This window comes from Deltaproteobacteria bacterium (genome assembly GCA_020848905.1).
Classification (GTDB): domain Bacteria; phylum Myxococcota_A; class Polyangia.
Map to the genome: position 1 here is coordinate 1 of JADLHG010000089.1, position 47,380 is coordinate 47,380.

Annotated in this window: 45 protein-coding genes and 3 tRNA genes; 23 read left to right on the forward strand and 25 right to left on the reverse strand. The window is 69.3% G+C overall.

Translation table 11 applies throughout. From position 1 onward, the window contains the following. Positions 1 to 293: 293 nt before the first annotated feature. Positions 294 to 2,282: a serine/threonine protein kinase gene (locus IT371_31925; protein MCC6752300.1), complete on the forward strand. Its 1,989-nt coding sequence runs from the start codon at positions 294 to 296 to the stop codon at positions 2,280 to 2,282. Between the two features lie 39 nt (positions 2,283 to 2,321). Here IT371_31925 and IT371_31930 read toward each other — a convergent pair whose 3' ends face one another. From IT371_31930 to IT371_31960, 7 genes are all read right to left on the reverse strand, one after another. Continuing rightward, entirely contained in the window at positions 2,322 to 3,251 is a 930-nt protein-coding gene (locus IT371_31930; GenBank protein ID MCC6752301.1) for a KOW motif-containing protein, read from the reverse strand. Between the two features lie 31 nt (positions 3,252 to 3,282). Further along, complete coding sequence (locus tag IT371_31935) at positions 3,283 to 4,284, reverse strand: alcohol dehydrogenase catalytic domain-containing protein (GenBank protein MCC6752302.1); 1,002 nt, start codon at positions 4,282 to 4,284, stop codon at positions 3,283 to 3,285. Between the two features lie 70 nt (positions 4,285 to 4,354). Then, positions 4,355 to 4,600, reverse strand: coding sequence for a hypothetical protein (locus tag IT371_31940; protein ID MCC6752303.1), 246 nt, complete (start codon positions 4,598 to 4,600; stop codon positions 4,355 to 4,357). Positions 4,601 to 4,742: 142 nt separating this feature from the next. After that, complete coding sequence (locus tag IT371_31945) at positions 4,743 to 5,141, reverse strand: hypothetical protein (protein ID MCC6752304.1); 399 nt, start codon at positions 5,139 to 5,141, stop codon at positions 4,743 to 4,745. A 171-nt stretch (positions 5,142 to 5,312) separates the two neighbouring features. Then, positions 5,313 to 5,969 carry a dTMP kinase gene (tmk, locus tag IT371_31950; protein MCC6752305.1) on the reverse strand — a complete coding sequence of 219 codons (657 nt, stop codon included), beginning with the start codon at positions 5,967 to 5,969 and terminating at the stop codon, positions 5,313 to 5,315. Continuing rightward, positions 5,966 to 7,330 (reverse strand): hypothetical protein, encoded by a 1,365-nt coding sequence (locus IT371_31955; GenBank protein ID MCC6752306.1) that lies wholly within the window; start codon positions 7,328 to 7,330, stop codon positions 5,966 to 5,968. Before IT371_31955 ends, tmk begins: the two co-directional genes overlap by 4 nt. 363 nt (positions 7,331 to 7,693) lie before the next feature. Continuing rightward, positions 7,694 to 8,068, reverse strand: a complete 375-nt coding sequence (locus IT371_31960) for a PilZ domain-containing protein (protein MCC6752307.1) — start codon at positions 8,066 to 8,068, stop codon at positions 7,694 to 7,696. Between the two features lie 216 nt (positions 8,069 to 8,284). Between IT371_31960 and IT371_31965 the strand changes: the two genes are divergently transcribed. The 5 genes from IT371_31965 (at position 8,285) to IT371_31985 (ending at position 11,359) form a co-directional block, all read left to right on the forward strand. Beyond that, positions 8,285 to 8,872 (forward strand): bifunctional nuclease family protein, encoded by a 588-nt coding sequence (locus IT371_31965; protein MCC6752308.1) that lies wholly within the window; start codon positions 8,285 to 8,287, stop codon positions 8,870 to 8,872. Positions 8,873 to 8,931: 59 nt separating this feature from the next. Then, positions 8,932 to 9,279: a VanZ family protein gene (gene vanZ, locus IT371_31970; GenBank protein ID MCC6752309.1), complete on the forward strand. Its 348-nt coding sequence runs from the start codon at positions 8,932 to 8,934 to the stop codon at positions 9,277 to 9,279. Further along, complete coding sequence (locus tag IT371_31975) at positions 9,276 to 9,791, forward strand: gamma carbonic anhydrase family protein (protein ID MCC6752310.1); 516 nt, start codon at positions 9,276 to 9,278, stop codon at positions 9,789 to 9,791. The genes vanZ and IT371_31975 overlap by 4 nt, the downstream gene beginning before the upstream one ends. An 87-nt stretch (positions 9,792 to 9,878) precedes the next feature. Next, entirely contained in the window at positions 9,879 to 10,712 is an 834-nt protein-coding gene (locus IT371_31980) for a HEAT repeat domain-containing protein (protein MCC6752311.1), read from the forward strand. 11 nt (positions 10,713 to 10,723) lie between these two features. Beyond that, the gene (locus IT371_31985; GenBank protein MCC6752312.1) at positions 10,724 to 11,359 is read left to right on the forward strand and encodes a hypothetical protein; all 636 of its coding nucleotides are present in this window, start codon (positions 10,724 to 10,726) and stop codon (positions 11,357 to 11,359) included. A gap of 14 nt (positions 11,360 to 11,373) precedes the next feature. On the opposite strand, the gene der is transcribed toward IT371_31985, so the two are convergent. Beyond that, positions 11,374 to 12,837, reverse strand: a complete 1,464-nt coding sequence (gene der, locus IT371_31990; protein MCC6752313.1) for a ribosome biogenesis GTPase Der — start codon at positions 12,835 to 12,837, stop codon at positions 11,374 to 11,376. Then, positions 12,834 to 13,799 carry a GTPase Era gene (gene era / locus IT371_31995; protein ID MCC6752314.1) on the reverse strand — a complete coding sequence of 322 codons (966 nt, stop codon included), beginning with the start codon at positions 13,797 to 13,799 and terminating at the stop codon, positions 12,834 to 12,836. The genes der and era overlap by 4 nt, the downstream gene beginning before the upstream one ends. A gap of 187 nt (positions 13,800 to 13,986) precedes the next feature. On the opposite strand from era, the gene IT371_32000 reads away from it, so the two are divergent. Together IT371_32000 and IT371_32005 are read left to right on the forward strand one after the other, a co-directional pair. Next, positions 13,987 to 14,388, forward strand: a complete 402-nt coding sequence (locus IT371_32000; GenBank protein ID MCC6752315.1) for a DUF4190 domain-containing protein — start codon at positions 13,987 to 13,989, stop codon at positions 14,386 to 14,388. 48 nt (positions 14,389 to 14,436) lie between these two features. Further along, complete coding sequence (locus tag IT371_32005) at positions 14,437 to 15,201, forward strand: prolipoprotein diacylglyceryl transferase (protein ID MCC6752316.1); 765 nt, start codon at positions 14,437 to 14,439, stop codon at positions 15,199 to 15,201. Here the strand turns inward: IT371_32005 and IT371_32010 are convergent. Continuing rightward, positions 15,159 to 15,749, reverse strand: a complete 591-nt coding sequence (locus IT371_32010) for a hypothetical protein (protein ID MCC6752317.1) — start codon at positions 15,747 to 15,749, stop codon at positions 15,159 to 15,161. The genes IT371_32005 and IT371_32010 overlap by 43 nt on opposite strands. A 174-nt stretch (positions 15,750 to 15,923) precedes the next feature. Here IT371_32010 and IT371_32015 point away from each other — a divergent pair, with 174 nt between their 5' ends. Continuing rightward, positions 15,924 to 16,655, forward strand: coding sequence for a tetratricopeptide repeat protein (locus IT371_32015; GenBank protein MCC6752318.1), 732 nt, complete (start codon positions 15,924 to 15,926; stop codon positions 16,653 to 16,655). Positions 16,656 to 16,665: 10 nt separating this feature from the next. Further along, positions 16,666 to 17,817: a PQQ-binding-like beta-propeller repeat protein gene (locus IT371_32020; GenBank protein ID MCC6752319.1), complete on the forward strand. Its 1,152-nt coding sequence runs from the start codon at positions 16,666 to 16,668 to the stop codon at positions 17,815 to 17,817. 7 nt (positions 17,818 to 17,824) lie between these two features. Here IT371_32020 and IT371_32025 read toward each other — a convergent pair whose 3' ends face one another. Then, the gene (locus IT371_32025) at positions 17,825 to 18,490 is read right to left on the reverse strand and encodes a PilZ domain-containing protein (GenBank protein ID MCC6752320.1); all 666 of its coding nucleotides are present in this window, start codon (positions 18,488 to 18,490) and stop codon (positions 17,825 to 17,827) included. A 318-nt stretch (positions 18,491 to 18,808) separates the two neighbouring features. On the opposite strand from IT371_32025, the gene IT371_32030 reads away from it, so the two are divergent. The 3 genes from IT371_32030 (at position 18,809) to IT371_32040 (ending at position 24,241) form a co-directional block, all read left to right on the forward strand. After that, the gene (locus IT371_32030) at positions 18,809 to 21,880 is read left to right on the forward strand and encodes a protein kinase (GenBank protein MCC6752321.1); all 3,072 of its coding nucleotides are present in this window, start codon (positions 18,809 to 18,811) and stop codon (positions 21,878 to 21,880) included. A gap of 6 nt (positions 21,881 to 21,886) precedes the next feature. Next, positions 21,887 to 22,444, forward strand: coding sequence for an NUDIX hydrolase (locus IT371_32035; protein ID MCC6752322.1), 558 nt, complete (start codon positions 21,887 to 21,889; stop codon positions 22,442 to 22,444). 99 nt (positions 22,445 to 22,543) lie between these two features. After that, positions 22,544 to 24,241 (forward strand): hypothetical protein, encoded by a 1,698-nt coding sequence (locus tag IT371_32040; GenBank protein MCC6752323.1) that lies wholly within the window; start codon positions 22,544 to 22,546, stop codon positions 24,239 to 24,241. 35 nt (positions 24,242 to 24,276) lie between these two features. Here IT371_32040 and IT371_32045 read toward each other — a convergent pair whose 3' ends face one another. The 3 genes from IT371_32045 to IT371_32055 form a co-directional block, all read right to left on the reverse strand. Further along, entirely contained in the window at positions 24,277 to 25,554 is a 1,278-nt protein-coding gene (locus IT371_32045) for a sigma 54-interacting transcriptional regulator (GenBank protein MCC6752324.1), read from the reverse strand. A gap of 140 nt (positions 25,555 to 25,694) precedes the next feature. Beyond that, complete coding sequence (locus tag IT371_32050; protein ID MCC6752325.1) at positions 25,695 to 27,473, reverse strand: cyclic nucleotide-binding domain-containing protein; 1,779 nt, start codon at positions 27,471 to 27,473, stop codon at positions 25,695 to 25,697. Positions 27,474 to 27,502: 29 nt separating this feature from the next. Next, positions 27,503 to 27,682 (reverse strand): hypothetical protein, encoded by a 180-nt coding sequence (locus IT371_32055; GenBank protein ID MCC6752326.1) that lies wholly within the window; start codon positions 27,680 to 27,682, stop codon positions 27,503 to 27,505. Between the two features lie 499 nt (positions 27,683 to 28,181). Here IT371_32055 and IT371_32060 point away from each other — a divergent pair. Together IT371_32060 and IT371_32065 are read left to right on the forward strand one after the other, a co-directional pair. Next, positions 28,182 to 28,255 (forward strand) — tRNA-Arg (locus IT371_32060). 16 nt (positions 28,256 to 28,271) lie between these two features. Beyond that, positions 28,272 to 29,792, forward strand: a complete 1,521-nt coding sequence (locus IT371_32065; GenBank protein ID MCC6752327.1) for a glycosyltransferase family 39 protein — start codon at positions 28,272 to 28,274, stop codon at positions 29,790 to 29,792. Between the two features lie 42 nt (positions 29,793 to 29,834). Here IT371_32065 and IT371_32070 read toward each other — a convergent pair whose 3' ends face one another. The 11 genes from IT371_32070 to IT371_32120 all read right to left on the reverse strand — a co-directional run bounded on the left by IT371_32070 (position 29,835) and on the right by IT371_32120 (position 36,311). Beyond that, a complete protein-coding gene (locus IT371_32070; protein ID MCC6752328.1) occupies positions 29,835 to 30,362 on the reverse strand; it encodes an adenine phosphoribosyltransferase in 528 nt (175 codons plus the stop codon). 25 nt (positions 30,363 to 30,387) lie between these two features. After that, complete coding sequence (locus tag IT371_32075) at positions 30,388 to 30,897, reverse strand: M23 family metallopeptidase (protein ID MCC6752329.1); 510 nt, start codon at positions 30,895 to 30,897, stop codon at positions 30,388 to 30,390. A 229-nt stretch (positions 30,898 to 31,126) separates the two neighbouring features. Beyond that, a complete protein-coding gene (locus IT371_32080; protein ID MCC6752330.1) occupies positions 31,127 to 31,801 on the reverse strand; it encodes a protein-L-isoaspartate(D-aspartate) O-methyltransferase in 675 nt (224 codons plus the stop codon). Next, positions 31,798 to 32,643, reverse strand: a complete 846-nt coding sequence (surE, locus tag IT371_32085) for a 5'/3'-nucleotidase SurE (GenBank protein MCC6752331.1) — start codon at positions 32,641 to 32,643, stop codon at positions 31,798 to 31,800. The genes IT371_32080 and surE overlap by 4 nt, the downstream gene beginning before the upstream one ends. An 89-nt stretch (positions 32,644 to 32,732) precedes the next feature. Further along, a tRNA-Pro gene (locus IT371_32090) sits at positions 32,733 to 32,807 on the reverse strand. A gap of 63 nt (positions 32,808 to 32,870) precedes the next feature. Then, on the reverse strand, positions 32,871 to 33,227 hold the full coding sequence (locus IT371_32095) for a MerR family transcriptional regulator (GenBank protein MCC6752332.1): 357 nt from the start codon (positions 33,225 to 33,227) through the stop codon (positions 32,871 to 32,873). Positions 33,228 to 33,384: 157 nt separating this feature from the next. Beyond that, positions 33,385 to 33,663, reverse strand: a complete 279-nt coding sequence (locus IT371_32100; protein ID MCC6752333.1) for an integration host factor subunit alpha — start codon at positions 33,661 to 33,663, stop codon at positions 33,385 to 33,387. Positions 33,664 to 33,777: 114 nt separating this feature from the next. Next, positions 33,778 to 34,128 carry a 50S ribosomal protein L20 gene (rplT, locus tag IT371_32105; protein MCC6752334.1) on the reverse strand — a complete coding sequence of 117 codons (351 nt, stop codon included), beginning with the start codon at positions 34,126 to 34,128 and terminating at the stop codon, positions 33,778 to 33,780. Between the two features lie 24 nt (positions 34,129 to 34,152). Next, positions 34,153 to 34,353, reverse strand: a complete 201-nt coding sequence (gene rpmI / locus IT371_32110) for a 50S ribosomal protein L35 (protein MCC6752335.1) — start codon at positions 34,351 to 34,353, stop codon at positions 34,153 to 34,155. 2 nt (positions 34,354 to 34,355) lie between these two features. Then, on the reverse strand, positions 34,356 to 36,113 hold the full coding sequence (gene thrS / locus IT371_32115; protein MCC6752336.1) for a threonine--tRNA ligase: 1,758 nt from the start codon (positions 36,111 to 36,113) through the stop codon (positions 34,356 to 34,358). A gap of 126 nt (positions 36,114 to 36,239) precedes the next feature. After that, a tRNA-Val gene (locus tag IT371_32120) sits at positions 36,240 to 36,311 on the reverse strand. Between the two features lie 141 nt (positions 36,312 to 36,452). Between IT371_32120 and IT371_32125 the strand changes: the two genes are divergently transcribed. The 8 genes from IT371_32125 to IT371_32160 all read left to right on the forward strand — a co-directional run. Continuing rightward, complete coding sequence (locus tag IT371_32125; protein MCC6752337.1) at positions 36,453 to 37,724, forward strand: AarF/ABC1/UbiB kinase family protein; 1,272 nt, start codon at positions 36,453 to 36,455, stop codon at positions 37,722 to 37,724. A 222-nt stretch (positions 37,725 to 37,946) separates the two neighbouring features. Beyond that, complete coding sequence (locus IT371_32130; protein MCC6752338.1) at positions 37,947 to 39,755, forward strand: serine/threonine protein kinase; 1,809 nt, start codon at positions 37,947 to 37,949, stop codon at positions 39,753 to 39,755. Next, a complete protein-coding gene (locus tag IT371_32135; GenBank protein ID MCC6752339.1) occupies positions 39,755 to 40,627 on the forward strand; it encodes a hypothetical protein in 873 nt (290 codons plus the stop codon). The genes IT371_32130 and IT371_32135 overlap by 1 nt, the downstream gene beginning before the upstream one ends. A 40-nt stretch (positions 40,628 to 40,667) precedes the next feature. Further along, positions 40,668 to 42,461, forward strand: coding sequence for a sigma 54-interacting transcriptional regulator (locus tag IT371_32140; protein MCC6752340.1), 1,794 nt, complete (start codon positions 40,668 to 40,670; stop codon positions 42,459 to 42,461). Continuing rightward, entirely contained in the window at positions 42,461 to 42,994 is a 534-nt protein-coding gene (locus IT371_32145) for a hypothetical protein (protein MCC6752341.1), read from the forward strand. The genes IT371_32140 and IT371_32145 overlap by 1 nt, the downstream gene beginning before the upstream one ends. Positions 42,995 to 43,041: 47 nt before the next feature. After that, on the forward strand, positions 43,042 to 44,835 hold the full coding sequence (locus IT371_32150; protein ID MCC6752342.1) for a carboxypeptidase regulatory-like domain-containing protein: 1,794 nt from the start codon (positions 43,042 to 43,044) through the stop codon (positions 44,833 to 44,835). Between the two features lie 190 nt (positions 44,836 to 45,025). Beyond that, positions 45,026 to 45,634, forward strand: coding sequence for a hypothetical protein (locus tag IT371_32155; GenBank protein ID MCC6752343.1), 609 nt, complete (start codon positions 45,026 to 45,028; stop codon positions 45,632 to 45,634). 23 nt (positions 45,635 to 45,657) lie between these two features. Further along, positions 45,658 to 47,380 (forward strand): DEAD/DEAH box helicase (locus tag IT371_32160; GenBank protein MCC6752344.1); only part of this gene is annotated, 1,723 nt, incomplete at its 3' end.

Sequence of the window (47,380 nt, forward strand, 5' to 3'; positions counted from 1 at the left end):
AAAGCGCGTGCGGAAACGTCCCGTGGCCAGCCGAGCATTTCGAGACGCTGTCCTCCGCCTGTAACCCAGGGGGGCGGACATTTTGGCTGAACAGTTAAGGGCGGACAGAATCGCTGACCATTGACACACCCCGCCGTGATTCTTGCAAGTCTAGACCCCTGAGGGTACCCTCAGGGGTCTCGCAAGCGTCCGCCGTGCGTCGGGGCCAACGGGAGTGGAACATGCATACCTGCCCGAAGTGCTTTAAGCAGAACCCACCGGAGGCCGCGTTCTGTGGCTTCTGCGGTGCCGGCATGGGTCAGGCAAAGCCTGCCCCCGGCGCCGAGAAGAAGACGGTCTTCGGATACGTCGCCAACTTCGTCCCGCCGCCAGCCGGTGGGGCCCCGGCCACGGCTCCCGCGCCCGCCCCGACTCCATCCGCGCCGGCGGCTGCACCTCCCGTCCAGATGCCGCCGGTCCCCGCAGCCGGGGCCGAGATCCGGGTTCCGGTCGCGCCGCCACGTCGGCCCTCCACTGCGCACGAAGCCGCACCGCCCGTCGCCGCGGCTCGCTCCGAGGATGGCATCGGCGATCACTATCGCCTGGGCGGCGCGCGAGTGCCGGTGCCCTGCGGCGAGCTCTGCTATGGGTCCGACGCCCGCGACCGCACCGAGGTGGAGATCCTGCTCGTGGATCCCGCCGTCTTCCCATCTCCGCTCGACATGGAGCGCGCGCGCCGAGAGCTGCGCCAGCTGCAGAAGGCGGAACACCCGGCCATCGTGCGCGTGCTGGACCACGGCAAGACCGAGGACGGCCGCCTCTTCGTGGTAAGCGAGCGGGTGAAGGGCACGTTGCTCAGCGACTTCATCGTCACGGGGCAGCTCCTCGGGCTCGCCGAAGCGCAGAAAGTGGTGCTCGAGGTCGGAAGCGCGCTCGCCGAGGCCCAGAAAGTGGGCGTCGTCCACCGCGACATCGCGCCGCACAACGTGTCGCTGCTGGACGGCTGGACGGTCAAGATCGGGGGCTTTCCCCTCGCGCCGCCGCTGAAGCGTCACGTCTTCGGCACGCCCGAGTTCATCAGCCCCGAGCAGGCCTCCGGCCGGCCCGTAGACCAGCGGTCCAACATCTACAGCCTTGGAGCGTTGCTCTTCTACACGCTCACTGGACGCCCCCCCTTCCAGTCCAGCAACGTGGACGAGTTGCTCGAGAAGCACGTGAAGGAGGAGCCGCCCTCCGTACGGTCGGTGCGCCCGGATCTCAATCTGCCGGGCAGGGTAGACGCGCTGATCCAGAAGGCTCTCTCGAAGAGCTCCAGCCGACGTCACCTCACGCTGCGGCAGTTCCTCCGCGAGGTGGAGGGACTCACGGGGGGGGCCGACGACGTCGCGGCGGTGGGAGGGGGCGCTCCGCTCTCCTTCGAGACGCCGCTGCACGGCATGACGGCGCTCACGGGGGGAGACCGACCGCCCTCGTCGGAGGTGCCGGCCTTGCGTGCAACCCCATCCCGGCCCGCCCTGGGGATGGACGAGTGGGCCAGCACGGTGGTGGACGCGCAAACCCTGCCGCCCGAGCCCGACGAGATAGCGCCGCCGACGGGTGAAGAGCTCGTCCCCGCGCCGCACCTCGCCAAGACCATGCCTCCTCCGCCGGCGCACATGGCCCCGACGATCCGTCCGGACTTCGGGATTCCGGCGCCCTCGGGGCTGAGTCCCACTCCTTCCGCCACGGCACCCGTCGCGCCGCCACGGCCGGTCACGGTTCCGCCGCCCATCGGCGCCCACGCGGCCCCCGCGGCCTCGGGGGAGATGACGGGTGGCGGAGGAGTGACACTTCGGGCGGCCCCACAGCCCGTCGTTCCTCCCCCGTCGGAAACGCGCCCTGCGGCGGCGCCACCACCGACCGCCGCAGCCGCTGCCCAGGGCGGTCGCCCCGCCTTCCGCGAGACGATGTGGTTCTTCAAGGGCGAGGTCGAGGCGGCCGCGGCGCAGGCCGGCGAGGAATCCGTGGCCCTCGCTCCCGCCCCCGGCGAGGAAGCCATCAACCCGGCCGAGCTCGCGGGCAAGTACGCCGACGACGGCAGCATGTCCGAAGCCGAGGCGCGCCGGTTGTCGCTGCGGACGGGCAAGACCCAGATGATGCAGGCGGTCCGCGTACCGGGGGGACCGATGCCGGGCGAGCGGATGGACGCCGAGGATTTCGTCGGCGAGATGAACAAGCGCACGCGGATGCTCATCTACGTCGGTATCGCCGCGGTCGTGCTCGTGCTGGTGGGGGTCGGAATCTTCCTCGGCCTCAGGAAGTAGCAGCGCCCTCTCGGCCGGAGGCCTCGTCGCGCTCCGGCGTCAAACCTTCGCCACGTCCTCGCCGTCGAGCTTGATCACCATCGTGCCGAGGAGCACGCGGAGGCTCCCCTTGCCATCCACCTCCTGCACCGTCCCGGTCTTACCGGCGAACACGCCGCGGACGACCCGCACGTGGTCGTGCTTGGACAGGCCCTTCGACTTCGTGCGAACCGCTTCCTCCTGGAGGGTCTTGCGCATGGACACGAAGTCGTTGTCCCGGCTCCAGGCCACGTAGTGCAGCACCGGGAGCAGCGCGCCCAGCAGGCGCGCGGAGACCGTCGCGAAGGTCGGCTCGGCCAGCGTCGGATCCTCGCGCGAGAAGCGACGACCCACCGCCACCCAGCTGTGGGTCGCGGGGAGCTCTCGAATCAGCTCCTGCAGCGCCTCATCCCCGAGCTCCGCGGTCGCAATCGACGCTCGCCCGTCGATGCCCAGGGCGAACTCCTCGGGCAAGCCTCGCAGCAGCGACAGCAGCTTCTCGCGCACGAAGAAGTCCTGCGTCTTCCGCTGGAGGTTCTCGCGGTCCACGGCGGCGTCCGCGTGCAGCTTGAGCGCCACCTCGAGCCCCTTCGCATCCACCATCAGCGAGAGGAAGATATGGTTCCGTAGCGGAGACGGATCCTCGATCAGCGACGCGATGGTGCGTTGCCGATCGATAATCCGGTCGAGCTCGCAGCGCGCCTCCTTGTTGCGGGAGAAGAAGAGGTACTGGTTCTCGACGCGGTGCTGGTTCCAGAGCGCCGGATGCTCGGCGCTGGTTTCGCACTCGAGCAGCGAGCCGTCCGGCGCGACCATGAGCGGGTTCAGGTCTCGTCCCAGTCCGAGGAGCTTCTGCTTGACCTGAAGGCGCTCCAGGTTGAAGACGTTGCTCCGCCACTTCCGCTCTAGAAAGGCGTCGAAGTCCGCTGGCGTGAAACCCTGGAATGGCACGCCGGGAGAGTATCGGGGGGAAGCGCCACCGTCAATCGACAGCGGGAGAGGGCAGTCCTGGGTCGGGGGTCTGCGCCAGATAGACGGGCCACCGCTCCGCGCGCTCGTGGGCGAACGCCGCCCCTCGGGCCGCCAGCTCCTGGAGGGTGAGAGGCTCGATCCACGACGCCACCTCTACACGCCGATGGACGACCATAGCGGCTAGCTCGAGAGCGAGCTGCGGGTGCAGGGAGCGGATCCACCGTAGCGGCGCACCGCCTTCGAGCAGCCGCGGAAGCGCGGCCGACGCTCCGTCTCCAACGCGCAGCGCCGCGCTGGCGAAGGTCCACGAGCGCGCCTCTCGCCGCAGTCTCTCGGAGGCCTCCAGGGAGGGCGCAGCCGGGTCGAGATCCAGCAGGTGGTAGCGCCCTCCGGGCAGGTCGCCTGGCTCGGGCGCAGCATGGGAGACCGAACACCCCGGCGGGGCCGCCGCGGTCGAGGCCATCGGGTGCACCCAGTGGGGACGGAGCCCCGCCGCGCGCAAGGTCTGGAGCGGCAGCGCCCCCGGCCCCACCGGGCCGAAGAAAACGACCACGTCGCCCGGAACCATCCCGACCGTTGCGGTGGCCTGATACGTGGGTCCGGCGAGCGCCAGCAGCACGACCACCTCGGCAACGTTCGCCCCGTCGGGGAGCCCCGGCGCCAGGAAGCTTTCGGGGAGAAGGGTCTCTCGGGCGAAGCCGCCGGGGACGTCGAGGCCCGGTCGTCGCGGGGCGAGGCAGGCCAGGTGCTGCGCTCCCTGGCAGGCCGAGCAGGCTCCGCAGGGGAGGAAACCGCCGCAGAGGAGGCGTCTCCCGGCCTCGGTGCGCCCGACGAGCACGCCCCCCGGGACGCGCGGAAAGCAGGCGCCGGTCGCCGGCTCTGCCGCTCCCGCCAGCTCCTCCAGAGACGGGGCGCAGGCCTCGACGACGAGGCGAACCCAACCTTCGGCTTCGGGTTGCGGGAGTCGCTCGCGATCCGTCACGAGCCACGGGCCGAGAGGCGACCTCTGCACGACGCACAGGCCCGAAAGGGGCGCTGAGCCGGTGCGTGCCCCAGAGGAGAGGAGTCCCGGGGTCAAGGCCCTAGTCCACGACCTCGTCCACGTCGATCTCGTTCGTATCCTCTGCCACGCTGTCTGCTCCGAAGCTTGCGTGCTCGTGGGTCGCAGCGGCGCGAGATCCGGCACCTCGCGCCCCTCCCCGAGCTGCTCCCGGAGGCGCCGCTTCGGGCGCGGGCTCGGTGCGCTCGAGTGCGGCCAGCTCCGCAGCTCGTCCCTGGCGCGTCTTGTACCGGTCGAGAGCCTGACAGAGGTCTTCGTAGGAGATCATGTCGCGTTGCACCCTTCCCGTGGAGACGCCTCATCGTAGCCGCCGGGCGACGCCGAGACAATCCTGCCGTACCGCCCCGCCGCAGCGTCACTTGGCGTTGCGAACCGTTGCCCGTGGCGACGCCCGCTCAAAGGACCTCAACTCAGTCGACGATGGGCAAGCGTAGGTGCACGGACTGCGCGCCGCGCACGAGGTGCACCGTGAGCTCCTCTCGGGCCCCCGCTGCGCTCCAGACGGCCATGAACTCTTCCGGCCGCTCGATGGGGCGGCCGTTGACAGCCCGGACGATGTCTCCGGCCAGAAGCTCCCCCGGACCCCGGTAGGCCCGCACTCGCCAACCGAAGAACCGCCCGCGACGGAACGTCGGGCGAACGTCGATGAGCGCAATGAAGCGCTGAGCCCCCGCTCGGAGCCAGTCCGCAAACCCCCCGCGGCGCAGCGCCGCGCGCCCGTCAGGCAGACGGACGACGAAGAGCGCCGACGACGAGGAACCTTCCTCGGGCGGGGCAGGCGCCACGCCGGCGGAGGCTGCACGGGGCACGGACGCCACATTTCCGGGCGGAATGACGGGGGACGATTGCGCGGGGGGAGGGGAGGAGTGTGCGGCACATCCGGCGAGCGCCACGACGACCAGGAAGCTTCCCCGGGCGCTCGCCGGATGTACCTCGGTCCCATCGGTGGAAAATGGTCGGCGAAGGCGCATTTTCCGCCCCTACGCTGGCAGACCCGTGGGCGCGCCGCAAATTTTTTCTACCGCGAGGAAGATCTCCTCGCCCACCACCAGCACGGGTTGTGTCCCGTCGATGCGCACAGCGCGAGGTGCCCGGCCGTGGATCGCGCCTCGGTCGGCGGATCCCCCGAGGAGGGCCTCGTAGGACGCTGCGACCCTCCGCTGCTGTTCCATCGGGTCGAAGATCTCCCGTGGCCCGCCCCGCTGCGCGAGCCGGGTCTGCGCCACCTCGGGGACCACGTCGAGCCAGACGGTAAGGTCGGCGTCGGGGGCGTGCCGGTTGAGCTCGGCCACCCACGCTGGATCCAGATCTAGACTCTGGTAGGCCAAGGACGAGTATACGTACCGATCGCTCACGACGTGGATCCCTGCCTCGAGCTGCGGCTGGATCTCTCGGGCCAGATGATCCAACCGGTCGGCCGCGAAGAGCAGGGCGAGCGTGGCGCGCGAAACCCCTCCCGCCCCACCTCGCAGCGCCTCGCGCGCCAGCCGGCCGATCGGCCCGTCCGTGGGCTCGCGGGTCAGGTACGCCGGCAGGCCAGCGGCCACGAGGCGTTCCACGAGAAGGCGGGCCTGCGTCGTCGTCCCCGCGCCGTCCAGTCCCTCGAGCGCGATCAAGCGGCCCCGCGGTGGCGTCACGTGAGGTCTCGTCGGCGACGCCCCACGCGAAGGGCCCAGAAGACCACCGTCAACGCCACGGCCAGCGCGCCTCCCAGCAGGATCGACCACCGCCGGCGGGCCGCCATGCGCTCGTAGATCGCCTTCTCGTCGCTCGCCTGCCCCGGGGCGAGCAGCGCGGCGGCGCGGGACTGCCACTCGCCGCGCCCCCCTTGCGCGCGGTCCCGCAGGGCCTCCGCCATGGCCCTCCGGGCCTTCATGAGGTCCCTCGCCCGCCCCTCCGGAAGGAGGTGCAGGGCGACGGTCAGCAGGTGAACGGCCTCGTCGTACCGACGGGCCTCCAGGAGCTCTGTCCCTCGCTTGCCGAAGATGCGCGCCATGTGCGGCGCCTGCGGATGATCCGGCGCGTTCGCGAGGAGCTCCCCGAAGCGAGCGAGCGCCGGCTCCAGCCTCCCGCCCCGCACCATCGCCTCGGCGCGAAGATACTCGCCCCGCTGACGCTCCTCCCTACGCTGGTCCTGAAGACGGAAGAGTCGCTCCGCCAGCTCGCGAGGACCGTAGTCTCTCTTGAGGTGACGCAGGCGCTCCTCCCCCGCGGCGGGCGTCGCAGATCGCCGCGGCGTCGCAGGCTCCTCCTCCAGAAGGCGCGCCGCGAGCGCGTGGTGCGCGAGCTGCCGATAGGTCATGTAAAGGGCCTGCTCGTCGTCGGTCTTCTTGCCGCCGGGCAGCTTCAGGCGTCGCTTCTCCTCCTTCGGCGGGGCGCCCGTCACGTAGCGCAGCGTGGCCCAGCGCGCGGCCTGCCGCACTTCCCTCGTCGGGGAGTCCACGAGCTTCACCACGCCGTCCACCGCCGCCGGGTCGCGCACCTCGCCGTAGGCCATCAGGATCGCCGCGAGCAGTACAGGGTCCGTCTGCTGGAGCGCGAGCTCGGGCCGGGCACGGTTCATCCGGTCGAGCTGATACGCCGCGTACCGGGTGATCTTGTAGGCCAGAGGATCGGTCGTCGCGCGCGCCCGCACGAGCGCCGGCACCGCCCGGTCGCCCATCCCGCGCAGAAGGCGCCCACACTCGTCCCGGTAGGCCCCCTGGTGCCGGAAGGCAAAATGGAGCAGCGCCGCCGCCGCGTCGGGGTGGCCCGTCCCCGCGATGGCCCGCATCAGTGCGACCGTATACCGTGCGTCGGCGATGGCCCGCAGCGCCGCGCTCCCTCGCGCGACCCGCGACGGAGGCATCAGCAGCGCCTCGAGCCAGTCGGCCTCGGCCCTGCCGGCGCCCGTGGAGTCGAATCGTCCGGCGCGATCCGGCACCAGCGCCCCGAGCGCCCGCAGGGTCCCCTTCTGCTCCTCGGCGGAGCAAGTCGTCGGGCGGTTCAGCTCCGTCACGAGCAACGGCAGATCCCCCGCCGTGGCTGTCGAGAGCTCGCGCAGGGCACTTCGCCGCTCCGCGGTGATTGCGGACCCGAGCTGTCTGCGAAGCGCGGCGAGTCGGCCGACTTGCAGCCGGGCCGCACGTCCCGTGAAGCGGTGAAAGGGAGAGGTTGGCGCGCCGGAAGAGGCGAACGCCGGGGCCGCGCCCGGAAGGCCCGAAGCCGCCAGGCAAGCGAGCGCACAGGAAGCGATCGTCGAACGCTTGAGCCTCTGCAGTGCCATGGACGCCGCTCCCGCACCTCGGCTGGCCCAACGGCTCGAGGAGTAACAGAGCGCGTGCGAGGGTGTCCAGTTTTTGGCGGGTGACCTAGAGGCCGCTCAGTGCACGAGAGCCGTCCCCCGCGGACTATCCGAGGCCAGCACGCGCCCGAGCACTGCCTCTTCGGCAGCTGATCCAAGCTCGCGAAAGCGAACTCCCATGCCTACCATGCGCCGGTACTGGCCACCATCTCCGTAGTCGAGGGAGTAGTGGTTCCGCACGGTGCCGAGCAGGCACAGCGCCCGCTCGCCGTGCGCGCCGGCGAACCAGATCCGGATCAGACTGCCGAGGGGCAGGAGCGTCTGGGTCTCGAGAAACACCCCGCCCTCCGAGATGTTTCGTGCGAGGCAGGTGACCGTCCCGTGGAGGACCGATTCCACGGTGAGGGGAACGGCGATGTTGAGTCGGAGAAAGCTGCGTCGATCGTGGGTCATGAACCGTCCTTGTGTAGGACCACCATCGGGCAGTAGCCCAATGAAGTCAAAAAACCTACATCCGCCTACTTCCTTCGTAGCTCGGCGAGAGCTCAAAGACGGTATTCCGACCGGTCGCCTTGACCCCCTCGGAGGGGGGATGGTAGATTTCAAAAAGCTCGTCAGTTGGCGATCTTAGTCCAGCAGCCCTGGAGATTTTCGTGAAAGGTTCACGCCATGTCTGAGCCGGGCGGACCGACCGGGTCCGGCGCGATGCGGGTCGCCGGTGCGGCGGGGGAAGGGGACGGGGCAGTGCTGATTCCAATGAAGGTTGCTCGACTTACCGTAGACCCGTGTAACGGGCTTCCGCTGGTCCTGCTGGAAGGCCTGGAGGGCGGCCACCTCCTCCCCATCTGGGTCGGGCTCGCCGAGGCCAGCGCCATCGCCGTTCCCCTAGAGGGAGTGCAGTTCGCTCGCCCGATGACGCACGACCTCATGTATTCGCTGCTCAGCGCGTGCGGCGCAGAGGTCGTGCACATCGTGGTGACGGAGGTCCGCGACCAGACCTTTTACGCGCGCATCATCCTCCAGCAGGGAGAGCAGCGGTCCGAGGTGGACGCCCGGCCCTCCGACGCGCTGGCCCTGGCCCTGCGCACCGGCTGCGCCATCTTCGTCAACGAGCGCGTGCTGTCGGCGACGGCCCGCCCGACGGTGACAGCGGCCCACGCCAGCGCGGATCCCGCGCTGGCATCCGAAGATCCTCCGCGCGCCGCGGACTGGCTGGAGAGCCTTCCCGACGAGGAGTTCGGCAAGTGGAAGATGTAGCGCTTCTTCGGCCCCGCGCGAGGCCTCGCCTCGTGTGGGCCTGGGCTCCCCCCGCTGCCGTGGCGCTCTGCATCTTCGGCCTCTCGTCCCTGCCGGGGACGACCCTGCGCTACGAGTTCTTTGCCTGGCAGGACAAGCTCGCCCATTTCCTCGCCTATGGCCTCCTGGCCTTCCTCACGGCACGCGCGTTCCGCCGTAGTCGCGGCTGGAGGGCGCTGACCTGCGCCGCCGTGGCGAGCGCCCTCATGCTGGCGTACGGCGTTCTCGACGAGATCCACCAGAGCTTCGTGCCCTACCGGAACCCGGACGTCCTCGACGTGACGGCCGACCTGGCGGGGGCCCTCACGGCCTGCGGCCTGTGGATCGTCCTCGCCGGCCGCGAACGACGCCTCGCCCGCAGCGCATGATCCAATCCTTCGAAGGAGCAACCCCGGTCCTTGGGGCCGAGGTCTTCGTCGCCGAGAGCGCGCTCGTCCTCGGGCGCGTGACGCTCGGGGCGTCGTCCAGCGTGTGGTACGGATCGATCCTGCGGGGCGATGTGGAGGCGATCCAGGTCGGCAGCGCGACGAACCTGCAGGACCGGTGCGTCATCCACGTCACCACGGATCGCTTTGGGGTCGTGATCGGCGACCGCGTCACCGTCGGCCACGGCGCGATCTTGCACGGGTGCCGGATCGCCGACGAAGTCCTCGTCGGGATCGGCGCGACGATCCTGGACGGAGTCCACGTCGGGCCGGGCAGTCTGGTGGCGGCCGGCTCCCTCCTGCCCCCCGGGAAGCAGTATCCCCCCGGATCCCTCATCGTGGGCTCTCCGGCCCGCGTGGCTCGTCCCATCACCGAGCAAGAGCGACGCATGATCGCCGAGACCGCGTCGCGCTACGTCGAGTTGGCGCACCGTCACGGTCGTTTGACCGGGTAGCCCTCGGTTGTTACCATGGGCGGGCCTGCGGCACGACATCCGCCGCCCCGCACGAGGCGCCTTGAGCAGGTCTCCACGCCCCCCGGCATGACGGTACAACGCCTCCTCGTGGCTGTGTTCGTGGCGGTCCTCGCTGGCGGCGAACGGACGGCCTGGGCCGACCGCATCGAGCGCCTGGTTCAGATCCTGCGCACCGATCCGAGCTCCAAGGTTCGACTCCAGGCCGCCCTCACGCTAGCGAAGCTCAAGGATCCCCGAGCCGCGCCGGCGCTCCTGCAGGCGCTCAAGGATGCAAGCCCCATGGTCCGCGGCGTCTCGGCCGCCGCCCTCGGAGCGCTCGGGGACGCACGCGCCATCCCGGCGCTCAAGCAACTCGCGCAGCAAGACGAGCACCCCTTCGCACGCACCCAGGCCAAGAAGGCCCTCGAGGCCTTGAGCCGCGAACAGGCCGCCGGAGGCCCCGCCCCGGGAACGCGCCTCTTCGTCACCCTCGGGAAGATGACCAACACCGCCAAGGAGGGTGGGCCTCGCCTGGCGGCGGCGCTCGGCGAGGCGCTGCTCGCGGAGTTCTCCAAGGTGGCGGGGGTGGCGACGCGCTGGGGCGGTGGGGCAGGGGCCGTGCCTTCGAGCGCCGACCTGGCCCGGCGTGGCATCAAAGGCTTCGCCCTGGACGGCGCCATCGTGAGCTTGAGCCACGCGCCGCAAGGTGGCGAGGTGGAGCTCTCCTGTAACATCAAGGTCTCGCTGGCGACCTTTCCGCAGCACAGCATGAAGGCGTTCTACACCGGCGGCGCGAGCATGTCGGTCCCGGCGGGAGACTTCAAGCCTGCCACCGCCGAGGGTCTGTACCGCGAGCTGGTGCAAGGAGCCGCCCAGGGGGCGCGTCAGCACATCGTACAGAGTTACTTGAGCTCGCAGTAGGGAGGGACGAGATGGCCGTACACCGACGGAAACTGCGAAACTACCTTCTGGATCGTCGCTATCAGCTCCACTTCACGCTGATCATGGTCGTGGTGAGCGCGCTGCTCACCGCGGGGCTCGGCTACTTCTGGTACGACGAGATGCGCAAGGCCTCGAGCATCGTGGAGGTGAAGGCGCTCGGGAGCCTGACCGACGACGAGGTGCGCCAGGTGAAGGAGGATTTGCACGAGCAGGACAAGACCCGCCTCTGGATCCTCGTCGGTTTCGGGACGCTCCTCTCGGTCGTGCTAGCGGGTTACGGCATCATGCTCACGCACAAGGTTGCCGGCCCGCTCTACAAGATCGGACGGCACATGCAGGACGTGCGAGACGGCAAGCTCGAATCCCTGTGGGACCTCCGCAAGGGGGACCTCCTGCAGGAGTTCTGGCTGGTGTTCAAGGACATGCACACCGCCCTGCGAACGCAAACCGAGCACGAAGCGGCGCAATTGGCAGAGGCCATCGCGGCGGCAGAGCGCCAGCTCGCCCAGATGGGTCCCGAGGCGTCCGGGGAGCTCAAGCGGTGCCTGGACACGCTCCGCGAGCTGCGCGATCGAAAGCTCGAGAGCTGCCGACCGGCCGCGACGGGCGGCCAGCAGGACGCCTAACCGAAACCGGCGTCTCAGCTCTCGCGACCGCCCTTCCGGCCGCGCTGGCGGAAGACGAGCCGGATCGGGGTTCCGGCGAACCCGAATCGGTCGCGTAGCCGGTTCTCGAGATAGCGCCGGTAAGCCGTAGTCACGCCACCCACCGCGTTCGTGCTGACGACGAAGGTCGGCGGCGCCACGCGAGCCTGGGTGCCGTAGTAGAGCCGCACCGGTCGTCCGCGGAAAGCGGGCGGCGGGTGCGACTCTACCGCGTGTTCCAGAAACCGGTTCAGCTCCGCAGTGGCGATGCGGCGACCGCACTGGGCCCGCACCCGTCGAACGGTCGGGAGGAGGCGATTCACCCCCGCGCCCGTGACGGAGGAGAGATAGACCACCGGCGCGTAGTCCACGAAACCCAGCTCGTCGTCGCGCTGCTCGAGCAGGCGGCGCCGCGCGGCTGCTGCCGGCCCCATGAGGTCCATTTTCGCGAAGACCAGGACGAGTCCGCGCCCCGCCTCCAGCGCCATGGTCGCAATCCGTGCGTCCTGGGTCGCGACCCCCGTCTGCGCATCCACGAGGAGGCACGCGATGTGGGCCTCCTCGATGCACCGCATGGCGCGCAGGACAGACAGCTTCTCCGCGGCCTCCTCTGTCTTGCTGCGGCGCCGAATGCCCGCCGTGTCGACCAGTACGATGCTCCCCCCGGGAAGATCGAGCTCCGCATCTACCGGGTCCCGCGTGGTCCCGGCGACGGGAGAGACGATGGATCGTTGCTGCCCGATCAGTCGGTTGAGCAGCGCGGACTTCCCGGCGTTCGGACGCCCCACGAGCGCCACGCGGATCGGCCCCTCGGGGACGGCGACGACGCTCTCCTCGGTCTCCGCCGCGTCGTCGTGCTCCGCGCCCGGGGCGCCGTCGTCGTCTTCGCCATCGTCGAACTCCCCGTCCTCATCCGACCCGGCGAGAATCGACGCCTGGGGATCCGAAGCCGGCGCGTCGCCCGGCGGAAGCGCCTCGGTGATCGCGTCGAACAGCTCCTCGACACCTCGGCCGTGCTCCGCCGAGACGCCCACGACCGGCGACAGCCCGAGCCGGTGGCACTCCGCAATCAGCGGGTCCTGCGGCCGGCCGTCCACCTTATTTGCGACCACGAGCACCGGGCGACCGGAGGCCCGCAGCTCCCGCGCGAGGTATTCGTCGGTGGGCGTGATCCCCTGCCGTGCGTCGCAGACCAGGATGACGACGTCCGCCTCCTCGACCGCCACGCGCGCCTGCACGCGCACCTCGACCTCGATCCCGTCCGCGGCGTCCGGCTCGAAGCCGCCCGTGTCCACGAGGTGAAAGGGACGCGGTCCCTTCGTCACGCGCCCGTAGTGCCGATCGCGCGTCATGCCGGGCTGGTCCAAGACCAGCGCTCGGCGGCGGCCGACCAACCGGTTGAAGAGCGTCGACTTGCCGACGTTGGGACGCCCGACAATGGCCACCAGCGGAAGCATCATTCGTAGCCGAAGCGCCGCCGCGGCCCGGGCCTACGGCTCCACTCCGCCTCCACGTGCACCGTCAGGCGCAGGTGCGCCGGGCAGCCGAGCAGACGACCGATCTCGTCTCGAGCCGCGGTGCCGATGTCCCGGATCATCGTCCCGCCGGCCCCGATGACGATGGCCTTCTGGCCCGGGCGCTCGACGTGAATCAAGGCGTCGATGCACACGTCCCCCCGGTCGGGACGCTCTTCGAAGCGCTCCACCTCCACCGCCACCGCGTAGGGGATCTCCTGGTGGCAGCGGGTGAAGACCTGCTCCCGAATGAGCTCCCCCACCAGGAATCGCTCGGCCCGGTCGGTGAACATGTCTTCCGGGTAGAGGTGCGGGCCGACGGGCAGGAGCGCCCTCAGCTCGGCGATCACCCGGTCCACCCCGTCAGCCGCGAGGGCCGAGATGGGCACGATCCGCTCGAAGCCGGCCTCGCACCAGGCCTGCATCAGGGGAAGAACCGTGCGCCGGTCGGCCAGCAGATCGATCTTGTTGATCGCGAGCAGCAACGGCGCCGACGCGTCCTTGTGCTGCTTCACCTGCTCGAGGACGAACCGATCCTCCTCGTGCAGTTGCAGCGCGCCGCCCTCGGCCGCGGCCTTGGCCGACCGCGGCTCCACCTCGGTGACCAGGAGGATCCCGTCCACGCCCTGCAGGCTGCCCAGCGCTTCCTTGATCATGAAGCGATTCAGGTCCGCCTTGCCGCGGTGGATTCCCGGCGTGTCGAGTAGCACCAGCTGGTCGCGCTCGAAGGTCCGCACCCCCAGGATCCGGTTGCGGGTGGTTTGCGGCCGGGGACTGACGATGGCCAGCTTGTTCTCGAGCAACGCGTTCAGCAGGGTGGACTTGCCGACGTTCGGCCGGCCCACGATCGCGACCATCCCGGCGCGCGTCTCGGTCCCTTTCCCTTCGTCGGTCACTTCGGTGGTCATGTCGCTGCTGGGCCTCGTCGCCGGCGGTGTCCTAGCACGCCCGCCACGAGACGGCAATCGACGCCCGGTCTCCCCTGGCTGGCGCCCGTCCGCTTGACAGGCCGGACGCCCGCCCGGAACATCTGCACCGCGAGGGGGCGAAGCGCTCGAAACCGCCCCCCGCTCCACCCGCACGAAAGGAGAGCTCGTGGCCGTCGCCTCGCTGGTACTTGGCATCATCGGGCTCCTCCTGGCGCTCGTCCCGTCGTTCTCCGTGACCCAGATCGTGGGCCTGCTGCTCGGAGTCGTGGCCCTCATCCTGGGCGTGGTCGCGCGCAAGGGGGCCACGGAGCAGGGACAACCCACAGGGATGGCCACGGCGGGGATCGTCCTCGGGATCATCGCCGCGGTGCTGAGCGCCCTGATCTTCGCCACCTGCCAGATGTGCATGCGCCGGGTCGGCGACCGCATGGAGGACGTGGGACGCGAGTTCCGCAAGGGGATGCAGGAGGCGGTCGAGAAGGCGCGGAGAGAACAAGAGCGAGAACGACGACGGAACGAGAAGGCCGGCGAGAAGCTGCGACAGGTGCAGGAGCAACGCGCCCCCTGAGGACCCGGCGCGGTCGACAGCATGCATCCCGAGCTCTTTCGATGGAGCATGGGGCCCTGGGAACGGCCGGTACCGACCTTCGCCGTGGCCTTGCTCCTCGGCGCCGGACTCGCCACGCTCCTCTTCGCCGCGCTCGTTCGTCGGGCCGGCGTGAAGTTCTCCGACGCCGTCAGCGTCGCGCTCGTGGCTCTGGGAAGCGGAGTCCTCGGAGCGGCCGCGCTCGACGTCGCGATCAATTTTCGGAGCTACCTCGCCAACCCGGGCTCGCCCGGCCTCGTATGGTACGGCGGGCTGTTTGCCGGGCTCCTCGCGGCATGGCTCTTCGCGATGCGCTTCCGCCTTCCGTGGCGGGAGATCCTGGACGCCGGCACGCCGGCCGTGGCGGTTGGACAGATGTTCGGCCGGCTCGGCTGTCTCGCCGGAGGCTGCTGCTACGGGTCGCCGGCGGAAGCACCCTGGCCGGGGGTACTCTACGGGGATCCCCGCGCGCCGGCCACCGAAAGCTCCCGCGGCGTGATGCCCCTCCACCCGGTGCAGCTCTACGAGGCCGGCGGGCTCCTTCTCCTCGGTCTGCTGACGCTAGCCCTCCACCGGCGGGGGTGGGCCAGACACCGCCTCATCGTCGTCCACCTCGTGGGCTACGCGCTGCTCCGTCTGGGCACCGAACACCTGCGCGGCGATCCCACCCGCGGGCAGCTCCTCGGGCTGTCCACCTCCACGATCCTGGCCCTGCTGATCCTCGCTGCAGCGCCGCTGCTCTGGATCCGGCTTCAGGGCCAGCGCAGCGCCACGCGCGGGCCTAGATCGACGTAGGCCGGGAACTGCCCCAGGTCGGTCACGAACGCGTGGTAGTGGATGGCGGCCCCAACGGCGAGCCAAGGGCGAAACCAATAATCGCCCGAAAGGCCCACCCGAAGCGTCGCGTCGGTGGCCGAGGTGTCGCGAAAGCGTCGCCTCATCACGCCCACGCCGAACTCGACGGCGGGGGAGAAAGAGGCCCAGTCGAGCGCGTAGCTGAGGGTGGCTGCCGCACCGAGGACCTGGTAGGTGCCCCCGGGCTTTCCCTCCGCCGAATCGATGGCGTGGGCGGTCCACTGGCCGGTCACGCCGACCGCGATGGCCTCGGTCACGCCGTAGCGGAGAAAGATCGATCCACCGCCTCCGGCCGGCTCGACGCGACCCTCGAGCACCAGGTACGCGTAGGCCGGAGCGGCCCCCAGCACGATCCTAGCGGCCCGCCCGGGGTCGGCCGCGAGCGCGCGGCTCCCAGAGGCCAGACCCATGATGGTCCCGGCCAGATAGATCCCGCCGACCAGCGGCGGACACCGCACACGGCGGCGAACGAGGGGATGACGCGGCACGCGACCTACGCTACGCCGGCGGAGGACGATGAGGCAACCGCGGCGCCCCGGGGGCGGTCGACGCTGCAGGGCCGCCGTTGACACCGGCGGCGCGGTCTGTTAACAAGCCCCTCGAGATCACGCGGCAATCGCCCACTTTCGTGAGCGGTCCGCACCGCAGAAGGAAAACGGGCCGTGGCCAAGAGCTACACGCGCAACAAGGAACTTAAGCAACCCGACGAGTTCATCTCGCTGAGCCACAGGGCGTGGACCTTCATCAGCGACCATGCCACCCGGGTGCTGGTCATGCTCGGGGTCGCCGTGGTGATCGTCGCCGCGGCGTGGACGTGGTCCTACTTCCGCGAGGCGCAGGCCGAGAAGGCCACGGCGGCCTTCGGACGCGCGCTCGACATCTACTACGCGCCCGTCTCGACAGAACCTGCCAAGGCCGCCAAGGACGACGACGACGACACGCCGCACTTCAGTACGCGCCTGAAGAAGCTCGAAGCCGCCGAGACCGAGTTCTCCAAGGTGGTAGATGGCCACGCGGGGAAGGAGGTCGCCCGAATGGCGCTCCTGCTTCGCGCCGGGGTTCGCTTCGAGCGCGCGCGCTTCGACGAGGCCATCGCCGACTACGACCGCTTCCTGAAGGAATCTACCGACAAGGCGCTGCGCACGTCGGCGCTCGAAGGGCTCATCTACTGCTACGAGGCCCGGAACCTCCTCGACAAGGCCATCGAGACGATCAAGAAGCTTCCCGGCGAAGGCGAGCAGCGCTACCTCGCCCTGTACCACGAGGGCCGCATCCTGGCGCTCAAGGGGCAGGTCAAGGAGGCGGTCGCGCGCTTCAAGCAGATCCAGCAGAAGGGCTCGCCCGCGCTGGCCAGTCGAGCCGGAGAGCGGCTCGCGATGCTCGAGGGGAAGTAGGCCAGCCCCGGTGCTTCGGCCCGCTTCGCGCTCGAACCTCACGGCCCTGGCCCTCGCGGGGCTCCTCGTCAGCGGCTGCGCCGGCGCGTACCGCTTCGACGACTCCTCGCCGGCCGTCAGCCTCCGACCCACGGCCGTGATGTCCCTGCGCTGGCAGAGGCGTCTGGTCCAGCGGCGATTTCTCGACTACCGGCCGCAGGAATGGGCCGCGGCGACGCTCGACGCGCGGGGGACGCTCTACGTCGGATCCAGCGCCCGGCGGTTTCTCGCCATCGAGGCTAGCGGCCGCGTTCGCTGGTCCTTTCCAACCGGCGGAGGCATCTCGTCTCGGCCTCTTTACGTCTCCTCGCGCGACACCGTCTACTTCGGCGCCAACGACGGGAAGCTCTACGCCCTGGATGCGCGCACGGGGCAGCTGAGGTGGAGCTACACCACGCAGGGGACGATCCTGCACCCTCCCGCCGAGGCCGCCGGGCTGCTGCTCTTCACCACCAACGAAGATCGGGTCTATGCGATAGACGCCGCCACCGGCAAGTGGCGCTGGCAGTACGAGCGCGAAGCGCCCGAGGGCTTCACGATCGACGGCCACGCGGGCGTCACGGTGCACGGAGGAATGGCCTACACCGGTTTCTCCGACGGCGTCGTCGCGGCGCTGCGCGTCACGAGCGGCGAGGTCGTCTGGACGCGCAGCCTGGGCGGTGACAACCCCGAGAAACGATTTCTCGACGTGGACGCCACCCCCGTCATCGCCGGCAGGCAGCTCGTGACGGCCACCTACTCGGGGGGAGTCTTCGCGCTCTCCCCGGAGAATGGTTCGGTCCGCTGGCACTTCCCCGTCGAGGGCGCGTCGTCGGTCGCGGCTCGCGGGGGGCGGCTCTTCCTGGCTGCCCCACGCGTCGGCCTCGTCGCGCTCGACCTGAGCGGGCGCCAGCTGTGGCGACAGGCGCTCGCCAAGGGCGTTCCGTCCGCCCCCGTCGTGGCGGGCCCCTACGTCTTCCTCACGGGGACCGAGATGGGCCTTTGCGTCGCGTCGGCCCGCTCGGGCCGCCTGCTACAGGTTTTCGACCCGGGATACGGCATCAGCGCCCCTCCCACGGTAGGGCAGGGGGTCGTGGCGGTCCTCAGCAACGAGGGGGGATTCTACGCGCTCGGGATGCAGTAGAGCGCCGTCAGCCGGCCGTGGCGGCTCGATCGGCAGCCTGGTAGGCTAGGTCCTCGATTCGCCGCACCAGCTCCTTCAGCCGCCGCGCTCCGCCCTGGTCCCGGCAGCGGAACTCCACGCCCATACCCTCGTCGTGCAACGTGTGACGGGTCCAGCTCACGCGCCCTTCGATCGGGATCGTGGTCTCGCTCCCCGGGACGCTGATGTCCAGTATCACCGGGCTGCCCAGCGGCATGAAGTCGGTGGTGCGGATGAACGCGCCTCCCTCGCCGATGTCCTCGAGGAGACTGCTGTACCGAGACCGAGCTTCCTTGAGGCGCCACTCCACCTTGAGCTTCACGGGCAAGCGCCGGTGTCGGCGCTGAACGATGTCCACCACCTCGCCGCGCGCTACCGAGAGCAGGAAGTCGCGCTTGAGCCGCTCCGAGGCCAAGAACTCCACGCCGATCCCCCCCCGCACCTTGCTCCGCTGTCGGCCCGGTCGGCGCCAGGCGACGAACCCGCGAATGAGGACGGTATTGCGGAGTTGCGGGAACCGCACGTCCACCACGACGGAGCTGCCGAGGCCGTAGTTCAGGCGCGTGGCGACGAAGAGCCCGCCGCTCTGGAACTGGGACTGGTAGGAATCTAGAAAGTCCCTTGGATCTCTAAACTTGGCTCTTACAATCATCATCTTCGCCAAGCGCCTCTCTCCCGCGAAGCGGGCGAGCGGATCGGCAATCGGCCGCTACCCCTCTGCGACGCGCCGATCCTGCGGTTGAGTCTACGCTGCCCCGGAGGGGCCACGCAAGGAGCAAACCCGTGGAAGTCGGCCCGTCCACCGCCCGGTGCCGCCCGGCGGCCAGGCTTCGTGCGACCTCCCGGCTGGAGTATCATGTGGCCCATGCGCGTCTGTCCAAGCTGCGCCGCGCCGTGCCTGTCGGGGCATCGATTCTGCCCCTCATGCGGCGCTGACCTGACCAATCTTCCCCAAGAAGATGCGGCCGAGCCCATGCTCGGCGCCACGATCGGGGGGAAGTTCGTGCTTCGAGAGGTCATCGGCTCCGGAGGCATGGGGCGCGTCTATCGCGCCGACCAGCTCGGGGTGGGGCGTTCGGTGGCGGTCAAGATCATGCACCGGCATCTGCTCGGCGACGAGACGGCCCTGGCGCGGTTCACGAACGAAGCGCGCGCCGCCAGCCAGCTCAACCACCCGCACAGCATCGCGGTCCTGGACTTCGGACAGAACGAGGCCGGAATTCTCTATATCGTGATGGAGTACCTGCGCGGCCGCTCGCTCGACCGCGTCCTCCGGCAGGACTACCCGCTCCCCCTCGGGCGCGTGGCCCACACGCTCTGCCAGGCCATGGAGGCGGTGGACGCGGCCCACCACCTGAACATCATCCACCGCGACCTGAAGCCCGAGAACGTCGTCCTCCTCGAGCAGTCCGGCTTCGACTTCGTGAAGGTGCTCGACTTCGGCATCGCGAAGATGCTGGACCTCGAGGATCGGTCCGTTACCACCCCTGGCCTCGTGCCGGGCACGCCCGAATACATGTCCCCCGAACAAGCGCGCGGCGAGAAGCTCGACCCCCGCAGCGACGTCTACGCCCTCGGCGTCATCCTCTACGAGCTCCTCACCGGCACTGTGCCGTTCAAGGGCAAGTCGGCCGTGGCCACCATGATGGCCCACGTCCAGACCCCCCCCGAACCGCCGTCGCGCCGGCGCCCCGAACGGCGCATCCCGCCCGCCCTCGACGCCATCGTCCTCTGGGCGCTGGCCAAGGACCCCGCCGACCGCATCGCGTCGGCGGCCCAGTTCCGAGACGTGTTGTCGGCGTGGGCGCAGATGACCGGCGTGTGGCCCGAAGGGGACCCGCGGGCGAGCTCCCCCGACGTGCTCCTCGAGTTCTTCAGCGAGGAGCAGATCGACCAGCTCAAGGGCGAGCTGGGTCCGCGTTCCGAGGGGGCCACTTCCGAGGCCGCTCCCCGCGTGGCCACGAATCCTCACGCCACCCCCGGAGCCATTCGCCGGCCGGCCCCGCTCCTGGGGCGCACCGAAACGCTCCGAACGCTCGACGAGTTCCTGGGGGGCAGCGGTCCGCGCGCCCTTCGCCTGCAGGCCGAGGCCGGCCTCGGCAAGAGCCGGGTGCTCGACGAGGTCATTCGCCGCGCCGAACGCCGCGGCATGAGCGTCGTGCGGTGCCGGCCGGATCCGGGGTGGACGCCTCGCCCCCTGAGGCCGGCGCAGGAAACGATTGCCGCCTGCCTCGACCTGCCGCCGGAACAGTCGGTCGACCCCGAGCTCCTGCGCAAGGCGACGGAGGCTGCGGAGGTGGACCGCACGGAGCTTCCCGGACTCCACGATATCTTCGGACTGCCGAGTCCGCTCAGCGAGCTCGACGCCGACACGCGCCGACGCGAGCGGTCCGCGGCCTTCCGCGAGACGATTCGCCGTCGCGCCTCCCGGCGGCCACTCCTGCTCGTCTACGACGACCTGCAGCGCTTCGACGAGCCGTCACGCGAGCTCGTGGCGTCTTTGGCCGCTTCACCGCGAGGGGATGTGGCGCTTCTGATAAGCCATACCCCGGACGCGATGCAGCTCTGGCCCCAGGAGGTGCGCCTGCTCGAACTACCTCCGCTCGACATACCAACGTCGGCCGACCTGCTCCACGCCCTCCTCGGGGCCGAGGCTCCCACCGACGGACTCGAGGCGCTCTGTGCGATCGCCGCAGGACAGCCACTCTTTCTCGAGCAGCTGGCGTTCGCGCGCGCCCGCGACAGCCTGGCGGACCCACCGGAGAAGGTGGCCGACCTCGTCGCCGTGCGGCTCCAGCGCGTCGAGCAGCGAGATCGACGCGTCCTCCAGAACATGGCCGTGCTCGCCGAACCGGCCGACGCCGAGCGGCTCACGCGACTCATGTCCGAAGACGTCGGCGCCGGACTCCTCGACCGTCTCGTGGATCTCGGCTTCCTCACCCGTAACCGCCGCCAGCACTACACCTTCGTGCACCCCCTGGTGGGGATGGTGGTCTACTCGTCCATCCCGGCCGAGGTCCGGCGCGAGATCCACGGACGAGCCGCTCGCCTCCTGCGCGAAGAGGGACGCCCCGACGTCGCCGTCGCCACCCACGCCTACGAGTCAGACGACAGCCCCGTGGCGATCCGCGAGCTCGAGCGAGTCGGGCTGCTCTCGGCTCGCTGGCTCGACCATCCGGGGGCCATACGGCAGTACAGCCGCGCCGTCGAGCTCATCCGACGGGAGTGGGGCCGCGGCCGGATGTCTCCGACCGACCTGGATCACCTCGCCGTGCAGCTCGCGCAACGGCTCTCCACGGCATTGCGGGCCAACGGCGACCTGGTCGCCGCCGAAGGAGTGCTGGAAGAGATCCTCTCGGTCGCCGCGGGCCACGAAAAGGCCCGCGCCTCGCTGCGCCTCGAGCTGGGCCGCATCGATCTGGAACGTGGCAACGTGAAGCGCGCCGGGCGACGCCTCGAGCTCGCCCTGGTCGATGCCCGCGCCGCCGGGGACGAGGGGCTGATGGGGGAGGTGACGCGAGAGCTGGCGCGAGCCGTCGGGTTGGGCGGAGATCGCGAGCGCGCGGGACGCATGCTCCTGCAGGCGCTCGAGCTCACGGGACGCATCGCTCACCCGCGCGAGCCCGCCTGGTCCACTTTGCTGTCCGTCGCCGTCGTCTGCAGCCAGGTCGGTTTCGCCGGACGCGCGCTCGGGTACCTCCTCGACGCGCTGCAGCTGGCCGAGCGCGATCGCTCCGCGTCGGCGAAGCTGCGCATCGTGGTGCAGATGGCCGAGGTCCACCTGAGCTGCGGCGAGTGGACCGAGGCGCAGATGCGCGCTACGCAGGCCATCGAGCTCGCGAAACAGGTCGGGGACCGCGCGCGCCACGCCGCACTCCTCCTGCATCTGGGGCGCATCCACCGCATAGGCGGGGACGTGGAGGAGGCCCGCCGAAAGCTCGACGAAGCGGTGGAGGTGGCCCGCAGCATCGACTGGTGGGAGGGCATTCGCCGCGTCGAACAGGAGACCGAGATGCTCCGCTACGCCCTGCCACAGGTCCTGTGAGGCTCCATGTCCCGCCGCTGGCAGCGCCTCTCACGTCACGAAGTGCTCACGACGCCCATCTTCAGCATCCACGAGCAGCTCTGCCGTTCGCCGCGCACGGGCCTCGACCACCCCTTCTTCCTGCTCGAAACCGCCGATTGGGTGAACGTCATCCCCATCACGGACGACGAGCAGGTCGTCATGGTGCGCCAGTACCGGCATGGACGCGACGAGACGACGCTCGAGATCCCGGGGGGCATGATCGATCCGGAGGACGCCGACCCAGCGCATGCGGCCCGGCGGGAGCTCCTCGAGGAGACGGGTTTCCGCGCCGGCGAGCTGCGTTGCCTCGGGGCGATCGCCCCCAACCCCGCCGTGCAGACGAACCTCTGTCACACCTTCGTCGCCACGGGCCTCCAGTCCGTCGCAGAGCTGTCCATGGACGTGACGGAAGACCTCGACGTGCTCACCTTGCCGCTCGCGGAGGTGCCGTCGCGCATCGCTAGCGGCGAGATCTCGCACGCGCTGGTAGTCGTCGCCTTCTGCTTCTACCTCGGCCTCGGCCGCCCCGTCTCTCCTCGGTAGCTGCGCCCAGGTCGGCTTTCCTTTGCCCCGCGCGTGTGCCATGCTCGGCGCCGTCGATTCGCCCATCGACGACAACGACATCCCGAGGAGGTGAACGTGATGCGACGGCGCTTGGTGACGCCTCGGTGGATTCTCCGCGCAGCCCCGATCCTGGCCCTCGGAATCCTCGCGAGTGTAGGTGGCTGCGCCGGCTGTCGGAGCAAGGCGCCCCTCGGCTACGTTCCAGCGGATTCGCTCGCCGTCGTCGTGGTGCCATCGCTCCAGGACAGCCTCAAGCACCTCTCCCTCCTGCGCCAGAAGCTCGAGAAGGGTGTGCTCTCCGGGGCGCTCCTCGCCGGACCGGCCGCGGCGGTGCAGCGCGAGCTCGGCTTCGACCCCCAGCAGCCGGAGACGCTTCGCAAGAAGGGGATCAACCCGGAGCAGGGTTTGGCCGTCGCCGTGGGGAAAGAGGGGCACGTCACGGTCATCCTCGGCGCATCCGATTCGGCACTCCTCGACAAGTACTTGCGGGAGCAGGTGAACCGGATCCTGCGGGGGGCGGCCGTCTACACCGAGAAGGAGCTCGCCGGCCAGAAGATGGTTCTCGCGGCGCCGCAGGGGGTTCAAGAGCCGCTCGGGGGCTGGACCTTCGTCAAGGGCCACGTCGTGATCGCAGCCGGCAAGAAGGGCAGGGTGGCCGAGCACCTGGCCGCCATCACCAAGCTCGAGGCGTCCATCAAAGACAACCCGAGCTTCGTCGAGCTGAGCGGCAAGGTCGGGCGGCACGACCTGCTCCTCTACGTGGACGGGAACGCCGCTCGGCAGCAACATGCGAGCCACGCCACCGACGCGCTCAAGAACTCGTCCGAATGGATGCACAAGTATCTCAAGGAGCAGCACGACGCGGAGCGCACGCTGCTGGGATACCTGCGGGGCCTCGCGGTCGGTTTTTCGGCCTCGGCAGAAGGGGCCGCCGTACGGGCGTTCTACGCAGCTCCCGGGGATCGCGCGAAGCTGATGCGCGAGATCTTCACCGGCAAGGGAAGCGCGCCCCCCCTCGCGAAGTACCTGGCGGGCGACGCGCTCCTCGTAGGACGCCTCTCCCTGAACGTGAAGAAGCTCGTGGAGCGGGCGCTGGAGATCGCCCCCGCACGGAACAAGCGCCGCGTCTACGAAACCATGGAGCACCTGGAGCGAGACAACCAGCTCAGCGTGGACCGTGACGTCTACGGCGTCCTCGGGGGGCGCTATGCGGGGGGCCTCTTCCCGCCGGCCCCGGGTGCGCTACGAAGCCCCCCCCGGAGCTTCTCCGACCTCGTCGGTTCCGTGCCGGTCGTGCTGATGGCGCAGATCGACGACCAGCAGAAGGCCTCCGAGCTCTTGACCCGCGTCGAGCGCTTCCTCGTCATGCGGCACCAGGAGGTCCGGATACGCTCCGTCGGTGACACGAAGGTCTACACCCTCGAGCGCGACGGCCAGCCCTTGCTGAGCTGGGCGCTCGCGAAAGGGGTGCTCGTGGCTGCCACCGCGGGCCGCCTGGACGCGACCCTGCAACTGATCGCCAAGGGCGGAGACAGCGTCCTCGACCAGGTCCAGAGCCCCCGGGCGAAGAAGCTCCTCAAATCCGACGACGGCGCGGTGCTGAACTACAACCCGCTCAAGACCGTCGAGGCCATCGGCAAGCTCGACATCCCGCCCGAGCTGAAGCTCATGCTCAGCTCGGCCCTGAGCAGCCTCGGCCGCTTCAAGGACGTCACGGTGGCCGTGGAGGCAGAAGAGGGCGGAATCGCCGCCGACCTCTCCGTGACGCTGAACTGACGGGGTGGTCCGGGGCGTAGCCGGTCGGCGGGGTCTTACCCTATGCCGTACTTCTTGAGCTTGAGGTAGAGGGTCGAGGGGGCGATCCCGAGCGCCCTGGCCGCCGCGCTGCGGTTGCCGCCGCAGTGGGCGAGAGTCTGCGCGATCGCCGCTCGCTCGATGCTCTCGAGGGTCTTCCCCGCGAGAGACATCCCCGCGCTCCGCTGGGAAGAGATGTCACGATCGTGCGCGAAGATGAGGTCCTTCGCGTGCAAGACCGGATCGTTGCACATCGCCCTGGCCGTCTCGATTACGTTCCGGAGCTCGCGCACGTTGCCCGGCCAATCGTAGTTCTGTAGCACCGTGACGGCGTCGGCCGCGGCGCTCATGCGAGGTTCCGCCGCCCGCAGAAACGAGTCGACCAGTAGCTCGATGTCCTCACGCCGGTCGCGCAGCGGCGGCAGCGCGAGGACCACCACGGAGATGCGGAAGAAGAGGTCGTCGCGGAAGCGAGACTTCTTCACCTCGTCTACCAAGGACCGGTTCGTGGCGCACACCACGCGGACGTCGACCGGGATGCGCTTCGACCCGCCGACGCGCTGCACCTCGCGCTGCTCGAGCGCACGCAAGAGCTTCGGCTGAAGCTCGAGCGCCAGCTCGCCGATCTCGTCGAGGAAGAGCGTCCCCCCGTCGGCCCGCTCGAAGGCTCCCTGTCGCTGCTCGGTGGCTCCGGTGAACGCCCCCTTTTCGTGGCCAAAGAGCTCGCTCTCGATCAGGTTCGACGCCACGGCGCCCGCATCGAAGACCACGAACGGGCCTTCGCGTCTCGGACTCGCCTCGTGGATCGCTCTCGCGACGAGGTCTTTGCCCGTCCCCGTCTCACCCTGGATCGTCACCGTGAGATCCGTGGCCGCCACCTTCTCGAGGACGCCGAAGATCTCGCGCATCCCCTCACTGCGACCGACCAGCTTGCCGAAGCGGACCTCTTTCGACGGGTCGACCCGGATCTCTTCCTTCCCCGGGATGAAACGCAGAGTGGAGCGACCGAGCTGGACCACCACGTCGTCCTGCAAGACCGCCTCGCGGACCCGCAGACCGCCCACAACCGTGCCATTCGTGCTGCCGAGGTCGCGCAGCAGGAAGCCATCGTTCGTGTGGCGCAGCTCGCAGTGGAACCGGGACACCGAGGGATCGAAGATCGTCACGTCGTTGTTGGGTGCCGACCCGACGCGTACATGTGGAAGGTCGATCGTCCGCTCGAAACGCGTGCCGTCCGACTGCGTCACCACGAGGCGCCCCACGCGGTAGCGCAGCGCGGGGCGTCCCTCCGCCATCAAGGGTACGGTTGGCTCGTCGAGGCCGTCGGATTCCGGCCGATGCTCGTAATCGTGTGTGTCAGGCACGGTGATCACCGTCGTCGTGGGTAAGGGGCAAAGGGCATCCTATGCAAAGCCACCCGGGGCGTCAAACCCATTCAGAACAGACACGCTTTCGCCCTTCGCGCGGCGAGCAGCCGGTCGTTCGCCGCTTGCCGGGAGTCGCCACCGCGCTCCACTTCCGCCCAGACCTCCGGGTGGCGCGCAGCCAGGTCGTAGAAGTCGCCCGCCCCGAGCTTCAGGAGGTCCGTCACGCATCGCGTGCGAACGGAGGCACCGGCCTCGCGTCCGGTGATCAGGGACATCTCACCGAAGTAGTCTCCCTCTCGAAGCACCCCGAGCTCGTGCACCTGGCCGTCGTCGCCGCGGCAGGTGACGGCCAGCTCGCCGAGCAACACGACATAAAACGCGCCGACGGGCTGCCCCTCCGCCACCACGGTCGCGTCCGGAGGAAACCGCTCGCCGCAGAAGAGCCCCACCACCTCGTCGCGCTCCTCAGGGCACACCGCGCGGAAGAGGGAAGAGGTGTTCATGACCATCTGCAGCACTCGCTCCTCGTAGAGGGCCTCGACCGTCTCGCCCACCGCGGGGTGAGCTCGGACCAGCTCCGCCAGCACGGGGCGGGTCAACTCGAGCAACTCGGCCTCCTCCACGCAGGTCACCGTCGCGTGCCGACGCTGGTCCGTCAGCACTCCGAACTCCCCGAAGATGGCACCCGGCGCGAGCCGTCCCAGCTCGACCGTCGATCCGTCCGCGTCCTGTTTCGTGACCCTTAGCGCCCCCGTGGCCACCAGGAAGAGCGAATCCCCCGGCGTCCCCTCGACGAGGACCAGGGATCCCTCCGCGTAGACGCGGCGCTCCAGCCGCCCGAGGAGCGCGAGGAACGCCTCCTCGCCGAGCCCCGAGAAGATCGGAAACGCGGGGATCCCATCGGCTGCGGGGTCGCCCTCCGCCGGGACGAAGGCCTCGCTCGGTAGCCCGGCGGCCGCCGGAGGCACTGCCCCGGCGCTCGTGCCCCCGCAGCGTGCGGCGCCCTCAGAGGGCGAAGGCGAAGGATCCGGACGGCACGCCGACTCGACCGCCCCGCGGACTTCACGCTGGATCGACGAGTAGGCGCGCGTCCCGCCGCGCTGCTCTCCGTAGGCCAGCTCCGCGTCCATGCGGAGCAGCCGCGACGCCTGAGCCCCTGGCATCGGCGCCGTCTCCTTCCACCGTCTTTGGGGCGGCCCCATTGCTGAGGAAGGCTCCACGCAATCCACGCGCATCGTCGGGCGATCCCGCTCGGCGGGATCCTGCTCCGCAGGGCTCACGGGGGCGACGGTCACAGCCCCTCCCGGCGCCGGCGTCACGAGCCACGATTGGCTCGACATCTCGTGGTGCGTCCCGACGACCCTGGCCGCGGGCATCGCGGGGGAGGGGGAGGAGAGCGGCGCCGCGCCGTCGTCGAGCTCCAGCTGGGCCGTCTTGGCGGCGTCCCCGACGTAGGCGGGGCCGGCATCAGGTCGCAGCGTCGGGGCCGCGGCGACCCATCGCCCGCTCAACCGCGCCACGGGGACCGCACGCTTGACCTCGCGTGCCCGTTTGCTCCCGTAGAGCCGCGCGAGCATCTGCTGGGTATCCTGGTGTTCCGGACGCAGGTCCAGGATCAGCTTGCAGAGCATGATCGCCTGAACGAGGTTGCCCGCCGCGGCCTGCGCCCACGCCACCTCGCGGTACGCCTTGACGGCTTCGTCGACGCGGCCGAGCAGCCGCAAGACCTCCGCCCGCTTCAGCCGTGTCTGCAGATCGCCCGGGTGGTCGCGCAGCTGGCCCGAGAAGAGGACGAGCAATTCCTCGAGCCGCGCCACCTCGGGGCGTTCACCCGCTGCGTACCCCATGGGCGCTCATTATACATGCGCGAACGGAGCTACAGGATCTGCGCGATCCCTGCGGCAACGAGCAACGCGCCGCCGATGGCCGCGAGCGCCGCACCGACCGACGGCCGCAGCCAGGACGCGCGGTGCCTGGGCCTGGGGCGGAACGGGCCGGACAGAGCGCCTCGGAGCTGCGGGCCACCGGAGCTGCCGGGCACCACGAGCTCGGGCATCGTCAGCCGAAAATCGTCCTCCCCAACGACCAACCGCGTCCGCGACAGGAGAAGTTCGCCGTGCTTCGCGTGCATGAAGCGACTATGCGGCCCGGCGGATCAGGGGTCAAAAAAACGCACCTCAAGTCCGCGCTGGTCCGAACCCAAGGGCGGCAGGGCAAGACCGCCGCGCCCCAAGGTGGCGCAACCCGGAACCGCAACCGGGCCACGGGGCTAAGGAAACGCGGCAGGCAGGAGAGATTCGGCACCCGGACGTTAGTTCACATAATGCATCTTATCGGACCTTCGATCTGACCCAAACGGGTCCCTCGGCGGCCGCCAGAGCTTCTCGATCCCGCATCGGTCGTTGCCACCCCGAGTGCCCGCTTCGCCGCATGTCTCCACCGCGCTAGATACTAGAACTATCGCTCCACTACGCGCCGCCGCCGAGCGTCGCCGTGCCCCGCTTGACCTCGTGGTCGCCGCCGGGGTATTCAGCGGACGCAAGCGAGCTGTGTCTGCCCCCGTAGCTCAGCCGGATAGAGCGACGGTTTCCTAAACCGTAGGTCACCTGTTCGAGTCAGGTCGGGGGTACTTCTTGGACGCGAGGTTGCGCGGCGCTCCCGGGCCCGGCGCATGGACCTTCCCGGCCGCGCTGATCGCCTCGGTAACGGTCCTCCGGGTCTGGGAGTCCGGCCTGGCCGGGCTCGGGGATGCCGAGGCCTACTATTTCTCCTGGTCCGAGGTCGCGGCCCCGAGCTACCTCGACCACGGTCCGGTCGTGGCGTACCTCATTCGTCTCGGCACGACCGTGGGCGGGAACTCCCCGCTTGGCGTACGCTGGCCCTTCATCCTCCTCTCCGCCATCACCCTCTGGCGCCTCGCCGTGCTCGCGCGGCGGCTGGGCGGCGGTGCGGAGAGCGCGTGCTGGGCGGTGGCGTTGCTCTTTGCGGTACCCGCCTACGGCGTGGCCGGCGCGGCCGCTACGCCCGACGGACCCCTTCTCCTCTTCACCCTGCTCTTTCTAGAATGCACGTTCTACGTGCACCGGCGCCGCGAGGGTCCGGCGCTGTGGGTCGCGGGCCTGCTGCTCGGACTCGCCTTCTCCTGCAAGTACTTCGGTCTCCTGCTCGCCCTTCCGCTCTGGCTCGCAACGCGGGAGCTTACGGGCCGCCGTAGGCTCCTGCACACCACCCTCGCGGGACTGTTTGCGCTCCTTGCGGCTGCCCCCGTGCTGATCTGGAACGCGGCGAACGGCTGGCCCTCGCTCCGCTACCACCTGGGGCTCCGTCACACGCAGCCGATCGGCCCGAGCCCCGAGAATCTGGCCAAACTCGTGGGAGGCCAGCTGGCCTATCTATCCCCCCTTGTGCTCGCAGTGCTCGCGGCCACCGCCATCTGGCTCTGGCGTCGGCGGCGCGAGCCCTCCCTCCGCCCACTCGCCGCCGTCGCCGCGCCACTGAGCCTGGTCGGGCTCCTCCTCATCGGCCTGGTGCCGAACGCCGAACCGCACTGGCCTGCCCCGGGCTATCTCCCGCTCCTCGGCGCTGCCGGCACCCTGCTGCCCGGCTGGCTCCGCGCTCGTCCCCGCCTCCGCCCCTGGGTCTGCGGCGGCCTCGCTCTGTCCATGCTCCTCGGCGTGCTCCTGCACCTCCATCTGCTCACGGACCTCGGCGTGCGGGCGATGCCTGCCTCCTACCGGCCCCGCTACGACCTGAGCAACGAGCTGCATGGGTGGCCGCACCTCTCGGAGCGGGTCGCCCGGCAGGTTGCCCTGCACGCCCCGTCGAGCGCGCGACTCGCGCAAGTTGCCGGCTGCCATTACACCGTGTGCGCGCAGCTCCGCTTCTGGAGCCGGGGGCGGTACTCCGTCGTCTGCCCGTCTCCGCGACTGGATGCCTTCGATTTCTTTCCCGGGGGTGACGGCTCGAGTCTCCGGGGCGTAGACCTGCTCTACCTCCGTGACGAGCGCTTCCCCTATGAGGCCAGCGAGCTCTACCGCTGCAAGCGCACGAAGCTCCTCGAGGTGCTTCCCGTCGTGCGCGGGGGACGCACGGTGCGCCGCTTCGAGCTCCAGCTGTGCCAGGACTTCGAGGGGCTCCGGGCGACGGTGTGGCCACCGAGGCCGTAGCGCTCCTCCTCCGTCGATCGCGGAGGTTAGCGAACGTTCATTCTAGATCGAGAGCACTGCATGGCAGGAGTAGGGGACGATCTTCGCTCTGCCGCCCAGGGCCAGAAGCTCGATGAGAAACCCGAACTCCGCGACCTCTCCGCCCTGGCGCTCGACGAGCCGGGCCGCCGCGAGAGCGGTGCCACCGGTCGCGAGCAGGTCGTCCAGAATCACGACTCTGGCCCCCTTCGGGATCTCGTCCCGGTGCACCTGCAGCGTGCTGTGCCCGTATTCGAGGGCGTAGGTCTCTTCGATGGTCGCCCGCGGCAGTTTTCCCGCCTTGCGCACGAGCTGGAGCGGCACTCCCAGCTCGAGGGCCAGCGGGCCACCGAAGAGAAACCCGCGGGACTCGATCGCCACGAAGAGATCCGGGCGCACCACGGAATACCTCTCCGCGAAGAGGTCAATCGTCGCGCGGTAGGCCGCCGGGGAGGTCATCACCGGGGTGATGTCCTTGAACAGGATCCCCGGCTTGGGAAAGTCGGGCACGTCCGCGATGCGGCTTCGGACGAGCTCCAGTCGTTCATCCATCGTTCGCTCCTTCCTTCCTCGCGACTCACGGCGGCGCGCGCAAGTCGATCAATGGGTCCCGAGGCGTCTCTCCCTCGCGAACCTCGAAATGCAGATGGAACCCGTCGCTGCGACCGCTTCGTCCTACCTCGGCGATCGGTTGTCCCTGGGTCACGGCATCCCCCTCCTTGACCAGGTTCCGTCGATTGTGCGCGTAGACGGTGACCACCCCGTTCGCGTGTCGCACGAGGACCAGGTGGCCGTAGCCGCGCACCCCGCTCCCCGCGTAGACCACTGTGCCTGCCGCGGCCGCGACGACGGGGCTCCCCTCCGGCGCACGGATGTCGATGCCTTCGTGGGGACGCCCGGCCCGGGGTCCGAAAGGCGAGCTCAGCCGGCCGGAGGGGACGGGCCACACGAGGCGTATCGGCAACCGGTTGCGAGGCGGAGGCGCCTGACCGACGCTCACGCGCGAACGCCGATCGTCCGGCCGCCGGCCGGGAATGAACAGCGGGCGCCCGACCGGCCAGGGGTCGCGGGGGTCGAGTGCGTTCAGCTCGACGAGGTCGGCGAGCGGAACGTGAAAGCGGCGCGAGAGGAGCTCGAGGTTCTCCCCTGCTGCGGCCTGGTGCCAGAATCCGTGGAGTTCCCCGGAGGACCCGCTGCGCCCGCGGTCCCTCGTCCCACCGCCGGCGCAACTGCCAGCCGCCAGTCCGAGAAGGAGGGCGAAGGTCGGCACCGTCACCCGGCGGGCCGCGCGCCGCCACTCGGACGACCCCGGCGCGTCACCCATCGAGATCCGAGGTCACGGTCCATCCGTGCCGGCCGTGCAGCTCGACGAAGCGGCACGGCGTGTCATCCAGGCGAACCACCGCGGCGGCCTGGCGCGTGTATCGCCGCAACACCTGAAGCGTCCGGTCACCGACCGGAATGACCAGTCGTCCTCCCTCGGCGAGCTGCTCCTCGAGCGGCGGCGGTACCCCGGGAGCCCCCGCCGCGACCAGGATGGCGTCGAACGGGCCGTGCTCGGCCCATCCCATGGACCCGTCGCGGAACGCGACCGTCGCGTTGGTCAGTCCCAGCGACGACAGCACGCGGGTCGCACGCTCCACGAGGGGCTCCACGATCTCCGTCGCGAAGACGGCGCGGCAGAGGGACGCCAGCACGGCCGTCTGGTAGCCCGACCCCGCCCCCACCTCCAGTACCCTGTCCGTCGGCGCGAGCTCGCAGAGTTCCGTCATGCGAGCGACCATGTAGGGCTGCGAGATCGTCTGCCCGTAGCCGATGGGCAGGGGGTGATCCTCGTAGGCTTGGCTCTGCAGGGAGGCATCCACGAACCGGTGCCGCGGCACTCGGCCCATCACCTCGAGGACGCGCGGATCCGCGATGCCGCGCGCACGAAGCTGGACCTCGACCATCTCCCGCCGCTCGGCCGACCGTTCCTCCGCCTCCGACATCATGCCTCCCCTTCCCCACCCCTCTCATACCCCTCGAACGCCCATTCTCCAGCCGGCGGAAGCACGTCTGCGCTCCAGTCTAGCCGCAGAGCCGACACCGAGATCAGCCCCGCCTCGACGGCGTGCGAGTCACTCCGCGGATCGTCATGCGCCTCTACCCCGGGGCCGGCGATCCAGAAATACGGCAGCCCCCGGGGGTCGAGTCGCCGCACGACCTCGCCTCGATACCGCCGACGCCCCACCCGAGTCCACCGGTACCTGTCGGTCGGGCGACACGGTGCGTTCACGTTCAGCGCGATCCCATCCGGCAGCGGGGCCGTCAGGATGCGCTGCACGAGGGCCGCGGTGAAGCGGGCGGTAGCCTGGAGGTCCTCGGCGAGGCGCTGCGTGACGTGATCGATGGGGTCGAACCCGCCCGCGCGCTGGCCTTCCTCGCGCTCTTCGGGCGCCACCCCCTCCGGAAGCTGCTGAGAGACGGCCACGGCCGGTATCCCGCGCAGCGCTCCCTCGAGGGCTCCCGCGACGGTCCCCGAATAGAAGACGTCGGTGCCGAGGTTCGCGCCGTGGTTGATCCCCGAGACGACGACGTCCGGCTTCCGCGCGCAGATCTCGTGAAGCGCCACGAATACCGCGTCCGCGGGAGTGCCGTTCACGGCGTGCCACCGGGGCCGAAGCGTGCGGACGCGGAGCGGGCTCGACAGAGTGATCGCGTGGCTGGCCGCACTCTGCTGCCGCGCGGGCGCCACGACGACCACCTCTCCCACGGGTTCCAGCGCTCGCGCAACAGCGGCGATGCCGTCCGACTGTACACCGTCGTCGTTGGTGATCAGGATGAGTGGGGTCATGGGCATCGCCCTCGTCACGTCGGCACCGGGCTCACCGCATCGCGGAAAAGAAAAAGGCGCCGCTGACTAGTGCGGCGCCTCTGTCACGATCGGGGCGACTGGATTTGAACCAGCGACCCCTTGACCCCCAGTCAAGTGCGCTACCCAGGCTGCGCCACGCCCCGGCATGTGACGCCCCTTCATAGTCTGCGGCCCGTGCGGTGTCAAGACCCGAGGCCGACGTGTGGCTAGCGCCGCTCGCTCTCGTCTTCGACGAGGCCGAGGAGCTCCTCGAGCTGTCGGCGGACTCCCCCGATGACCTCGACCAGCGCCTCGCGCTCGGCCCCGCTCGTCGCGGCGCCGTGAAGCTCCTTCAGACGCTTGTTCGCACCCGCGATGGTGAAGCCTTCCTGATAGAGCAACTGTTTGATCTGCAGCAGCAGCTCGACCTCCCGCCGGCGATAGAGCCGCTGGTTCGTCCGCGTCTTCTGCGGGCGGAGAACGCTGAACTCCGTCTCCCAGTAGCGCAGCACGTGGGGCTTCACGCCCGTCAGGCGCGCCACCTCGCCGATCTTGAAGAAGAGCTTGTCGGGAATGTCGGGCACGACTCCGTCCCGGTTCGTGGCATCGCGGCGCGCGAACGGCCCGCCCCCTGCGCGTCAGATGCATGCGGGGCGCACGCTCCGAAAGCCCCCGGAGCTACCTCACGCCTCCCCTTTCCCCCTCGAGAACGGGGGGCCCGGCCAGGACCAGGGAAGCCGACTAGCCGTTCAGGGCGTTCTTGAGCACCTGGCTCGGCTTGAAGGTCAGCACGCGGCGCGCGCTGATCGTGATCTCGTCCCCCGTTTGCGGGTTGCGGCCCACGCGGGAGTTCTTGTCACGGACGACGAAGTTCCCGAACCCGGAGATCTTGATCTTCTGCCCCTCTTCCAGGGTCTCCTTGATCGTGTCGAAGACGGTCTCCACGATCTCCGCCGCCTCTTTCTTCGAGAAGCCACCTACCTTCTCGTAGACGTTTTCAATGATGTCGGCCTTGGTCATCTCAGCATTCCTCCGCGCGCCAGGGCAACGGCACGAGACAAGTGGAGCCACCGCACGGGCCCATGATGCCGCGTACTCCCGCGATCTGTCAACCGAAACTCCGGCGGCGCCGGGTCAGGAAGGACGCACCAGCTCTACGACGCGCTGGAAGGCGTTGAAGTCGGCGACGGCAAGGTCGGCCAGCACCTTGCGATCGATCTCGACCTGAGCGGTCTTGAGCCAGTTGATCAACCGGCTGTAGCTCACGCCACAGCGCCGCGCCGCGGCGTTGATGCGAACGATCCAAAGGCCGCGGAAGTCCCGCTTGCGAACGCGCCGGTCGCGGGTCGAATACCGCCACCCGCGACGAACGGTCATGACGGCCTGACGAAACAGCCGTCCCTTGGATCCCACGTAGCCCTTCGCCGCCTTCAAGATCTTGTTCCGGCGGCGGCGGGCTTTTACTCCTCGTTTTGCTCTCGGCATGACTGCGCTCCTACCCGGAGGGAACTATCCACCGTAGGGCAACAGCAACTTCACGCGATCGGTCTCGACGGCGTTCATCGTCGAGCCCTTGCGCAGGTGCCGCAGCCGCTTGGTGGTCTTCTTGGTCAGGATGTGATTGCGATGCGACTTTCGATACTTCACCTTGCCCTTGGCGGTGAAGCTGAATCGTTTTTTCGCGCCGCTGTTGGACTTCATCTTCGGCATCGTCAGTTTCCTTCCTGGCTGTCGCCCGACGGGATCTGGGCCTCCCGCACGAGCTGGTCGACGAACGCGTCCACAGGCATCGCGGGCATGGCCTGACCGGATCGCGGTCGCGGCGCAACGCAGCCGCTCTGCACTTCCTTGTCCCCCACGACGAGCATATACGGAATCTTCTGGAGTTGCGCCTCGCGAATCTTCGCCCCGAGCTTTTCGTTGCGCAGGTCCGCCTCCGCCCGGATCCCCGCGGCCCGGAGTCGCTCCAGCACCTTCTGGGCGAACGGAATCTGCGGGTCGGTCACCGTCAGCACCGTCGCCTGCACGGGGGCCAGCCAGAGGGGGAACGCGCCCGCGTAGTGCTCGACCAGGATCCCGAAGAACCGCTCCAGGGAGCCGAGCAGCGCGCGGTGGATCATGATCGGCCGATGGCCGCGCGCGCCGTCCTCTCCGACGTAGTTCATGTCGAACCGCTCCGGCAGCTGGAAGTCCACCTGGAGGGTGGAACACTGCCATTTGCGTCCGATGCTGTCGCGGATCTTGAGATCGATCTTTGGGCCGTAGAACACACCCCCGCCGGCGTCCACCTCGAACTTCACCCCGCTGCGCTCGAGGCAGTCCTTCAAGATCGCCTCGGCCTCGTCCCATTGCTCGGGGGTACCGACGAACTTGGCCGGACGCGTGCTGAGGTAGAGCTCGAAATCGGCGAAGCCGAAGGTCCGCAGGATCCGCAGGCAGAAGGTCAGGACCCGGTCCACCTCGGCCGCGAGCTGATCGCGCCGCACGAAGAGATGCGCGTCGTCCTGCGTGAAGCCTCGCACGCGGAAGAGCCCGTGGAGCACGCCGGTCCGCTCGTACCTGTAGACGGTCCCGAGCTCCGCCCAGCGCAGCGGGAACTCGCGGTAGGAGCGCAGGTGGCTCTTGTAGATGACGACGTGGTACGGGCAGTTCATCGGCTTGGCCAGGTAGTTCTGACCGTCGATGTCCATCCCCGAGTACATGTTCTCCGAGTAATAGCCGAGGTGCCCGCTCTGCTCCCAGAGGTTTTCACGCGCGATGTGCGGCGTGTAGACCATGTCGTAGCCGTGCGCGAGGTGCTCTCGGCGCCAGAAGGTCTCGATGAGGTGCCGAACGAGCGCCCCCTTGGGATGCCAGAGGACCAGGCCCGCCCCGATCGTTTCGCTGAACGAGAAGAGGTCCAGGTCCTTACCGAGCCGGCGATGGTCCCGGCGCTTCGCCTCCTCGAGCTGCTCCAGGTGCGCCTTGAGATCCTTCTCCTCGAAGAACGCGGTGCCGTAGATGCGCTGAAGCATCTTGTTGCGTTCGTCGCCGCGCCAGTAGGCTCCAGCGACTCCCGTGAGCTTGAAGGCCTTGATCCGGCCCGTGCGCTCGACGTGTACGCCGCGGCAAAGGTCCACGAAATCGCCGTGTCGATAGAGCGAGATGGTGTCACCCGCCGGAATGCCGGCGAGGATCTCGACCTTGTAGTCCTCTCCCATGCTGCGAAAGAGCTCGAGGGCCTGGTCCCGCGGAACCTCCTCGCGCACGAAGGGCAGGTCCGCCGCGACGATCCGCCGCATCTCCTCCTCGATCCGGACCAGGTCCTCGTCGCTGAACGGACTCGGGGCGTCGAAGTCGTAGTAGAAGCCCGTCTCGATGGCGGGACCGATGGTGATCTTCACCGCGGGGAAGAGCCGCTTGACCGCGTCGGCCATCACGTGCGCCGTGCTGTGCCGAAGTTGCTCGAGCGGCGTCATCTCGGGACGCATGGTGCTGCTGCTCTTTCGCCCGGTCTGCGTTCAGGCCGGTTCAGTTTCGGGGAAGCCGCGACCCGGGATGGTTCGCCTTCCGTCATCCAGCTGCAGGCGGCGCTGTGCGGCTCGCCTGAGGCCTAGTAGGCACGGGCGGGATTGAACCGCCGACCCCTACCGTGTCAAGGTAGTGCTCTCCCACTGAGCTACGTGCCTGCTCCCGGCGCAGTAACTAGACCGGACTGCCCGATCTGTCAAGGGATCTTTTCCCCCGAGGGGTGCCCCGGGCGGGGGATCTCACCTCCCCCGAGGCCGCGGCACATGGCGCGTGCCCCCAGGGGCGAGTAGCATCAAGCCATGGTTCGGCGGGCGGCCCAGGTCTGGTTCTGGACCCTGTTGGGCGCCACGTCGTGGGCGGCCGGCTGGTTGGCCCTGGCCCTGCGTGGAAGTGGCCGGGCAGCTCGTCAGCGGCACCTCGGACTCCGCCTCGCGCGGCTTTGCCGCCGCCTCGGGGGGACCTTCGTCAAGGCGGCTCAGATACTGGGCACCCGAGCCGACCTGCTGTCCGATGCCACCCGCGAGCCCCTGACCCAGCTGCAGGACCGAGTGGGCCCCTTCGCGTACACCGCCGTATGCGCGGTGCTCCGCGACGACCTCGGTCGGTCGCCGGAGCGCGTCTTTCGCCAGCTCGACCCCTACCCTATCGCGAGCGCTTCGATGGCCCAGGTTCACGTCGCCCAGCTCTGGACCGGCGAGCGTGTGGCGGTCAAGGTCCTGCGGCCTGGCATCGAACGGCTCGTGGCCTGGGACCTCCGGCTCCTCCGGATCCTCGTGCGGCTCGTGGCCTGGCTGCCGCCGTTGCGCGCCTTTGCGCCGCGGCAGGCGGTGGAGGAACTCGGACAGGCCATCCTCCAACAGACCGACCTGCGCATCGAGGCCCAGCACAACGCGCTCTTCCGCGCTGCGTTCGCTGCAGACCCCACGGTGGGCCTCCCCGCCCTGGTGCCGGAGCTGTCCAGCCGGCGGGTCCTCTGCATGTCCTTCGTCGAGGGTCGAAAGATTCTGGACGCGGCGCTCGACGACCCGGGGCGGCGCGAGCTGGCCCGACGGGGATACCGGCTCCTGCTGCACATGATCTTCGTGCACGGCCTGGTGCACGCGGACCTCCATCCGGGCAACCTGCTCGTCTCCGACGGGCGGCTCGTTCTCCTCGACGTGGGGCTCGTCGCGCGGATCTCGCCCGCGCGACGCCAGGGCCTGCTGCGCCTCCTCGCGGCGTGGGCCGCAGGAGACGTGGCCCGCGTGGCCCAGGCCGTCATCGACGCGGCCTTTGTGGATCCGCAGCTGGCCCGGCCCCACCTCTTGGCGCCGGATATCGCGCGGCTCCTGCAGCGCTTCAGCGCGGCGCGGATCCAGGATCTCTCCTTCGCCGCGGTCCTGGCCGAGCTCTCGCGCCTGGTGCGGCGACAGGGGGCTCAGCTCCACCCGAGCTTCGCGGTCACGGGGCTGGCCGTCGCCGTCGTAGAAGGCGTCGGCCGGCAGCTGGCGCCGGATCTGGCGCTGCTGGCCGAAGCCCTCCCCTTCCTCGGGGAGATGCTGCGGCCGATGGACGCCCAGGCCTCCGCGTGACCTCGGCAGCCACCCACGCCGCCCGGCGCAAACGCCGGCGCAAGACGACGCGAGGACCCGGTCCAAGGTCTGAAATCTCTGTCATCTTCCGGGCGAAAGGGCTTGCCTGCGAACGCGCATCCTTCCTAGAATATTGGAGTTCAGGGCGCGCCAGGAGCGGACCGGCTTGCCCCTCCACCTCACGGATGGGCTGACACCGCTGTCAGAGACGAGGGGCGCTGGATGGCCAGCCGACAGCTCGAGAAGTACAAGCTGCTGGAGGAGGTCGGCCACGGTGGCATGGCGATCGTGTATCGCGGCCTGGACACCGCCCTGAACCGAGAGGTGGCTGTGAAGATCCTCCATCCGCACCTCGCCGACCAGGACGAGTCCAAGCAGCGCTTCCAGCGCGAGGCCCAGGCCGTGGCGAAGCTGCGCCACGACAACATCCTCGAAATCTACGACTACTCGGGGCTGGAATCGGCCGACAGCTACATCGTCACGGAGTTCATCCACGGCCAGACCCTCAAGGCCTTCTTGAGCCGAAGCCCCATCTCGCACCCCGAGATCGCCGTGATGGTGATCGTCGAGGTGTGCAACGCCCTCGAGCACGCGCACAGCCTCGGGATCATCCACCGCGACATCAAGCCCGAGAACATCATGATCCGGAAGGACGGGCGCGTGAAGCTCACCGACTTCGGCATCGCGCAGATCGTGGACGTCGCGCGGCTGACAGTGACCGGACAGCTCCTCGGCTCCCCCGCGTACATGGCTCCGGAGCTGGTGGAAGGAAAGCCCCTGGATTTTCGCTCCGACGTCTACAGCGTCGGTACCCTGCTCTATCAACTCGCCACCGGAGAGCTCCCGTTCAAGGGCAAGAACCCGCACGAGGTCCTCAAGCGGATCGCGGAGGGGAAGTTCATCGACGCGGACATCGTGAACCCGGTGGTCGGCACGCGCCTCGGACGCGTCATTCGCCGCGCGCTCGCGCACGACCCGGATCAACGCTACGCCTCCGTCCAGCAGCTTCGCGACGAGCTCCTGGCCTTTCTCGCGGATGTCGGCATCGAGAGCGCGCGCGACGAGCTCGCGCGGTATTTCGGAGCGCCACCGGAGTACAGCCGCGAGCTGCAGCACCGGGTGGTCACGGCCCTCACGGCGCACGGCAAGGCGGCCCTGAGTGCCGGCCGCACACCGCACGCCTTGCAGTATTTCGACCGTGTTCTCTGCACCGACCCAAGGAACGCGGAGGTCTTGGCCCTCCTCGACCAGGTCTCCCGTCGCCGGCGAATCGGTCGGACGCTGGCCGTCCTCGGCCTGGTCGGTGCGCTCGGCGGCGGTGCCTACGCTGTCTCCCGGCGGTGGCCGGCCTCCAGTCAGACCGCCCTGGCGGAGGACGGGTCGGCGGGCCCCGCGGCCGACGCATCCCGCGCCGTGCACCCCCTCCGCGCCCTGGTGCCGAAGGCGGCGAGCGACACGGGAGGTGGCCCCTCCTCGGTCGCTGCGGCGACGCACGCGCTCGACGCCCGACCGGACGGCCCCCTCGGCAAGGGGCCCGCGAGCGCTACGGTCACGCGCGTGATCCGCGCGCTTCCCCCTCCCCGCCGCATCGAGATCATCCCGACACCCAAGGCCATGTCCATCCTGCTGAACGGCAAGCTCCTCGGGCTCTATGGCCCCGATCTGCGCGAGCTGACCATCCCGCGCGGTGCCGTCACCCTCACCTTCCGGAACGACGCGTGCTGTTTCGAGAAGGTCCTGACCATCGGGCCCCAACAGAACCCGCGCGAGCTGCACGTGCGCCTGCCCTGGAAGCCCGGCCGCGTGCGGGTGAACGTCTCCCCCCACGTGGCGGCCGACGTCGTCGTCGGCAGCACCGTCGGACAGGCCGGACAGGAGCTCCCCGTGCCCATCCCCTCGTACGCCGACAACGGCCGCACCGAGGTTCAGGTGCGGGTGAGTGCCGCCGGCTATCCCACGGTCTCCAGGTCTGTCGTCGCACGCGCCAACCACACCACTGACCTCACGATCGAGCTGCGAAAGACGCCCTGATGCGAAGCCCCTGGCTCATGGTCTTGCTCGCGTCCTCCCTCTACTCCGCCACGCCGGCGATCGCAGACGGGCCAGACCCCGAGCTCGCGCTGCGCCAGGCCGCGAAAGCCTACGACCGCGGCAACTACAAGCGGGTAATCGCGATCCTCGGCCCCCTGCTCTCGCCGCAGATCTTGCTCGCTCAGGAGGCGCAGGTCCTGCAGGCTCGCAAGCTGCTCGGCATCAGCTACGTCTTCTCAAAGAACGCCCCCGCGGCCGAGCGCGAGTTCGTTGCCATACTCTCCGAACGCCCGGACTACCGGCTCGATCCGCTCGTAGACCCTCAAGCGGCCGTGGAGGTATTCGATTCCGTTAAGCGGCGAAACGCCGAGAAGCTGCGCGCCATCCTGGACCGCGAGCGGCGCGAGGCCGACCGTCGCCGGCTGGACGAGGCACGCCGTCGCGACCGTCAGCGCCGCCAGGCCGAGCTCGAGCGCCAGGGTGGGGAGACGGTGGAGCGGACGATCGTCACACGGAGCTACTGGGTGAACTTCGTTCCGTTCGGCGCCGGTCAATTCCAGAACCGCCAGCGCGGCAAGGGATTCACCCTGCTCGGTACCCAGGCGGCCCTCGGGCTCACGTCGCTCGGGGCCTATCTCGCCCTGCGGCTCGCCTACCCCAGCGGACAGGTCCCCGCCGAGGAGTGGACGAGGGCGCGCGCGCTGAACATCACCCAGGTCGTGAGCGGCGCCCTCTTCTTCGCCACCGTCGCCTATGGCATCATCGACGCGCTGCTGCACCATCAGCCGCGGACGGTGGAAGAGAAGAGGTACCGGCGAGCGCCGCGTATCGTGGTCGGCCCCCAGTCGCTTGGGCTCGATCTCACGTTCTAGGCCATTCCGCCGTCGCAGCGAGCCGAGGAGAGTTTTCTTCATGCCGACCCTACGCGTGACCTCACCCGGCCAGCCACCGAAGGTCTACCACCTGTACAAGAAGGTCACCTCGGTCGGCCGCTCCGAGGACTGCGACGTGGTGGTCCAGGACCCCGACGTGGGAGGGAGTCACTGCCACATCCACTTCGACGGCCGGATCTTCAACCTGGCGCCGATCGGCGACCACCGCATCTTCGTCAACGGCAAACGGCAGAAGAAGCACGAACTCGCCCACCAGGACGTCGTGCGCCTCGGCGAGACGGACCTCGTCTTCTCCGTCTACGAGGAGCCCGTCGAGGCGAGCGAGGCGACGTCCACCGCGGTGGACGTCTCGCCCTACCGGATGCTGTTCGACTTCTCGGGGAGGCTGCTGCGCAAGTACGAGCTCGGCGAACTGCTCGAGGCGCTCATGGACGCCGTGATCGCCGTTACCAACGCCGACAAGGGCTTTCTGGTGCTGCTCGAGAACAACGAGCCGCGCATCCGCGTCGCGCGCAACGTGCGCAGCGAGAACATCGACGACGCAGTCGACCAGCTGAGCGATTCCATCGTGGCCAAGGTAGTTCGCACGAGGCAGCCGCTCATCGTGAGCGACGCGCTGAAGGACGACGAGTTCGCGAACTCCATGTCCATCATGAAGCTCAACGTCGTGTCGGTGATGTGCGTGCCACTCATGGACAAGGAGAGCCTCATCGGGCTGATCTACGTCGGGAACGACAACGTGATCCAGCTCTTCGAGCAGCAGGCCCTCGAGGTCCTCACGATCTTCGCGGCACAGGCCTCGCTCATCGTGAAGAACGCACTGCTCATCAACGAGCTACGCGACGACAAGCGCCACCTCTCGGAGCGACTCGAGGCGATACGTTTCGGTCGCATCATCGGCTCCTGCGACGCCATGCGCGACGTCTTCAAGAAGCTGGAGAAGGTTGCCACGACCGACATCTCGGTGCTGATCACCGGCGAGACGGGGACCGGCAAGGAGCTGATCGCGTCGGAGATACACGAGCGCTCGTCCCGCGCGAAGGGACCCTTCGTGACGATCAACTGCGGCGCGATCCCCGAGAACCTCCTCGAGAGCGAGCTCTTCGGTCACGTCAAGGGAGCATTCACGGGCGCCGTGGCGCACAAGCGCGGCAAGTTCCACGCTGCCGACGGGGGCACGCTCTTCCTCGACGAGATCGGGGAGTTGCCGATGCAGCTCCAGGTGAAGATACTGCGCGCCATCCAGGAGAAGACCGTCGTGCGCGTCGGGGAAACTCGGCCCGAACCGGTGAACATTCGCATCCTGGCCGCGACGAACAAGGAACTCGAGGCGGAGATACGTAACGGCCGCTTCCGCGAGGATCTGTACTATCGCCTCAACGTGGTGAACCTCCACCTGCCGCCCCTGCGCGAGCGTGGAGAGGACCTGACCGTCATCGCGAAGTACCTGCTGCAGAAATTCGCGGAGGAGTACAGCTCCAAGGTGCGTGGCTTCTCTCCGAACGCGATGATCGCGATCCGGAAGCATCCGTGGCCGGGCAACATCCGCCAGCTGGAGAACCACATCAAGAAAGCGGTGGTCCTGGCCGACAAGCCGCTCCTCTCGCCGGAGGACCTGGACCTGAGCGCGGAAGAGCTGCCCCCGATCCTACCGCTCGTGCAGGCTACCGAAGACTTCAAGCGCCGCTACATCAACGAGGTCCTGGCGCGGAACAACGACAACCGGACCAAGACCGCCAAGGACCTGGGGGTCGATCCGCGAACCATCTTCCGGCACCTCGAGCGCGAGGACGAGCTGAAGGGCCGACCGTAGTGCCTCGCGCCTGGGCCGCCGCGACGATGGTCGTCCTGGCCGGCGCTGCCACGGCGTGCGTCGTGCCGCAGGACCTCTCCGTGGCTGGCGGGCCCAACAACCGGCCACGCCTGGTTGGCGAGCGCACCTTTCCGACGCTCGGCGAGACGATCACGGTGCAGCAGACCCCCTCCGGGAAGACCCCCGAGCCCTTCGTCTTCATCGTGACGATCAACGACCCCGACGAGCAGACGGTCTTCATCCGCCTCTTCCTGAACGGGGACTACACTCGGCCGCTGTCGCTGCCACCCACGCGCGACCGCGCCGCGGGGAGCGGGCTTCGCGCCCTCCCGTTCGAGGTCAGCGGCCTCTGCGACGAACTCGTCGGCCACGTCGTCGGACGGTACGAACTCGAGCTCTACGTGAGCGACAGCGGGTTCGTGGGCGCGGGAGATGACCTCCGGGTGCCTCAGCCGGGGGGCCTGACGACGAACGGCTACTGGCGGCTGAACTGCACTGGACCTCTGCCGGGGATCGGCGATGCGGGGCCCTGAATGGTGGAGAGGGTCGACCCGTGTCAACGTGTAACGGTGGCGTCGAGATGAGCCGATCGATCGGACATGGGTCGTTTATCCGCGCGGCCACGGCGCTCGTCGTACTGGCCGCATGCACACCGCCCAAGGCGAACGGTGAGTGCGCCTGGGATGGGGAGTGCGAGGCGTCCCAGTTGTGCAACCTGCAGACAGCCCGCTGCATCGAGCGCGCGCGACGGGCGGTGTCGCTCGAGGTATTGCCACCGAGCGGCAACAAGCAGGGCTGGGTGCAGCAGGAGTACCCCTCGGTGCGCCGCGAGAACGATGGCCGGCTGCTGCTGAAGCTGGACGAGACGGTATCGATCCAGGGCAAGGTCTACGCTTCGGACCAGCCCTCGTGGGGAGTCCCGGCGCGCATCCTCGCCTGGCGCGAGTCGTTGCTCACCGGGCGCCCTCGGGTGCAGCTGGAGAGCGCGGCCGTCGATGGAAAGGCCGAGGAGGCGGCCGGATTCGTCGTGTGGGTAGGGCTGGGGCAAACCCACACGTTCTACGTCTCACCGTCCGAGCCGTTCGCCGCGTCGTACCCGCCGGCCCCGCAGGGCAGCATTCGTGCGACGGACCACGTGCAGCGGGACTTCGTCCTCGACGGAGGAGATCGTTCGACCCTCGTGACGGGGAAGGTCCTGAGCTCGAATGGCGCGCCGCTTCCCTTCAGCGTCCAGGTTCGCGCGCACGCGCCGGCGACCTGGCTTCGATCCACCGTCGGCCTGACCTGCAGCCTCGATACGCCGGAGCGCTGCGACGGGGGGAAGTTCCAGAGTGAACAGGCGGGCGAGTTCGCTTTCCGCATCCCGGCGGGGATCCATCCCTACGTCCTGCGCGTCGAGAACGTCGCGCTGTCTGCGGCCCGGCTCGAGGACCTCGAGAAGCGTGCGGGGAGTCGCCCACTGCCCTTCGTCCCCACCCTGGAATGCCAGACGCGGGTCCTCGGCCTTCTGGAGCCCATCCCCGACGGGAAACCGCGCCACAGGCTGGGAGACTCCCTGAGGCTCCCGCCGTTCGCCTTCGCGCGCTTCTATCGGATCAGCGTCGTCGGTGACGACGGCCGGCCGGTCACGGGCGCTCGGGTCCGGATGAGCACCACCCTCACGGCCAAGGCGGGAGCCGGCTTCGAAGGGTGCACGGCGCATTTCGAGCGCACGGGGACCACCGGCGCCGAGGGGAAGGTGAACCTGCCCCTTCTGCCCGGAGACGCAAAGGAACGGACGTATCAGGTGCTCGTCACGCCTCCGGCGGACAGCGCGTACGCGAGTCGGGTGATCGCCTCGTTCGGAGTCGGCGCCACGGGGGGCGAGGTGGCCACGCCGATCACTCTCGGTCGACGACACGTCGTCTCGGGCCGCGTCGTCGGCCCGGATGGCAAGGGTGTCGCAGGTGCGGCCGTGGAGGCGGTCGGCATGGCCCTGGCGCGAAGCGCCCCCTTGAGCCCTCCGCCCACCACCTCCGCCGCCGTCACCTCGGACGACGGCTCCTTCACGCTTCACGCGGACTCCGGCTCGTACAACGTGCTCTTGACCCCGCCGGCAGGCTCCGGGCTGGCGGCCTCGACCATGGTGAGCCTTCAGGTCGCGGGCGGGCTGGAGGGGCTGCTCTTCGAGTTGCCGCCTCCGGTCGGCATCGTGGGCCGGCTCGAAGACGCCAAGGGGAAGCCCGCCGGGGGTTTCATGGTACGCGCCTTCGACCTCCTTCCGGATGCGCTCGGCCCCGCGGGCATCCCGGCGTCCTTTCGAGCGGTGGCCCAGGCCGCGGCTGTCACGGATGCGAACGGGGAATTCCGGCTGTTGCTGCCGACTCCGCGCTGAGACGACTCTCGCGCGCGTGACGGCGCCGCGGCGGCGGTCTGCGTCCCCCGGTCACCTCGTCCCCGGCAGTCCTGGCTTGACTTGCGCGCCATCATGTTGAAATGTAGCCCGGTTCTGGCCCAGGTAGCGTGCCAGGGCGCCGATCGTGGGTCCGGTCGCGAGCGCCGGACGATGCGGCTGTGGTGAATTCATGGCCGAGCCCCAAACCCTGGCCGGGGGCCCAGAGATAGCGAGGCGCACGATCCGGCGGTGGCGCCGGGCGTTTCTTGGGATCTACCTCACCGTGACGGTGGGCGCGGGGCTCCTCGCCCTGCTGTCGATGTTATCCGTGCACCTCGGCGTTCGAGAGCTGATCCCGGTGGCTGCAGGTGGGCCGGTCATTCGAGCCACGGCGGACGAGCCGAAGGAGCTCAGAGCGTGCCACCGAGAACTCGAACGGCTCCTGCTCAGCCTGCACGAGGAAACGTTCGTCATGCAGGGGCGGGCGCTGAAGTACAAGATCGATCCGGCGGCGGAGTGGCACAACTGGTCGAACGCGTGGCGTGGCCGGTGGCAGACCGTCCAGAGACGCTGCCGGCTCCGCGAGCTGGGCGGCGCAGGAGTGAGCAAGGAGATAGATAGGATGGCCGCGATCCACGACGGGCTGGGAGAGCTTCAGCTCTCGTACACCGGGGTCATGGACCGCTTTCTCGAACGATACGTGGACCGCCTGCGTCGGCTACGGGCCGACCTCACAGCGGTTCGGGACATGATCGATCACCGCAGCGCAGGCGCGGGTCGCCCCTCGGGCACTCGTTGAAGGCGCAGCGTCGGGAGCATACGATGTCGATTGTCGATGAAGACCACACCACGGCAGAGCAGCTGCCGCCGGTCGCGGTGCCCGTGACGGAGCCGGACGGCCCCACCTTTGCGTCCCTCGGGCTGCGGCCAGAGGTACTCCAGGCACTGACGGAAATCGGGTTCGAGCGCCCCACCGACGTGCAGGTGCAGGCGATCCCCCTGGCCCTCGCTCGTCGGGACCTGCTGGTCCAGAGCCGCACCGGCAGCGGCAAGACGGCCGCCTTCGGCCTGCCCATGTGCACCGGCCTCCTCGACGACGCACGGGAGGAGGTGCAGGCCCTCGTGCTCGCGCCGACCCGCGAGCTCGCGCTGCAGGTGGCCAACGAGTGCAGCCGCTTCTGCACGCACATCCCCCTGCGCACGGTCGCCATCTACGGCGGTGCCCCGATGGGACCCCAGGTTCAGGCGCTGAAGGGCAACGCTCAGATCGTCGCCGGCACGCCCGGCCGCGTCCTGGATCACATCCGGCGGGGAACTCTGGACCCCTCGGGCATTCGCGTCCTCGTGCTCGACGAGGCCGACGAGATGCTCTCGATGGGCTTCCAGGAGGAGATCACGGCCATTCTGCAGCAGCTCCCGGCCGAGCGGCAGACGATGCTCTTCTCCGCGACGATCCCCGACGAGATCGAGCGCATGATCGAGCGCTACCTGCACACGCCGGAGCGCATCTACCTGAGCGAGGACTTCGTCGGCGTTCGCGAGATCCGGCACATCTACTACCTCGTGACCGGCGGAGACCGTACGCGCAGCCTGCTCGACATCCTCTCTTACGAGAAGCCGGAACTCGCGCTCATCTTCTGTAACACGCGCGAGGACACCGGACGTGTGGCGGACTTCCTCTCGCGCAACGGCTTCGAGGCGCAGGCGATCAGCAGCGACCTGACGCAGAAGGACCGCGAACGCGTGATGGAGCGCATGCGACAGGGCGAGCTCCATTGCCTGGTCGCCACCGACATCGCGGCCCGGGGCATCGACATCGCCGACGTGACGCACGTTTTCAACTACACCTTCCCCGAGTCGGCGGACATTTACGTGCACCGTACCGGCCGAACGGGCCGAGCCGGCCGCTCGGGGACCGCCATCTCTCTCGTCTCGCCCCGCGAGATCGGCAGCTTCTATTACTTGAAGCTGATTCACCGGATCTTCCCCGAGGAGCGGCACCTCCCCACCGTCGAGGAGCTGGCCGCTCGGCAGGAGGGAGAGCTCTGCCAGACGCTCGCTGCGCGCTACGAGGGTCAAGCCGCGTCCCCGGCCATGCGCAGCCTGGCTCGCCGCGTGTGGTCGATGGTCGACGGCGAGGCGCTCGTCGGGCGCGCGCTCTGGGAACTTCTCTCCGGGGGGACCGCGACGGCTCGGCGGCGCCCTGCTCCGCCCCCGCCTACCCGGGCTGCCTCCCAGCCGCAACGCGCAGACGCCACACCCGTCGAGACCGAGGGCGAGGGGGAGCCGGCTTCCCGGCTTCCTTCGGATGACCGCGTAGAACGGTCGACGCGGCCGGAGCGCGGAGGGCGGCGCGGCGGCAGCGACGGACGACGAGGTCGCGGGAACGGACGCGACCGGGGTCGCGGCGGGCGAGAGAGCGGCCGAGACGGCCGGCGAGGCGAGCGTAACGGGCAACGCCCACCGGCAGAGGCACGAACGGACGAACGGCCGGACGACGTGGGCGCTCCGCGCGTCGCGCCGGAAGAGGAGGCCGGCCTGCGCG

Excerpts from the sequence above, each read along its gene's own strand:
- rplT (MCC6752334.1), bottom strand. The coding sequence starts at position 34,128 with ATGCCGAGAGCAAAACGAGGAGTAAAAGCCCGCCGCCGCCGGAACAAG.
- IT371_31965 (MCC6752308.1), top strand. The coding sequence starts at position 8,285 with ATGTCTGAGCCGGGCGGACCGACCGGGTCCGGCGCGATGCGGGTCGCC.
- IT371_31985 (MCC6752312.1), top strand. The coding sequence starts at position 10,724 with ATGGCCGTACACCGACGGAAACTGCGAAACTACCTTCTGGATCGTCGC.
- IT371_31925 (MCC6752300.1), top strand. The coding sequence starts at position 294 with ATGGGTCAGGCAAAGCCTGCCCCCGGCGCCGAGAAGAAGACGGTCTTC.
- rpmI (MCC6752335.1), bottom strand. The coding sequence starts at position 34,353 with ATGCCGAAGATGAAGTCCAACAGCGGCGCGAAAAAACGATTCAGCTTC.
- thrS (MCC6752336.1), bottom strand. The coding sequence starts at position 36,113 with ATGCGTCCCGAGATGACGCCGCTCGAGCAACTTCGGCACAGCACGGCG.
- IT371_32080 (MCC6752330.1), bottom strand. The coding sequence starts at position 31,801 with ATGATGTCGGAGGCGGAGGAACGGTCGGCCGAGCGGCGGGAGATGGTC.
- IT371_31960 (MCC6752307.1), bottom strand. The coding sequence starts at position 8,068 with ATGACCCACGATCGACGCAGCTTTCTCCGACTCAACATCGCCGTTCCC.
- IT371_32005 (MCC6752316.1), top strand. The coding sequence starts at position 14,437 with ATGGGGCCCTGGGAACGGCCGGTACCGACCTTCGCCGTGGCCTTGCTC.
- IT371_31940 (MCC6752303.1), bottom strand. The coding sequence starts at position 4,600 with ATGATCTCCTACGAAGACCTCTGTCAGGCTCTCGACCGGTACAAGACG.
- IT371_32045 (MCC6752324.1), bottom strand. The coding sequence starts at position 25,554 with ATGGCGGAGGGACGCCCCGCGCTGCGCTACCGCGTGGGGCGCCTCGTG.
- IT371_32135 (MCC6752339.1), top strand. The coding sequence starts at position 39,755 with ATGCGAAGCCCCTGGCTCATGGTCTTGCTCGCGTCCTCCCTCTACTCC.
- IT371_32155 (MCC6752343.1), top strand. The coding sequence starts at position 45,026 with ATGGCCGAGCCCCAAACCCTGGCCGGGGGCCCAGAGATAGCGAGGCGC.
- IT371_32035 (MCC6752322.1), top strand. The coding sequence starts at position 21,887 with ATGTCCCGCCGCTGGCAGCGCCTCTCACGTCACGAAGTGCTCACGACG.
- IT371_32070 (MCC6752328.1), bottom strand. The coding sequence starts at position 30,362 with ATGGATGAACGACTGGAGCTCGTCCGAAGCCGCATCGCGGACGTGCCC.
- surE (MCC6752331.1), bottom strand. The coding sequence starts at position 32,643 with ATGACCCCACTCATCCTGATCACCAACGACGACGGTGTACAGTCGGAC.
- IT371_32030 (MCC6752321.1), top strand. The coding sequence starts at position 18,809 with ATGCTCGGCGCCACGATCGGGGGGAAGTTCGTGCTTCGAGAGGTCATC.
- IT371_32050 (MCC6752325.1), bottom strand. The coding sequence starts at position 27,473 with ATGGGGTACGCAGCGGGTGAACGCCCCGAGGTGGCGCGGCTCGAGGAA.
- der (MCC6752313.1), bottom strand. The coding sequence starts at position 12,837 with ATGATGCTTCCGCTGGTGGCCATTGTCGGGCGTCCCAACGTCGGCAAG.
- IT371_32130 (MCC6752338.1), top strand. The coding sequence starts at position 37,947 with ATGGCCAGCCGACAGCTCGAGAAGTACAAGCTGCTGGAGGAGGTCGGC.
- IT371_32125 (MCC6752337.1), top strand. The coding sequence starts at position 36,453 with ATGGTTCGGCGGGCGGCCCAGGTCTGGTTCTGGACCCTGTTGGGCGCC.
- IT371_31980 (MCC6752311.1), top strand. The coding sequence starts at position 9,879 with ATGACGGTACAACGCCTCCTCGTGGCTGTGTTCGTGGCGGTCCTCGCT.
- IT371_32040 (MCC6752323.1), top strand. The coding sequence starts at position 22,544 with ATGCGACGGCGCTTGGTGACGCCTCGGTGGATTCTCCGCGCAGCCCCG.
- IT371_32100 (MCC6752333.1), bottom strand. The coding sequence starts at position 33,663 with ATGACCAAGGCCGACATCATTGAAAACGTCTACGAGAAGGTAGGTGGC.
- IT371_31975 (MCC6752310.1), top strand. The coding sequence starts at position 9,276 with ATGATCCAATCCTTCGAAGGAGCAACCCCGGTCCTTGGGGCCGAGGTC.
- IT371_32025 (MCC6752320.1), bottom strand. The coding sequence starts at position 18,490 with ATGATGATTGTAAGAGCCAAGTTTAGAGATCCAAGGGACTTTCTAGAT.
- era (MCC6752314.1), bottom strand. The coding sequence starts at position 13,799 with ATGACCACCGAAGTGACCGACGAAGGGAAAGGGACCGAGACGCGCGCC.
- IT371_32150 (MCC6752342.1), top strand. The coding sequence starts at position 43,042 with ATGAGCCGATCGATCGGACATGGGTCGTTTATCCGCGCGGCCACGGCG.
- IT371_32055 (MCC6752326.1), bottom strand. The coding sequence starts at position 27,682 with ATGCCCGAGCTCGTGGTGCCCGGCAGCTCCGGTGGCCCGCAGCTCCGA.
- IT371_32140 (MCC6752340.1), top strand. The coding sequence starts at position 40,668 with ATGCCGACCCTACGCGTGACCTCACCCGGCCAGCCACCGAAGGTCTAC.